At 58.7% G+C, this 57,671-nt stretch carries 41 protein-coding genes and 14 pseudogenes (1 of these 55 cut by a window edge); 28 read left to right on the plus strand and 27 right to left on the minus strand.

The window, feature by feature from the left end:
* The 3 genes and pseudogenes from tnpC to OKW44_RS02560 form a co-directional block, all read left to right on the plus strand.
* Positions 1–896: the 3' portion of an IS66 family transposase gene (tnpC, locus tag OKW44_RS02550; RefSeq protein WP_429409394.1), read on the plus strand. The gene continues 661 nt to the left of window position 1, outside the view; only the last 896 of its 1,557 coding nucleotides appear in the window; its start codon lies beyond the left edge, outside the window; its stop codon occupies positions 894–896.
* A 523-nt stretch (positions 897–1,419) separates the two neighbouring features.
* Positions 1,420–1,881 carry a helix-turn-helix domain-containing protein gene (locus OKW44_RS02555; protein WP_018420548.1) on the plus strand — a complete coding sequence of 154 codons (462 nt, stop codon included), beginning with the start codon at positions 1,420–1,422 and terminating at the stop codon, positions 1,879–1,881.
* Positions 1,776–2,424: pseudogene (locus tag OKW44_RS02560) on the plus strand (IS630 family transposase). Before OKW44_RS02555 ends, OKW44_RS02560 begins: the two are co-directional and overlap by 106 nt.
* Positions 2,425–3,167: 743 nt before the next feature.
* Here the strand turns inward: OKW44_RS02560 and OKW44_RS02565 are convergent.
* Positions 3,168–4,598 (minus strand): IS1182 family transposase, encoded by a 1,431-nt coding sequence (locus OKW44_RS02565; RefSeq protein WP_018420545.1) that lies wholly within the window; start codon positions 4,596–4,598, stop codon positions 3,168–3,170.
* Between the two features lie 319 nt (positions 4,599–4,917).
* On the opposite strand from OKW44_RS02565, the gene OKW44_RS02570 reads away from it, so the two are divergent.
* The gene (locus OKW44_RS02570) at positions 4,918–5,157 is read left to right on the plus strand and encodes a hypothetical protein (protein WP_018420544.1); all 240 of its coding nucleotides are present in this window, start codon (positions 4,918–4,920) and stop codon (positions 5,155–5,157) included.
* A gap of 326 nt (positions 5,158–5,483) precedes the next feature.
* Here the strand turns inward: OKW44_RS02570 and OKW44_RS02575 are convergent.
* Positions 5,484–5,933 (minus strand): annotated as a pseudogene (locus OKW44_RS02575) (plasmid pRiA4b ORF-3 family protein).
* Positions 5,934–6,070: 137 nt separating this feature from the next.
* Between OKW44_RS02575 and OKW44_RS36960 the strand changes: the two are divergent.
* Positions 6,071–6,373 (plus strand): transposase, encoded by a 303-nt coding sequence (locus OKW44_RS36960; protein WP_503129138.1) that lies wholly within the window; start codon positions 6,071–6,073, stop codon positions 6,371–6,373.
* Positions 6,374–7,042: 669 nt separating this feature from the next.
* Here OKW44_RS36960 and OKW44_RS36965 read toward each other — a convergent pair.
* Entirely contained in the window at positions 7,043–7,369 is a 327-nt protein-coding gene (locus OKW44_RS36965) for an IS1096 element passenger TnpR family protein (protein ID WP_503129137.1), read from the minus strand.
* Positions 7,370–7,458: 89 nt separating this feature from the next.
* Positions 7,459–7,545, minus strand: a pseudogene (locus OKW44_RS02590) (IS66 family transposase); the annotation flags it as partial.
* A gap of 519 nt (positions 7,546–8,064) precedes the next feature.
* Here OKW44_RS02590 and istA point away from each other — a divergent pair.
* The 4 genes from istA to OKW44_RS02610 all read left to right on the plus strand — a co-directional run bounded on the left by istA (position 8,065) and on the right by OKW44_RS02610 (position 11,797).
* Entirely contained in the window at positions 8,065–9,081 is a 1,017-nt protein-coding gene (gene istA, locus OKW44_RS02595; RefSeq protein WP_026225817.1) for an IS21 family transposase, read from the plus strand.
* Positions 9,078–9,866, plus strand: coding sequence for an IS21-like element helper ATPase IstB (gene istB, locus OKW44_RS02600; RefSeq protein WP_018420540.1), 789 nt, complete (start codon positions 9,078–9,080; stop codon positions 9,864–9,866). Before istA ends, istB begins: the two co-directional genes overlap by 4 nt.
* Before the next feature lie 959 nt (positions 9,867–10,825).
* Positions 10,826–11,305, plus strand: a complete 480-nt coding sequence (locus OKW44_RS02605; protein WP_239499088.1) for a hypothetical protein — start codon at positions 10,826–10,828, stop codon at positions 11,303–11,305.
* Between the two features lie 300 nt (positions 11,306–11,605).
* On the plus strand, positions 11,606–11,797 hold the full coding sequence (locus OKW44_RS02610) for a hypothetical protein (protein ID WP_018420538.1): 192 nt from the start codon (positions 11,606–11,608) through the stop codon (positions 11,795–11,797).
* Positions 11,798–12,029: 232 nt separating this feature from the next.
* Here the strand turns inward: OKW44_RS02610 and OKW44_RS02615 are convergent, their stop codons facing one another.
* The 3 genes and pseudogenes from OKW44_RS02615 to OKW44_RS02625 all read right to left on the minus strand — a co-directional run bounded on the left by OKW44_RS02615 (position 12,030) and on the right by OKW44_RS02625 (position 14,633).
* Positions 12,030–12,824: an H-NS histone family protein gene (locus tag OKW44_RS02615; protein WP_026225816.1), complete on the minus strand. Its 795-nt coding sequence runs from the start codon at positions 12,822–12,824 to the stop codon at positions 12,030–12,032.
* Between the two features lie 367 nt (positions 12,825–13,191).
* A pseudogene (locus tag OKW44_RS02620) lies at positions 13,192–13,383 on the minus strand (HU family DNA-binding protein); the annotation flags it as partial.
* Between the two features lie 2 nt (positions 13,384–13,385).
* Positions 13,386–14,633, minus strand: coding sequence for an ISL3 family transposase (locus tag OKW44_RS02625; RefSeq protein ID WP_018420535.1), 1,248 nt, complete (start codon positions 14,631–14,633; stop codon positions 13,386–13,388).
* Here OKW44_RS02625 and OKW44_RS02630 point away from each other — a divergent pair.
* A complete protein-coding gene (locus tag OKW44_RS02630; RefSeq protein ID WP_018420534.1) occupies positions 14,632–15,063 on the plus strand; it encodes a hypothetical protein in 432 nt (143 codons plus the stop codon). The two genes, OKW44_RS02625 and OKW44_RS02630, sit on opposite strands and share 2 nt — an antisense overlap.
* Positions 15,064–15,170: 107 nt before the next feature.
* On the opposite strand, the gene OKW44_RS02635 is transcribed toward OKW44_RS02630, so the two are convergent.
* The 4 genes and pseudogenes from OKW44_RS02635 to OKW44_RS02650 all read right to left on the minus strand — a co-directional run bounded on the left by OKW44_RS02635 (position 15,171) and on the right by OKW44_RS02650 (position 16,812).
* Positions 15,171–15,341: a hypothetical protein gene (locus tag OKW44_RS02635; RefSeq protein WP_429409399.1), complete on the minus strand. Its 171-nt coding sequence runs from the start codon at positions 15,339–15,341 to the stop codon at positions 15,171–15,173.
* Between the two features lie 323 nt (positions 15,342–15,664).
* Positions 15,665–16,177, minus strand: a pseudogene (locus OKW44_RS02640) (PDDEXK nuclease domain-containing protein).
* A gap of 40 nt (positions 16,178–16,217) precedes the next feature.
* Complete coding sequence (locus tag OKW44_RS02645; RefSeq protein WP_429409401.1) at positions 16,218–16,457, minus strand: hypothetical protein; 240 nt, start codon at positions 16,455–16,457, stop codon at positions 16,218–16,220.
* Positions 16,426–16,812 (minus strand): DUF1016 N-terminal domain-containing protein, encoded by a 387-nt coding sequence (locus OKW44_RS02650; protein ID WP_026225813.1) that lies wholly within the window; start codon positions 16,810–16,812, stop codon positions 16,426–16,428. Before OKW44_RS02650 ends, OKW44_RS02645 begins: the two co-directional genes overlap by 32 nt.
* A gap of 256 nt (positions 16,813–17,068) precedes the next feature.
* Here OKW44_RS02650 and OKW44_RS02655 point away from each other — a divergent pair, with 256 nt between their 5' ends.
* The 8 genes and pseudogenes from OKW44_RS02655 (at position 17,069) to OKW44_RS02690 (ending at position 26,403) form a co-directional block, all read left to right on the plus strand.
* On the plus strand, positions 17,069–17,812 hold the full coding sequence (locus tag OKW44_RS02655; RefSeq protein WP_018420532.1) for a type IV toxin-antitoxin system AbiEi family antitoxin domain-containing protein: 744 nt from the start codon (positions 17,069–17,071) through the stop codon (positions 17,810–17,812).
* A gap of 66 nt (positions 17,813–17,878) precedes the next feature.
* Positions 17,879–18,484: pseudogene (locus OKW44_RS02660) on the plus strand (nucleotidyl transferase AbiEii/AbiGii toxin family protein); the annotation flags it as partial.
* 326 nt (positions 18,485–18,810) lie between these two features.
* The gene (locus OKW44_RS02665) at positions 18,811–19,188 is read left to right on the plus strand and encodes a hypothetical protein (protein ID WP_018420530.1); all 378 of its coding nucleotides are present in this window, start codon (positions 18,811–18,813) and stop codon (positions 19,186–19,188) included.
* 1,028 nt (positions 19,189–20,216) lie between these two features.
* A complete protein-coding gene (locus OKW44_RS02670; RefSeq protein WP_162633957.1) occupies positions 20,217–20,474 on the plus strand; it encodes a hypothetical protein in 258 nt (85 codons plus the stop codon).
* On the plus strand, positions 20,425–20,916 hold the full coding sequence (locus tag OKW44_RS02675; protein ID WP_018420529.1) for a hypothetical protein: 492 nt from the start codon (positions 20,425–20,427) through the stop codon (positions 20,914–20,916). Before OKW44_RS02670 ends, OKW44_RS02675 begins: the two co-directional genes overlap by 50 nt.
* 578 nt (positions 20,917–21,494) lie before the next feature.
* Positions 21,495–21,866: an HVO_A0114 family putative DNA-binding protein gene (locus OKW44_RS02680; RefSeq protein ID WP_084754062.1), complete on the plus strand. Its 372-nt coding sequence runs from the start codon at positions 21,495–21,497 to the stop codon at positions 21,864–21,866.
* 772 nt (positions 21,867–22,638) lie between these two features.
* Positions 22,639–22,878: a hypothetical protein gene (locus tag OKW44_RS02685; protein WP_162633956.1), complete on the plus strand. Its 240-nt coding sequence runs from the start codon at positions 22,639–22,641 to the stop codon at positions 22,876–22,878.
* A gap of 1,443 nt (positions 22,879–24,321) precedes the next feature.
* On the plus strand, positions 24,322–26,403 hold the full coding sequence (locus OKW44_RS02690) for an AAA family ATPase (protein WP_018420525.1): 2,082 nt from the start codon (positions 24,322–24,324) through the stop codon (positions 26,401–26,403).
* 732 nt (positions 26,404–27,135) lie between these two features.
* Here the strand turns inward: OKW44_RS02690 and OKW44_RS02695 are convergent.
* Positions 27,136–27,870 (minus strand): hypothetical protein, encoded by a 735-nt coding sequence (locus OKW44_RS02695; RefSeq protein ID WP_018420524.1) that lies wholly within the window; start codon positions 27,868–27,870, stop codon positions 27,136–27,138.
* A 960-nt stretch (positions 27,871–28,830) separates the two neighbouring features.
* Positions 28,831–30,249 carry a replication initiation protein gene (locus OKW44_RS02700; protein WP_026225812.1) on the minus strand — a complete coding sequence of 473 codons (1,419 nt, stop codon included), beginning with the start codon at positions 30,247–30,249 and terminating at the stop codon, positions 28,831–28,833.
* A 667-nt stretch (positions 30,250–30,916) separates the two neighbouring features.
* Between OKW44_RS02700 and OKW44_RS02705 the strand changes: the two genes are divergently transcribed.
* The 3 genes from OKW44_RS02705 to OKW44_RS02715 all read left to right on the plus strand — a co-directional run bounded on the left by OKW44_RS02705 (position 30,917) and on the right by OKW44_RS02715 (position 34,406).
* Positions 30,917–32,128 (plus strand): ParA family protein, encoded by a 1,212-nt coding sequence (locus OKW44_RS02705; RefSeq protein WP_018420522.1) that lies wholly within the window; start codon positions 30,917–30,919, stop codon positions 32,126–32,128.
* On the plus strand, positions 32,125–33,105 hold the full coding sequence (locus tag OKW44_RS02710) for a ParB/RepB/Spo0J family partition protein (RefSeq protein WP_018420521.1): 981 nt from the start codon (positions 32,125–32,127) through the stop codon (positions 33,103–33,105). Before OKW44_RS02705 ends, OKW44_RS02710 begins: the two co-directional genes overlap by 4 nt.
* 1,076 nt (positions 33,106–34,181) lie before the next feature.
* The gene (locus OKW44_RS02715; protein WP_018420519.1) at positions 34,182–34,406 is read left to right on the plus strand and encodes a hypothetical protein; all 225 of its coding nucleotides are present in this window, start codon (positions 34,182–34,184) and stop codon (positions 34,404–34,406) included.
* A gap of 1,903 nt (positions 34,407–36,309) precedes the next feature.
* Here OKW44_RS02715 and OKW44_RS02720 read toward each other — a convergent pair.
* From OKW44_RS02720 to OKW44_RS02740, 6 genes and pseudogenes are all read right to left on the minus strand, one after another.
* A pseudogene (locus OKW44_RS02720) lies at positions 36,310–37,286 on the minus strand (AAA family ATPase).
* 28 nt (positions 37,287–37,314) lie between these two features.
* On the minus strand, positions 37,315–38,823 hold the full coding sequence (locus OKW44_RS02725) for a TnsB C-terminal domain-containing protein (protein WP_503125013.1): 1,509 nt from the start codon (positions 38,821–38,823) through the stop codon (positions 37,315–37,317).
* Positions 38,824–38,944: 121 nt separating this feature from the next.
* Positions 38,945–39,316 carry a hypothetical protein gene (locus OKW44_RS36970; RefSeq protein WP_503125012.1) on the minus strand — a complete coding sequence of 124 codons (372 nt, stop codon included), beginning with the start codon at positions 39,314–39,316 and terminating at the stop codon, positions 38,945–38,947.
* A complete protein-coding gene (locus OKW44_RS02730; protein ID WP_026225810.1) occupies positions 39,313–39,948 on the minus strand; it encodes a hypothetical protein in 636 nt (211 codons plus the stop codon). The genes OKW44_RS36970 and OKW44_RS02730 overlap by 4 nt, the downstream gene beginning before the upstream one ends.
* A gap of 558 nt (positions 39,949–40,506) precedes the next feature.
* Entirely contained in the window at positions 40,507–41,100 is a 594-nt protein-coding gene (locus tag OKW44_RS02735; RefSeq protein ID WP_162633955.1) for a hypothetical protein, read from the minus strand.
* A gap of 445 nt (positions 41,101–41,545) precedes the next feature.
* Positions 41,546–42,571: pseudogene (locus tag OKW44_RS02740) on the minus strand (IS110 family RNA-guided transposase).
* A gap of 764 nt (positions 42,572–43,335) precedes the next feature.
* On the opposite strand from OKW44_RS02740, the gene rpoD reads away from it, so the two are divergent.
* A complete protein-coding gene (gene rpoD / locus OKW44_RS02745) occupies positions 43,336–45,231 on the plus strand; it encodes an RNA polymerase sigma factor RpoD (protein ID WP_018420512.1) in 1,896 nt (631 codons plus the stop codon).
* Between the two features lie 160 nt (positions 45,232–45,391).
* Here the strand turns inward: rpoD and OKW44_RS02750 are convergent, their stop codons facing one another.
* Positions 45,392–46,777: a hypothetical protein gene (locus OKW44_RS02750; protein WP_026225808.1), complete on the minus strand. Its 1,386-nt coding sequence runs from the start codon at positions 46,775–46,777 to the stop codon at positions 45,392–45,394.
* Between the two features lie 2,209 nt (positions 46,778–48,986).
* The gene (locus OKW44_RS02755) at positions 48,987–49,685 is read right to left on the minus strand and encodes an IS6 family transposase (RefSeq protein ID WP_018420509.1); all 699 of its coding nucleotides are present in this window, start codon (positions 49,683–49,685) and stop codon (positions 48,987–48,989) included.
* A gap of 74 nt (positions 49,686–49,759) precedes the next feature.
* Between OKW44_RS02755 and OKW44_RS02760 the strand changes: the two are divergent.
* A pseudogene (locus tag OKW44_RS02760) lies at positions 49,760–49,834 on the plus strand (hypothetical protein); the annotation flags it as partial.
* Positions 49,835–50,173 (plus strand): LysR family transcriptional regulator, encoded by a 339-nt coding sequence (locus OKW44_RS02765; RefSeq protein WP_429409449.1) that lies wholly within the window; start codon positions 49,835–49,837, stop codon positions 50,171–50,173.
* Between the two features lie 10 nt (positions 50,174–50,183).
* On the opposite strand, the pseudogene OKW44_RS02770 reads toward OKW44_RS02765, so the two are convergent.
* Both OKW44_RS02770 and OKW44_RS02775 read right to left on the minus strand, forming a co-directional pair.
* Positions 50,184–50,315, minus strand: a pseudogene (locus OKW44_RS02770) (IS5/IS1182 family transposase); the annotation flags it as partial.
* A gap of 129 nt (positions 50,316–50,444) precedes the next feature.
* The gene (locus OKW44_RS02775; protein WP_026225807.1) at positions 50,445–51,398 is read right to left on the minus strand and encodes a 2-hydroxyacid dehydrogenase; all 954 of its coding nucleotides are present in this window, start codon (positions 51,396–51,398) and stop codon (positions 50,445–50,447) included.
* 272 nt (positions 51,399–51,670) lie between these two features.
* Here OKW44_RS02775 and OKW44_RS02780 point away from each other — a divergent pair, with 272 nt between their 5' ends.
* Complete coding sequence (locus OKW44_RS02780) at positions 51,671–52,168, plus strand: enolase C-terminal domain-like protein (protein ID WP_026225806.1); 498 nt, start codon at positions 51,671–51,673, stop codon at positions 52,166–52,168.
* 224 nt (positions 52,169–52,392) lie between these two features.
* Here the strand turns inward: OKW44_RS02780 and OKW44_RS02785 are convergent, their stop codons facing one another.
* A complete protein-coding gene (locus OKW44_RS02785) occupies positions 52,393–52,527 on the minus strand; it encodes a hypothetical protein (protein ID WP_018420507.1) in 135 nt (44 codons plus the stop codon).
* A 162-nt stretch (positions 52,528–52,689) separates the two neighbouring features.
* Here OKW44_RS02785 and OKW44_RS02790 point away from each other — a divergent pair, with 162 nt between their 5' ends.
* A complete protein-coding gene (locus OKW44_RS02790) occupies positions 52,690–53,604 on the plus strand; it encodes an NAD(P)-dependent oxidoreductase (protein WP_239499087.1) in 915 nt (304 codons plus the stop codon).
* Positions 53,605–53,676: 72 nt separating this feature from the next.
* Here OKW44_RS02790 and OKW44_RS02795 read toward each other — a convergent pair whose 3' ends face one another.
* Positions 53,677–55,065, minus strand: coding sequence for an MFS transporter (locus OKW44_RS02795; RefSeq protein WP_018420505.1), 1,389 nt, complete (start codon positions 55,063–55,065; stop codon positions 53,677–53,679).
* Positions 55,066–55,472: 407 nt separating this feature from the next.
* On the opposite strand from OKW44_RS02795, the pseudogene OKW44_RS02800 reads away from it, so the two are divergent.
* Positions 55,473–56,022 (plus strand): annotated as a pseudogene (locus OKW44_RS02800) (LacI family DNA-binding transcriptional regulator); the annotation flags it as partial.
* Positions 56,023–56,083: 61 nt separating this feature from the next.
* Here the strand turns inward: OKW44_RS02800 and OKW44_RS02805 are convergent.
* Positions 56,084–56,158: pseudogene (locus OKW44_RS02805) on the minus strand (ATP-binding protein); the annotation flags it as partial.
* 215 nt (positions 56,159–56,373) lie between these two features.
* Here OKW44_RS02805 and OKW44_RS02810 point away from each other — a divergent pair.
* A pseudogene (locus tag OKW44_RS02810) lies at positions 56,374–56,909 on the plus strand (ATP-dependent DNA helicase).
* Between the two features lie 116 nt (positions 56,910–57,025).
* On the opposite strand, the pseudogene OKW44_RS02815 reads toward OKW44_RS02810, so the two are convergent.
* A pseudogene (locus OKW44_RS02815) lies at positions 57,026–57,217 on the minus strand (transposase); the annotation flags it as partial.
* Positions 57,218–57,671: the final 454 nt, after the last annotated feature.

The following is a 57,671-nucleotide window of genomic DNA, read 5'->3' on the forward strand; positions in this document are numbered from 1 at the left end:
TTTGCGTGCCGCTGACCGAGGCACTGCGCCGCTACACGGTGGCACCGTCGAAGCTGCACGCGGATGACACGCCGATCCCGGTGCTCGAGCCGGGCAGGAAGAAGACAAGGACCGGGCGACTGTGGGTGTATGTGCGCGATGACACCCGTTCGGGCTCGACCGAACCGGCCGCGGTGTGGTTTGCTTACTCGCCCGACCGCAAAGGCATCCACCCCCAGACCCATCTCGCTGGATTCGAGGGCATCCTGCAGGCCGACGCCTACAGTGGCTTCAACGAACTGTACGAGAGCGGCAAGATCCGTGAAGCTGCATGCTGGGACCACGCGAGACGGTACCTCTACGACGTGCATGCCCGAACGCCTACCGAGGCGACCCGAGAGGTGCTCGAACTGATCGGTGGACTTTACGGCATCGAGGCGGACATCCGTGGCAAACCCGCTGCTGAACGGCTGTGCCTGCGGCAGGAGAAAAGCGTGCCGCTGCTCGCGACCATCAGGACGTGGATGACGGACAAGCTCGCAACGCTGTCGAAGAAATCCGAACTGGCCAAAGCGATCCGTTACTCGCTCAACCAGTGGGACGCGCTCGCGCTGTACTGCGAAGAGGGTCGTGCTGAGATCAGCAACGCCCTGGCCGAAAACGCGCTGCGCTGTGTGAGTCTGGGCCGCAAGAACTTCCTGTTCGCCGGCTCCGACAGCGGAGGCGAGCGGGCAGCCGCGATGTACGGTCTGATCGGCACATGCAAGCTCAACGGGATCAACCCGCGCGCCTACCTCGAATACGTCCTGACCCATATCGCTGACCATCCCATTAACCGCATCGACGAACTGTTGCCCTGGAACGTGGCCACGAAGCTGCCTCGGCAGTCTGGCCCATCGGCGTCTGCTGACACGTAACCCGATTCCCGATCATGCCTCACGCGGGCGCCGCGTTGCGGACGGCCGTCGCGAGGTGCTTACCACTCATCGCACTGGCACGGCGACGCTGCGACGTCCTGTTCGCCATGCTGCGAGACGGCACCTTTTACGAACCCAAGTCAGCCCCTAACGCTTGACGAACCACATAGGGGCACCCCCCGCATGAGCAGCAGCTCATTATTGTTGGCAGTTCCTTGAACTACGCATGGTAAGCGTCCGACGCCGGTCTCCAGGGACCGGATTTGCGCCCTGCCCTCATCTCACGATCAAGTGCAGTAGCCCGCCGTGCCTCCTTTATCTACACGGTTTTTGACAGGAATACGGCTGTGTCACATTCAGATTCGATATTAATTTCATTAAATTCAATTGGTTAGAGTGAATTTTGTGCTTCACATCCCTCGTTAAATGAAACGAGGCCTCGACGGTCCCGCGCTGTTAAGTGTTCCTGGTAAATCCGTTTGAATTTCGCTAACCTGGCGCCTTCATGATGCCGGGGTAGCGGATGAAGTGTGTGGTAGAGCTGAGCGAAGCCGAAGAAATGACGTTGCAGCAGTTGTCGATCAATCACATACATCGGGACACGCGCACGCGAGCGGCGGGCCTGTTGCTGCTCGGGCGCGGGATCAAACCCAAGGTCATCGCCGGGCAGCTTGGTGTGAGCGGACAAAGCGTCTACAACTGGTCGCATGCGTGGCGCGACAGTGGCGTGTGCGGCCTGATCGGCGGTCATAACGGTGGTCGCCGACCGGCGTTGTCCGAAGCGATGATCGCCACGGCCCTCGAGGTGGCGCGAGCCGAGCCGTTGACCCTGGCCCAGATTGCGCAGCGCGTGCAAGCCATCCACGGGGAACCGCTGCCATGCCAGATCGAAACGCTCGGTGCAACGCTCAAGCGCGAAGGTTTCTCGTTCAAGCGCAATCGCTACACGCTCAAAAAAAGCGCAACGAAGAGGCGTTCCGGCTGAAAGCGGCCACGCTCGCGAAGCTGCAATGTGCCGCGCGCGACGGGCAGTGCCGGCTGTTCTATCTGGACGAAGCAGGTTTTCGCGCAGCACCGCCCGTTCAGCGAAGCTGGTCACCACGAGGTCTGCCCCATGGTGTCGAGCCCAACTGCCATTGCAGGCGCAACGTAGCCGCCGCGCTGAACTTCGGCGAGAACAGTTTTATCTACGCCGCGAGCGCCACGACGGTGAAGGGCCCCGATGTCGTCGAATTTCTCGACTCGATGATCCGGCAGGGCGATGGCCGGCCCACTGTGATCGTGCTCGACAATGCGAGCGTCCATCACAGCATTGATCAGGACACGCTTGACCGCTGGTTTCGAACATAAAGCACTGCTCTTCTATCTGCCGCCATACAGTCCCGAACTCAACCTCATCGAGATTGTCTGGAAACACATGAAATATCACTGGCGCCGCTTCGTCACCTGGACGAAGGAAACCATCGACGCCGAACTCGCCGAGCTGCTATCCGGCCATGGCTCCAAATTTCAAGTCAATTTCTCGTGAACACTTATGTATCGAAATGGTGAAGCGCGAAGTACGCTGTCCCGGTCCGTAGGGCCGCACTCATACGCGACACCTAGCGGCCGACTTCGCGTGACTGGCCGTGGTAATCTCCAATCGGCAAATGGCGCCCCCTCTGTCCGACTCACGTGGCACTTCCGTCGGACTTTTGAATCGTGAATGCGGGATCCGAGCAATTTGGCAGGGAGAAGTCGGACTTTGGTGCGACTTGCGCCACTCATCTTGCGCCACAGCCCACTGCGCGGACGAGGATGAACTGATTGGGACCGCTGCTGTGTCGGCTCGAGTCCTGCCCACCTGCAAGCCCCAATGAGGGGCGCGCGCTGAATCTCGGCTACACGACGCCAGCAGGAGTTTGGGGCAGCCAGGGCGAGCGGTGTAAGCAGGCGCACGAAGATGCCGCACCAGGGTGTGTTGACTTTCGTGCATTACTGTGCCAGCATACGCACCATCGCCGTCTTGAGTTCATCTCTTGACTTAATCTGCGGAATGAATCTGAATCCTTGAGCGCCGCTTCCCGGCACTCGTCGCATGAACGATTGATGTCCTTCGGTCGACTCTAAAGTCAGTTGTGGTCGATTATTGGCCCAGAGCGTGTCAAAACGGGCAGCGACTGGGAATTAACGAAGCCTGGCTTGACGCAGGTCTCGACTTTTCGATTGCGGCGATCCGAGCGTCAAATCACAGCGAAAGTATTGCGAAGGCGCAGCACCTCCCAACAGGGCTCACGCCCGCATCGCTGTCATCAACGCTTCTGAACCGAGTAGCTTGATCACCCGCTTCATGTTGTACGCAAGCACGTGCAAGCTCATTTCTGTGCTCACCCGCTCGATGGTCCGTGTCAGGAAATGAGTGGCGCCCATCCATGCCTTGATCGTCCCGAACGGATGCTCGACAGTCTGTCGCCGGATGCGCATCATCTCAGGCGCATGATCAAGTCGCGCCTGCATCTCATCGAGAACATCTTCGTGTTCCCAGCGTGCCACGCGACGTTGAGTGCCTGGAGTGCAATCCCCCTTTAGTGAGCATTGCTGGCAATTTGAACTCCAGTATTTACTGATCTTCAGACCGCGCTCAACAGTTGAGAATCGCCAGATTAGCCGCTGGCCCGCCGGGCACCGATATTCGTCCGTCTGTGCGTTGTAAATGAAGTCATCCTTGCCGAAGCGGCCATTAGCCGTTGCGCTCGATGTCACCGGTTTCGGAACGAGCACGCTTATTCCAGCCTCATGGCATGCGAGTATTTCCTCGCTCTTGTAGTAGCCCCGGTCCGCAACTGCAGTGAGCTTGTCCACGGCCATCTCTGTACGGGCAAGCTTCGCCATTGACGTCAACTGATCACGATCGATCCCATCATTGATAACGACGTGCGCGACGATCAGGTGGTGCTTTGCGTCAACTGCAGTCTGCACGTTGTAACCAACAACCCCCGTACCTCGAGTCTTCATCGAACGGGCATCTGGATCCGTGAGCGATACCTGTTTGTCGGGTGCTGCGTTGAGTTGGACCTCGATCTCCTTGAGGCCTCGCATCTGCTCCTTCAAGGCCGCAATCTTGTCTTGCAGTCGCTCCGTCCTGACCTTCGCGATTGCAGGCTCCTGACGATCCGCTGTGTCCATCGCCTCAAGATAGCGAGCAATACTTGACTCGATGTCGCGCATGCGTCGTTCAAGCTTCGCGCTCGTGAAGTTACGGTCACGGTGGTTCACCGCCTTGAACTTGCTGCCGTCAATCGCAACGATCGCTTCGGCGAAGAGGTCCAGACGCTGGCATAGCATGACGAACTGACGGCAGACGCTACGGATCGCTTTGCCGTTGTCTTTACGGAACCGCGCAATGGTCTTGAAGTCCGGTGCAAGGCGGCCTGTAAGCCACATCAGTTCGACGTTGCGCTGGGCCTCGCGTTCAAGGCGGCGGCTCGACTGAATACGGTTCAGGTAACCGTAGATATAGATCTTGAGCATCACCTCGGGGTGATACGACGGCCGACCGGTCAATGCTGGTTCGACGCCTTCAAACCCAAGCTTATGCAGATCAAGCTCATCGACAAAGACATCAACTACGCGCACGGGATTGGTGTCCGTCACGTAGTCATCGAGAGCTTCAGGGAGGAGAAAGCTTTGCGTACGATTGTCGCCTTGAACGAACCGTTTCATCTTGCTCATCCTTCGCTATCGGATGGCAAATTTTAGCGCTCCAAAATGCGTTTTGACACAATCTGGGCCACACACTGCTCATCCAAACTCAATTTATTGTTCCCTGCCCGTCCAGGTTCGACCGGGCTCGGCGCAACCATTTCTCCTTGTAAATCCCTCTCCGAGCGGTCCTGTGCTTTAGGGGGCCCACATTGGCACCGCTTCTGGCGACTTCAACCGGCAAGGTCTACCCGCGCACATTGCGACGCGGGCAAAGTACCGGCCGCTCTTCAGTGAAGCGTGCCGGGGTCGTCGCCCCTGAGCCAACCAGGAGTCCAGAATGGACAAGAAGCCGCCCAGGAAGCGGAACCGCCGAAAGGTAACCGATCGGCCGGAAGTGCGCGCCGTTTTGGTGAAAGCACATTACTTGAAGCTGACGTCGAAGCACGCAAAGGCCTACTCCTATCAATATGTCGCCGGCATGATCCTCCGGGAGACAGACATTAAACTGAGCCGGATCACGGTTCAAAGGGGCCTCATCGATCACAAGCTTCACAAACCGTGGCGGCGGAAAGACTAAAAAGCGCCCCCCAAGTTTGAACTAGCGTCACCCCTCTCCGCCGCTTCTGCGGAGGGGGATTTTTTTCAACGAGCCAACGGGAACGCGTCTGCCTGTCAAGCGCTCAAATAGAAAACCCGATCAAGGCCGTTGGCGCATCGCGTCAACCGATTTCCCGGAATCACTCACCTGGCCGGTGCTGCCAATCCCTGCTGCAATCACTTGTCACGCGAAGCACGTTGAGCTCGAAGATATCGAATAATCGTAAGCGCTATTTAAAGCACACCGGATCGTCAGATATGGGGGAGAACAGGGGTTCGAGCCTGTCTATTTTTTCCCCAGTTGTTTCACGCCATGCGCAGCAGCGTCGAATTGGCTGCCCGTCGGTCGAACAGTTCGGCGTCGAAGTCGTCGCCCGCCCATGTTCTATAACTCTTCGCTTCGTCGCCTTGTTCCAGACTTAGAACGGGCAACATCTCTGCATATCCGTAGGTGCCACCCACGTCCTCGGGCGGGCAGGCACGTTCTCCAGCACCAATCCACGCCTCGCTGTGCGGCTCATAGTCGGTTTAAGTGACTTCTTCCACGTGAATGTCATGATGCCAGTCATCGCCAAAGTCATATCGATAGAGGAACCGGTGTCCCGGGTATGCAATCCGGCATAACCGCGCCTTGCGGTCATCGAGCATTTCGGGATCTTCAGCAAACAGATCGAGCATGTTGTCGTTGTCGCCCATCGCGTAAGTCCGTCCGTCGATCTCGAAGTCATTGGAACGGCCCCGTCGAAAACCGGACACGAGGTAACGCTTAAACTTTAAGGTAGTCTTCCGCCTATGCGCCTATGTTTAAGCCTAGCTCCCATGTAGAACCCGTTGAGGTTCTGACCCAGCCGGAACAGCGCCGGCGCCGCTCTGTCGAGGAGAAACTCGCGATAGTGCGTGAGACCTTCGAACCCGGAGCGAGCGTTTCCGGGGTAGCCCGTCGCCATCAGGTGAATGCGAACCAGGTGTTCGCCTGGCGCAAGCTGTATCAGGATGGCAGCCTGTCAGCCGTGAGTGCCGGCGAACAGGTGGTGCCAGCCTCCGACCTGGTCGAAGCGACGAAGCAGATTCGCGAACTCCAGCGGCTGCTGGGCAAGAAGACCATGGAAGTGGAAATCCTCCGCGAAGCAGTGGAGTACGGCCGGGCAAAAAAATTGATTGCGCGCTCACCATTGCTGCCGGGGGACGACCGATGAAGACGGTCTGTGAAGTCCTGGGTGTGTCGCGCTCTAATCTTGCGGTCAAATCGAAGCGCCCCGCCGAGTGGGTCGACCAGCGCAAGACGCCAGCCCTGGACGACATGCCGCTGGTCACCGAGCTTCGGGGGCTGGTTGCCGAGCTGCCCACCTACGGCTACCGGCGTGTGTGGGCGCTGCTGCGGCGAAGCCGGGACGCGCAGGCCCAACCTCGCGTTAATGCAAAACGGGTTTATCGGGTCATGCGTACCTACGGCCTGCTACTCGAGCGCCGGCCTTGTCATGCCCAGTCCGCACGCCGGCACGACGGCAAGGTCGCGGTGGAGCGAAGCAATGCGCGCTGGTGCTCGGACGGCTTCGAATTCCGTTGTGACGATGGTGCGCCATTGCGCGTCGTCTTTGCATTGGACTGCTGCGACCGCGAGGCCATGAGCTGGGTGGCGAGCACGGGCGGCTACACCGGTGACATGGTGCGTGACGTGATGCTTCAGGCCGTCGAGAACCGCTTCCACGGAGCGCTGAGAACCGACAATGAAATCGAGTGGCTTAGTGACAACGGTTCCTGCTACATTGCCGACGAGACGCTGACGTTCTCGCGGGCAATCGGCCTGAAGCCCGTCACGACACCCGTCAGAAGTCCGCAGAGCAACGGGATGGCCGAGAGCTTCGTCAAAACGATGAAGCGCGATTATGTCTCGTGGATGCCCAAGCCTGACGCCAGGACGGCGCTGCAAAACCTGGCCATCGCGTTCGACCACTACAACGAATCGCATCCGCACAGCGCTCTGAAATACCGCTCGCCACGCGAGTTTCGCCAGCAAGCAAATTCACTAACCTAAGCGTGACCGCGTGTCCGGTTATGCAGGGGCGAGTCCAGTCATGCAAATGCGAGTCGGTCCATCCAAAGGCGGCTTGCAGGATGTGATGCAGCTTGCGCAAGGTGATGTTGCCGTCGACATGGATCCGTCGCGAGACAGGCGGTTCGATGTCACGGATCTGCGCGTGAAGTGTGTAGATGGTGTAGGACTTGGTCATGGATTCGTGCAAAGCATCGTATTGGACGCGGGCAGGATTCGATTATCGCCTGCCTTCGCACCGGCGACCGTGTCTGCAAAGAGCCAGGCCTTTCTTCCTGTGCAGAAGGGGCGGATGTCGCGCTCGATCCAGTTATGCCGACTCCCCGATTATGCCGCGTCATGCATGCGCGTGACGGTGGGTAGCTTCCGACTGTCTGGTCGTGACTGCGGTGTTTTTGCGTTAGCGATACAGACCGAGCCACGGCGGTCGGCAACACTTCCGCTTGCCTCGATGTCACCGTGAGAAATTCAGACCCGATGATCAGACACGGTCGATGTCGCGAAGACCCGAGCACGCGGGCTGTTGACTTCTGGCCTGGCTGAAAGTCGCGGACCGCCGCCGCGAACTACGGACTTGCAACTTGCTTACGCTGGCGGCGATAAGGCGGATGATCATCGCGAACCCACTTCCGGCTAAAGCGTGGCGGCGAGCCGCGCCTGCAGCTCCGCCGGCACTTCTATGCCGCGCACAATTCGGGTCACGTTTATAGAAAAGCAGGCTTTGCGACACGTAGAGTGACCCCACTGCTGTTAGCGCCGATGTAAAAATGACCCACCTCGCCGAAGTAAACCTGACCCACCTCGGGGGAGCAAGATGGCGGCTTTTTGCCGTCGATGCTAAGTCAGGAGCAAGCAGTGGAAATCAAGGTGTTGGCAAGACGGGGAATGGGCGTGCGAGAGATAGCCAGGCAGATGGGCATCTCGCGCAATACGGCGCGTCGCTATCTGCGCGACGAACAGGCCGGGCACTATAAGCCGCGCGAGCCACGTGCGACGAAGCTCGAGCCGTTTAAGAGCTATGTGCTCGAACGCGTGGCGGCAGCGCGGCCGCACTGGATTCCAGCGACGGTGTTGCTTCGCGAGTTGCGCGAGGCCGGCTATGAAGGTGGCATCAGTCAGCTGAAGGCATTTCTCGCGCCGCACAAGCGAGCCGAAGCCGAGCCGGTGGTTCGCTTCGAGACGGCGCCTGGCAAGCAGATGCAAGCGGACTTCACGGCCATTCGCCGGGGCCGCGCACCGCTGTTGGCGTTGGTGGCCACGCTCGGCTACAGCCGTGCGAGCTTCGTGCGCTTCACTGCTGGCGAGGATGCGACGACGCTGTGCGAGTGCCTGCGCGAAGCGTTCTTCCACTTCGGTGGCACGCCTGAGCAAGTGCTGTTCGATAACGCAAAGTCGGTGATTATCGAGCGCGATGCTTTCGGCGAAGGCCAGCATCGATGGAATACGCAGTTGCTCGCGCTGGCGGACACGTACGGCTTTACGCCGAAGGTATGTCGCCCCTATCGAGCCAAGACCAAGGGCAAGGTCGAACGTTTTAACCGCTATTTGAAGGAGAGTTTCGTGGTACCGCTGGCCGCTACCCTCAAGCAATCGGGCCTTACGTTGGATGTCGACGCCGCGAATGCGCACATCGGACGTTGGCTTACGGAAGTCGCCAACGTGCGCGTTCATGCGACGACACGCGAGCGTCCGGCAGCGAGGCTGATGGTTGAACAAGCGGCGTTGCTGCCGCTACCGGCCACAAAGACGGCCCCCTTCCCGGCGACGCCTCGGCCGCGTCGCGTATTACCGCGCGAGAGCTTGCAACATCCGCTGGCGGTCTACGACGCGTTGCTGGAGGTCGCCGCATGAATCTGCAATACGAACGCATTGCCGGCCTATGCACGCAGCTCAAGCTCGACTGTGTTGGCCGCGACTGGGGCTCGCTCGCGCAGCACGCTGCAACGCGCGATGCGAGCCTGGCCGACTTCCTCGAGCAACTGCTGACGGCGGAGTTCGACGCGCGCGAAGAACGTAAGCGGCAGACGCTCACGAAGCTCGCGTCGCTGCCGAGCGTTAAGACGTTGGAGCAATACGACTTCGGCTTCGCCAGCGGCGCACCGCGCGCGCAAATTCAGGAGTTGGCGAGCTTGGCGTTCATCGAGCGCGCCGAGAACGTCGTACTGCTGGGGCCGTCCGGCGTCGGCAAGACGCACATCGCGAGTGCGCTGGCCTATCGTGCGACCCAGGCGGGCATCAAGACGCGGTTCATCACGGCCGCTGACTTGATGATGCAACTGGCAACGGCGCGGCAGCAGAACCGGCTGAAGGAGTTCTTCAATCGAGCGGTTGTCGGGCCCAGACTGCTCGTGATTGATGAAATTGGCTATTTGCCCTTCGGGCGCGAGGAAGCGGACCTGTTCTTCAACGTTGTCGCCAAGCGCTACGAGCGCGGCGCCATCGTGTTGACGAGCAATTTGCCGTTCACGCAATGGGCCTCGGCGTTCGCCGACGACCAGACGCTGACGGCCGCAATGCTCGACAGGCTGCTGCATCACGCGCACATCGTGCAAATCAGCGGCGAGAGCTACCGCTTGAAGGACAAGCGGAAAGCGGGACAAACGAGCACGCGGGCGAGCGCGAAGGCAGCCGCGTGATAGGGGCCCGGGTGGGTCAGTTTTACTTCGGCGATTCGTCGAAAAGTGGGTCAAATTTAAATCGGCGTTGACAGATTGTGCCTTTGAAGGCTGAATGTGCCATCGCCAGGACTTGAATGTGCCATCGCCAGGCCGTTTTCTGGGGTTGAGCCTTGTGGATATCGTAATTTCCCGGAAGCTACCAGTGGATTGGGAATTCGCTGAGAGCCTCATCCAGTAAGGGATTACGGGCCATCCGGCCTACGGCTCCCGAGCCTGGCGATCGACGGCACATGAGTGCAAAAAAGCCGGTTGCCGAACCGAAAAGACAGGTAAATTCCGGTAGCCCGGTTTTTGCCCTGGCGATGGCACATTCAGCCCTGGTTTGTCGCGTGCTTCTCGCTCCGTCTCAGTCGCATTATTCCCCGGAAAGCCTTATAGACAGGCGCGTTCAGCGCCCAACTGACGATGGCACAGCTCTCGTGTTTTCATCGAATTTTCAAAGATTGAGGAGCGCGTGAGGAGCCATTTTTGCCCTAACGACGGCACATTCGGGTCCTGGCGATGGCACATTCAGAAAAAAACCATGTGCGATCATGGACTTACGGTGTCTGATTGGTCGCCCTGGATCTCTGTTTTCGGGGTTTACGTGGGCAGTTGGTGTAGATCCATGCGTCGGAAAAATATTGCCCGTCAGTTCCATATGTTGGCGCAATCTGCGCTAATGCTTGCTGGATAAGACCGTGAGGTCGGCGACCCAAGCCATCTGGCCGCTGGATTTGCCTGGCGATAGCACTATCGCGCCATCACGATGCAACATGCAGACATCCTTGGGATGTTCACTGCCAGCTAATGCTGCCCGGACCATCTGCTCTCGAAAGAGAGTTGAATGACGTGGCGTTAAATTCGCCCGTCACTCTTGATCCGGGGCGATTCAACCCAACATCGCATCTCGAACTGAATCGGCCGATCTCCCGAAGATGCCCAACAAGAAAAACCATCGTTCATTGCTTCAGCCATCGGCGGCAGCACATTCAAAGGCGCTGTTACTCCCTATGCCGCGAAAGGAGGCGTCTGATCTCGTGCTCCGCGCCCGGATCGCGCTTGAGCGTCTGCGCAATGGCGAGGCGGACCGATCGCTGATCAACCTGGTCATGCAGGTCACGCTCATCGCGAGCTTTATCACCCGGGCAGGACACGGAAAGCTTAATATCGAGGTCCTTGAAAACGTTAGGCGTGGTCTCGAAGATATTCTCGTCGAGGCCGATGCCACCGGGACGTGGAATGTTCCCGAAGCGCTAGTCAACGGCTTGACTGCCGTGATCAACGAGTACGACCGCCAGATCTGCGTAACGCGTATGGAGATCCTGGTCCGGGCGAGCGATCACCTGGAAAGGCTTGTTCACCAGGCAGCACGCGATACCGGCGCCGCAGACGGCCACCTCCGGATCGCACGCTAACCCTTGACGGTCACCCGAGCAAGGTGTTGCACTTCAAATTTGATCGCGCCGGGAATAAACATCGACCAGGCCATGCGCTTACGGTCGGCCAGTGAATGAATATGCGTGCGGGAAAGACTGGCGATCGACAGACTTCACGATTTGCTAGCAATGCGCGGGAGCGCACATAACGGACAGATCGGCAACCGAAAATCGAGCTTTTGCTGGCATGCCACGTTACACTGCCGTCGAAACCATATACATCCCCGCCCCTGCGTACACTGAAGGCGCTGTTGCAAACAGGTCCTCAAACGGTAAATCATGGAAATGCGCGTCAGTTATGAACACAGCCTCGCGTCGTCCCCCAACGAGTTCATCGTTCAGGTACCTTCGCAGCTCGTGAGCGATGTTCCCACCAGCGTTTCGCGGGCTTTGCTGGCTGAGTACGTCGCCAACCTGATCATTGAGCGGTCGCCGACCATCGGGAAGATTCGCAATCTCAGGGTTCTTTAGGCTGCTCTCATTGCGATTTTTACGCGCTGGTAACTGGAGCTCAGGCCCCGGATTCCGGTGGTTAATTCACCGTCAGTCTTCCCCGTTGCGAGCAGCGCCAGCTCGCTCATCGCGGAGCAACAGCGAAGGGCCGGGTCCTGGACGCGGCATACCCACGTATCGAAGAGTCTCAGCCCGTGCAAGGACGAGGCTGCGCTGCGAAAAACATGCTCGCAGCCCCGTCGGTTGCTACCTATGCCTCAGCAAGGGTACTCACGACCGCGGGTGCCGTCTGCGACGCCGCAGCTTCGACCGGAACTGCCGACTTCACTGATCCCTTGGACGTACGCGACTTTCGGGACGCCGCTGGCCTGGCGTCGCCAGTCTTCGGCGTGCTCGTTCTCGCCGGTGCGGCGGCTTTTTTCACGGGCGCCTTCTTACCCGCCGGCTTTACTGCTACCGCCTTTTTGCCCGTGGCTTTCTTCGCAGCCGTCTTGCTGGAAACGATTGCTTTGCCGGCGCTCGCCTTCGGAGTGCCTGCGGGCTTCGAGGCTGTTGCGATCAGGAATTTCGTCCGGTCTTTTGCGCTGGCGATCCACGCCGGTGCCCGACCACGACCGCTCCATGTCGCTCCTGTCTTCGGGTCCTGATACATCGGAGGCTGCGGTCCCCGTACGTACTTGCCAGCTTTTCGCGCTTTCTGCGGCGTCGTTGCTGACTTCGCCGTAGTCCCCGTAATCAGGAATCGGTTGCGGTCTTTCGCATTAGCCATCCAGGCCGGCGCTCGACCGTGGCCGGTCCAGGTCGCACCCGTCTTTGGGTCAGCATACTTCGCAGCCGATGCTTCCTGTTTCGCTGGCGCGGTTACGCCATGTTTGCGACCACGATGTTTGCCCGCAGACGCTTCGATATCAGCAATGGTTAGCGCATGCTGTTGCATCAGACTCCGGATCTTCCCAATTACCCGTGCGGAATCTCTTGCCACCACTGCTGCTGCCTGGGCCTGCAGTTTTGCGATTTTTGCCTGAACGGATTCCAGCGTAGCCATGTTTTCTTTTCCTTTGGATAAGGTTGTGCGCCGCACTATGCCATAGTGCCCAGCGAATACAAATACAACAACCTACATTACAGCTGCTCGCGAGCTAATGCACGTCAGAGATGGTCGGCCCTGGCTGACGGGATATCGGAGTATTCTAATTGCCACCGTGAATGAGTTCCGAATTCAGCGCATGCTCAAATAACGTAATGATTCAATTGAAGGAGAGTTCTCACGCCCCAGGCACCAGGTACGGCAGTTTCTCTTGAGGCCTTCATTCCACTTGCTCTGAAGATGCGGTATGCGTCGAGGCCAATGACGAAGAACCAATAAAAAAAGCCCGTCTGAAAGCGGGCTTCCGTGGATCTGGACACTCTCCTCAGGCGGCTGCATCCTTCAGTTTCTTCAGCGGACGCACTCTCAGACGGACAGTCGCCGGTTTGGCATCAAACCAGCGCTCCTCGCCCGTAAACGGGTCCTTGCCGAAACGCTTCTTCTTCGCCGGAACCTGCTGCACGCCAATCTTCAGCAGGCCCGACAACGTGAACTCGCCCGCCCCTTTCTTACGGTTGGTCAGTAAAAAGTGTGGGTGGATGGAGGCTCGGGGAGCGTGCCAAGTGCATGATAGAGCGCGATTTCCGTGGCTCTGAAGGTTCGGAAGCCGTACGCTTTTCTCATGGTGACTTTGGCTTTGTTGTTCAACCCCTCGATGACGCCGCTGGAGAACTGTTTTCGTGCACGGAAGTAGTTGAGGATCAGCTCCCGGTGTGTGCGCACCGTCCGGGCGAACTTCTTCATCGGCTCGATACGTGAGCGCATTACCTGAGTGCACCACTGGTCGAGGAATTTTCCGGCCCACACGGGCGAGATGTAATCCCAGAGTTGCAGGAACTCTTCTTTGAGCAGATAGGCTCGCACGCTGCGCAGGTTGTACTGAAGCAAGTCACGCAGACGAACGCGTTGCTTACCGGTGAGATTCTCGCGCCGCTTGAGCAGGCACCAACGGGATTTCTTGAGCACCGACTCGTAGCCGTCGCGAGTCATGCGCCGGGCCTCGTCGGCACGAACTTCGTCGATGGCCTTGTTCATCCTGGCGACGATGTGAAAGCGGTCGAGGATATTCAGAGCGTTCGGGCAATGACGCGCGATCATCTCCAGGTAGGGTTGCCACATGTCCGAGCACACGAATTCGACCTTCTCACATAGCGGCTTTCCGATCATGGCAAAGAACTTCGCGAAACTCTCTTTCGTGCGCTCTTGTCCGACGCAGAGCAGTCGCGTATAGCCGGCCTCGATCTGGTAGACGAGCGTGAGGTATTGGTGTCCGCGGCCATACTGGATCTCGTCCACGCCGAAAGCGCGGATCGTGCCGAGCTCGCGATGGCTCAGCCCCCAGTCGACGACCCATTCCACTGCGTTGAAGACCTTCTCCCAACTGGTTCGGAAGCTCTGTGCTGTTTCTTTCCAGGACAGCTTACGCGCCCATTGCGCCAGGAAGATCATGTAAGCGCGGGTGAGCGTGTGCTTGCCGTTGGCCCACGGCAGCGCTTCGACCTTCACGCCACAGGCACGACAATCGACGCGTCGCATGGTATAGAGCAGAAACACGGCAAAGCCCCAGACGGGGATAAACTCGAAGCGGCGCTGTGTGAGCGAGTCGTAACCCCGCGCAGGCCGGTTACAGCATGAGCAAATCGGCTTCGAACCCTTGCGCGGCCGAACGTCGATCTCGATGGATTGAGTTGTCTCGCACAGCCGCGCCCCTTCATATACAAAGCCGGGAAAATGATGACAGGCGTTAAGCAGACGGGTCAGCAACATGGTTAGCAAGCCCAGAACCGGCAAGGACAAAGCCGCCATTGTCCCCGAACAGCAAGCGCTTGCGCAGTACGTCCCAGATCTGCATAACTGGCCTGCGTCGTGGCAAGTCGACGACGAAGATATTCCGACTGGACAGGCAATCGTGGCCATACTCACGCCTTTCCTTGAGTATCTCCTAACCTTGGGATACGCACGCAACACATTGCTTCGGCACCGCGATCACATTTGGATGCTCGGCGGCGAAGTGATCCGGCGCCGCCATGAAGATCCCGATCTCCTTACTCTTCCAGTGGTAACCCTCCTCGACAAACTCATCGAGGAAGACGGCGGCCCCCTCATCTGGCCAGCGATCTCCGAGTCCGCACAAAATACCTTTGATGCAACTTGTCGCAAGCTCTATCAGTATCTGAATCAAGCTTCACTTGGCTAGCCGCGAACACTAATTCACCCACAGATTCCGCCGACGACCCTTTCTTATGAACGGCGCCGAGGATGGTGTTTTCGAGTGCGGCGAGCACCGCCTTTGCCTGCTTCGGCTCAACACCGGCTTGCGTCGCAACATGAGTCGCAAGCGACGCCTTTGAACTGCTCTTTCAGGGGCTTGGGCGTCGCGTTTGCGGCAGCCGTCTTCTTTTCCGGCGCTGCTTTCTTCGCTGCGGGTTTCGTTGCAGCCTTCTTCGCTGCAGACTCTGCGGTCTTCTTTGCCATTGAAATCCTCTTTCGGTTTTTTGAGAACCGCTTAAGACGACCCACGACGCTGCGCGTTACTGCGCCGTCTTAAGGTGGGCCCTAGCGTAGCAATGGTTGTTTCTCCATGCAAGGAGATGAACCCTTTAAACAGGGCGCTTTCTGATTTCAGCCGCAGTATTTGCCTGAGGTTGAGTTTGACTCCAGCCGCAAACGCGGCGATTCAGGCAGAGGCAGATTCGACGATCCAACAACAAGTGCTCTTCATCGGCGACCGCCGGCAAAGGCCAATGCACGATCATTACGCCGTCGACGGATCGATGCCTGGTCACTGCGGGAAGGCATCATTTGGACGCCCTGCTGCCGGAATGGCGCGATGCGAGCTGCCGGACATGGCGGCTTCTGTCAGTGAGAAAACAATGTCCGCGTCGGTTAGGCCTTTCAACCGCCGGAGCGCCCGCTGTCCGGCAGGGTGGGATGGTGTGCCTCTCCCATTCGCGGCGGGTCTTCGCTAACTCGTCAGCAAGCAACTGCTCGTCTGGAAGTACAGTGTGGTACTCAGGGGCGAGCACCTTGTTGGGCAGGCCGTCAAGCGCATAGCGCGCGATAGCCGCGTTGGTTCTTGAATACAGGATCAAGCCGACCGGCAGGTTTTCGCCGGGTAGCGTCCAATGCTCCTTGGCATGATTGAGCTCGGTCAGGTTCAGATCGATGATCACAAGACATCGCAGGCGCCGATGGAAGAACCGCAGGCCGACGCGGAATCAGCTGTCACCGATTCTCAACCTTCTCTGCCGTCCAACGAACGTGAAATCACCGCCCAGTTCGAGCACGAAGTCTTCCAGGCGATGGATCAACGCTTCTTCCAGGTCACTTTCGGAATATTCGTCCTTCAGGTCAGAGGAACTCGAGTATATACGGGTCCTTGATCGCTTCCTCAGCGCTCACTGCTTCGCCCGGCTTCGCGACAGCGCCCTTTTCGAGCATGGCACGCCTGTTTCTGGACATTAACGTACGCGTGTAAAACTGACTGCCAATCTGTCGTTCAAGCTGCCGCACGCTCCAGCCACCTCGCAAGGCATCCGCTTCGCAGAACGCCCGCTCTTCAGACAAACGCGTCCGTCGTGTTAGCCTCACGTAATGCGTCCAGGACAGCGGCAACGTCGGCCAACTGCTCCAGCTGAAAAATCCGAATCGGTAATTCGGATTTTGGCGTGACTACACGGGTCCGCGATTTCCGAATCACTCGTTCGGAAATCTCGCCTGGCTGGAAGGCCAGGGGAAACCGGCGCATCAACCCGAGATCGTCGGCATCGAAGCCACGTCCAAACAGCCCGGTAAGACTGATCGACACGCGTGGCAGGACTGCCTGACCATACGCCGCACGCTCCTGTCCCCCTTGCTGCGATTTTACAATCCGCCGGCCGACCAGCCCGCGCCTGTCGCCGAAAGGCGTTGGAATGCGTGGCAGTGCAATGACCGTTAGTTGCATTGGCTGACCTTTACTGCTGTGCGTCCGCCGTCGTCCCGATGAGGGTTCCATGCAAAGCATGATTTTCTATCGTGAAATACAATTTTTCCGGGCAATAATCTAGAATAAGTCATGTGCGTCCTGCCTTGGGACACGGATGGACTGGAATCGGAAGATGGCGAGTGTGAAACGAAATATCCACATCTCACATGAATTATTCTTTCAAACTCGCGTTTTGTTTGCGTAGCCTGGAAAAATTCATGCACATTGATCACCCATGGCCAGTAAATCGCTCCAGCGGCTCATGGAGGGCGTCCCGCGCGGACAGCCGCTCGATCCCCAGATGCTCCGAGACTGCGGAGTCGGCCCCCAGCAGACCACCTATCTGGCGAACGCCGGGTGGTTGCAGCGCCTTTCGAAAGGAGCCTATCTCCTCGCCGGTGACACCCCTACGCGCGACGGCATACTCGCGTATCTCAGCCGGCACGTGAGCGGCCTGCACGTCGGTGGCAAAACCGCGCTCGACTGGCAGGGTGTCCGACATAACCTGACCAGCCGTGAACGCGTCGTACTCTGGACCGTGCGTCCCTACGTCATGCCTGAGTGGGTCAGCGAGCACATGCCTCATACGCTGCAGACCACCAGTCTGTTCGACGACAACCTCCCCGAAGGCTTCGCAATCTCATCGTTGCCGAACAGGGATCCGTCCATCCTTGTTGCCGAGCCCGAGCGTGCACTGCTCGAGCTCGCGAGCGACGTCGGCAAACGCCTCTCGAAAGGCCAGACCCTCGAGGAGGCGTTCAACATCGCGTCGTCGTTGCGCAACCTGCGACCGAAGGTACTGGATACTCTCCTCACCAATTGCACGAGAGTAAAGGTCGTCAAACTCGTGCGTGATCTTGGCGAATCAAGCGGATATGCCTGGGGAAACGATCTGCAGCGCCACGTTGACAGGCTGGGTCCCGCAAAGCGCTGGTCCAGCAGCCGCAAGGGGGCACCTCCTTTGAACCTGAAGGCGTAACGCCCGTTTCGGAACAGCCGTGACCAGAAGGGCTATCACGTCACTGTCGCCGGCGCGAGCGGCAAAAGCAGGGGCGATGACGTGAAGCTGACCGTCGCTTCGGCCGACACACAGATCAAGGTCGAAGTGAACTACGTCTTTCGCGGCACGCAAACACCAACCATCATGCGTACAGTCGTGCCGCGCGCGCAGCACATGTTCCGGGTCGACTTCGAGGTGCCGACGCTCGCCGATGCCGAGTTGTACGGCAGCAAGCTCATCGCGGCACTGGACCGCCAGCATCCTCGCGACATCTTCGATGTGCAGCGCATGCATGATACGTACGGCCTGCGAGGCGATTTCGTTGCCGCTTTCGTTGGCTATCTCGCGGGCCACAACCGCCCGGTTCACGAGGTTCTCTTTGCGAAGCCACATTCACTGGCGCACGAATACGAGGCGGGATTTGTCGGCATGACGGTCGACGAGGTCAGCCTCGAACAGCTCGAGGCAGTTCAGGCAAGACTTCATCATGATCTTCCCCGCGCGCTAACCCCGAAGCATCGCAAATTTCTTCTTTCCCTGGTCAGCCTCGAGCCAGACTGGGCGCTGATGCCCTACGACCATCTGCGTGACATGTCCGCGATACGCTGGAACCTCGAAAAGCTGCGCAAAGTCCGTACGCGTGACAGATAGCGCTGAGTCGATCAGCAGACTCTGCCGCGCGGAGAATTTTCGACGCTTGATGGCGATAGTGGCCATGGCCCGATGATCGTGCGCCAACAGCGATTGCCGGACGATCGACGCAATTCTCATTCGCACTGTTTTTTCACACCGAAGACTTCCGAAGCGAACCATGTTGGCTAGCCGCATGAGCCCGAAAAACCTGTCATCGCTCCGATTCGCCAACGAAAACACCGCTTCCAGAGTCGCGGGGTAGGCCCTTGCGGGGTAACCGCTTGCCTTCCGCAGAATGAATGTTACAAACATTGGCATTCACCTTTATCATCCCGAGACTTCCCATGACCACAACAGCTGCACGAACCGTGCTTGAACACTGTCTGATTGCCAGTTTCGCGATCATCGCTGGCTTCGCTGCGATGCTCATCTGCGAACACGAGCGCAGCCCTCGACTGATGAATACCCACTGGCCGCAGGCCGGACTACACGCTGCCGCGGCGGCCGCCCTTGAGTTCAAGAAGGACCACGGGCGGCTGCCGTATTCCCTCGACGAGCTGCGCAGCACGCAGGACGGGATATACCTGCCGCGCAAATTCGACCTCCAGGGGGTCATTTACTTCCGCGACGGAGACGGCCATCCCCGGCTAAGCTGGAGGGGCGACGTCGATCATGGCGCCGCATATTGCAGTCTCGACGCCGCGCTGCACGAGCACTGCTAGCGTTTCAACCTCAGCGAACTTCATCGCCAACCCAAGGCATAAGCCATCGTGTCGTGACGCCTTGACCGCTCACGTCCTGTTCGGCTGGATTCACGTTTCTGTTGATCTGTACGATCGCCACCAAGGTCTGAAGCGAGGATGACCAATAATCACTCACTTGACGGTTGAGGGGATGCTACCAGGTATGCCGCCGCCCGATTTTCCCTGCGTGGCGACGCGCACAAGGGCTTTTTCGGCTCCGGGACTTGGTAAACGCCAATCGTCCAGACTCGCCTTACTGCAAGTAAACGGAGGGTGCATCAACCGAAAGAAGCCGATCACCACAGGCTGCGGTGGCATCAAGAACTCGCCAGCAACGCTCGTCTGTTTTCGAATCGCATTGTGACTCTGAATTTCGGACGGGCCGCGATTCCATGTGCAAGCTGAATGTCCGAGCGAGCGTCTCAGGCGCTCTCTCCCCATGCGAATGCTGGCCTCACGCTTCAACGCCCCGGGGCGTGTGACCGCTCAAATGCCGAAGTCTCAAGGCACGCCAGCATCCGGGACGATAGAGGAAGCGTCCTCACTGTCGGTGGCGCGAGTATCTTTTTCAGATACCGTTGAAACGCTGCCGACGTAGGTCGCTCTGCTGTCGGCGTCACTGGGTACCGGACGCCTGAATGCATCAAGATGGCTGGCCACGATCCGTATACGTGAATGTCCCATCAACCCGCTTAATTCCGGTCAGCTTGCCATGAAGTTCGTCCCGCTTACCGGGTGAGTCACTCGAAGCGGGCTGGCTTCAGGCCTGAAGGTGAGCTTTTCCGGGAGGCTTCCGATCTCGGCATCGAACACCCCTATGGCGGGAGTTTTTCGTACGGTTGCTGTGCGTGTGATATCGAGTGGTATGTATGGGCTTGCGGCGAATACTCCCGCCAATTTCATCGTCTCGTTGGCCATGTAGAACCCTCTCTCCACGCGAAACTAGCATCGCGAGAGACGTGCGCGAATATGGAGGCATCCCATAATTCCGTAAGAAACCCAGTGCAATGAAAACCGCCAACTACATCCACATCACCGCAGAACTCTCCACTTGCGGCTGCAATATCAATATGAGCCCCCACGCACGTCTGCGGGCAATCGAGCGTTCGTCCCTTGCTCCGAGCCGGGTGCTGGAACTGGTGGCAAGGCGCCATGCTGTGTTGCTGCCGTCCCGCGCCGCAAACCGTTCCTATCACCTCCTCTATGACAGGAAGGATGGATTTCATCGTCGCGGTCGTGGCGATCGACGGCTGCAGCGGGAGTAATTCAGCCAGCGTCGTGACGGTTCTGACGCGCGAGCAATTCGAAAATGACGCTGGCCCCATCGCGAAGCAGTCGCTGCGTACGGCAGCGAGCCGTGCGCTCGATGCTGTCGACTTCAGGCGCTGGGAGGAAAGAGAGTACGGTCCAACCGGCGTGCGCCGCCGATACCGCGTGTTCACTTACTATAAGAAGCAGGACGGCAGTACCGAGTGTGAGATCTTTCGCAACGCTCCGGTCTGCGATCACTTCGTCGACGAGAATGCGCTCACAAACGCCGCTGGCCACCCCGGGTTCTGGGACTGGTATGCGCGCCTCGCGAGCCGTGCCAACCTACCGATCGATTCGGTCGTCTCGATGCGCATCGCCGACACCGACAAGATTCGTCTGGATCTCCGGGCGGCGGCGCGCAACTGCCCCTATTGCGATGTGAGGAGGGCGCACTGAGCATCACCGCAGGGTCGTGCGGTTGCGTACGCTCCACGCCTGATCACCGCCAGTTCCGTTCAGCGACGCGAACATGCGGATCGATTTGGGCTGCTTTCGCCGTTCGGTCTGCTGCGGCATGCAGGCATGTCGACCTGCAGTTCAGAAGAACGCGTCCAGTGAGCGGTGAGCCGCGGACCGTCCCCCGCGAGTTGGGGGACCATCTGGGCGAACGGGGATTGGTGGAAGACGAGGCTGGCCAACAATGCGCATGACGCAAATGCTGACGCGTGGGTTACGGGGGCGAGGCGAGACGATCAGCTCTCTCGGCAATGATCGCGGAGCATCAAGCACTACAATGTCGACATAGGATTGCATCGGCGGGCAGGCAGAACATTTTCCAGGGCCCTGCGTGAGTGCCTCGACCGCTTTCGATGTGCATTGTGGTAGCGCGCTTCGGTCGGCGGGTATTCGCGGGCGTCGCTCACCTCGCGATTGGGCAGTCCGCGAGCAGCGAGCAACGCCGGGTTCAAGACGCTACCAGGAGCCTTCCTTGACGGAATTGCGGCCTTCACAACGACGCAACTGGGAAACAAGTCATGAAACGATTACATATCGGTCTCGGGACGCCGGAGGATTTCTTTGCGGCAGGCAGACGCATCGCACTAACTGCCGATCGCCGCGAGCCGATTCCGGAAATCTGCAGCGTCACATTTGAAGATGTGGAGGAAGTTCTGGCGCTTCTGACGCGAGCGAGAATGGCGGTATTTCGTGCAGTGAATACAGAATCGGCTTCGATCGCAGCAATTGCAGCGCGTTTGCATCGTAACCTCGCTTCTGTAGAGCGCGACGTCGATGCGCTGCGGGACGCCGGGCTCCTGTCTGTGGAAAGCTTGCCGGATGCTGCTGCTGGAGACCACGCGATCGTTCGTGCGAAAGCGGTTCGGGTGGATCTTCATGTAACGCCTTGACCGGATGGCTTGTATCGGCAGGCCGTCGGCACTGCGCCGCCGTCGCCAGACTGATGAGGCTGTTGGCAATTTAAGCTACGGCCATTTCGGTTTCGAAGCGAGGAATGTCTTCGACGCGTGTATTGTCGAAACGCGCCGACCGGACACGATTCCTACGGTCCCTGCACTGCATCATCCCGTCCGCCATTTCCCGGCGGCGCACCAGCGGTACGCCTGTAGCAAGGCAACGGGCAACATTAAGGCATGGAGGCTTGCCTTGGGTAGCGCTCACGATCGAACTGATGGATGTATCGCCATGAAACATCGGAAGTTAACCGCCGCAATCGCGCAAACATTGATCGTTCGGGGGGTACGGCAACGGCCCGCATGAAGCGCAATGGAGGGTTTCGTTTGCTTCAATCGTCGCTGTTGAACTGCGCCATCAGTTCGCGTAGCGCCTCCGCAGCGACCGGAAACGCGACGTCGCTGCTCGAATTCTGTTGATTGTCTCGCACATCCGCACTCCGGTGCGCCGGTGCTCAATGGATCTCGCGACTAGCGACGGACTTGCCACCTGCTCAGCAACTGTGAGGTCAACACGGGGACGGCGTGGGCGGCGCGCCGCCCCACCCTCGCCGATGTTGACGGCTGGAATTTGCAGCGTCTTGCCTCGCAAGCGGCACCGGCATACGATTCAAATCAACGGGCCCGTACTGCGCCATCCGCATTGCCAGATCAGGGAAAGACGCGCAAATCAGAACCCGCGCGAGAATTCTCAACAGGAGCCGCACAAATGACGAGAAGAAAACGTCCCGATCCGCTGCCTCGCGAAACGTCCGACGAGCTTCGGGCTCGTCTGCGACGGTTCGCCCTCCTCACACGTGAACAGGCCTTGCGACCTGCTACCGTGCCGTTCCCCGAGAACGTGACTGTACTCGCCGGCCCGCTCCGCAAGGTCGACGCAAGAGGGAATGAAGTGACGGACGACTCCGGGCATGATTGGGGAAGCAAATCTGAAACGAAGAAGGAATAGCGGAACAAAGAAAACTCCCCTCCTGCTTCGGGTACATCTGGGCGGTGCTCGCAGGTGCGCAGCGGCAACAGACGTCTATCACGACGCCTTCCTTCCACCAAAGCCAGGGCGATCGAATATGCGAATCGTGTTAGCTACGTGCCATTCGACGCCGTTGGCAGACCAGAGCCCGACCAGGTCTGCCTTTTCAGGAACGATCCCTTCCCGCTCGCATGCGAGCCGACACTGTCGGCGCGCTTCGGCCCGGTTCAACCAACCAGCATTGGCACATCGCGGATTGCACAGTACGCAGTCGATGTCTGGGAATTCTCCGGAAATCTGGCAGCGTTTCGTCGACAGCCCTTGTCGATGGACCGCATCCAACCATGGGTCAGGAAACGCAGCGTCGAGACGCTGCGGACGATTCAAGCCTCTGTGTCAGGCGCTACGCTCATCGCTTGCCTACGATTCAACTTTCGATCACATAGTTGAGGAGGCCTTCCGCGCCTTCCTCTGACGAGTTCGCTACCGGCTGCACTGGGTCCTCCGCAGCCCGTCCGACCAGTTCCTGGCACGGACGTCCCCACACGGCTATTCCTGAAGCACGATGGTTTCACGGACGCAACGCAAGAAGTTCGAGTTGCGCGTCGTTGACCGTCTGTTACCCGCGTGGCCACCTTCTTCCCTTTACGCGTGCGCTTGTTGCGCCTGATGCGACTTGCGCTCTGAAAGTTCCGTGAGAAGCTGAAACCGTCACGAACGCTGGTCACCGACGTCTGTGACAAACCAACGACGCGGTTTGGCAGGTTAAGTCTCTCCGTCACCCGCTGATGCGATCGCCATCACAGCCGCTGTCGATTCAACTTTATCAATAGGAATCCAAATCAATGAATAGACGAAACAGAATCTGGAAAATCACCGTCGATGAGGCCCGTGGCTTTTTTCTCGACGTCGTCGATCCTCTCATCAGGCTGGTCAGATGGATACGCCATCGCGACAGAAAGTGATCTCTTTGCATCGTCGAATCAATGGCTAACCCCTTTCAGGAGTCGACATGAGGATTCACCGTTTCACTTCCAGGCAGACCGGAAGTCCCGTGACTCGCATTTCGAGCCGACGGATGACGTTCTATGTACCAGACGAGGTTCCCGTCGAGGTTCTCCAGCTGTGGCTCGCCCGTCTCGGGGCTGATCTGCCACGACGGATTTCGACACTGCGCTATGTCCGCCGACGTGAAATCCGGAGAAAGCGTGTCCCGGTTTGCCGGTTCAAGAGACGTCGCATCAGGCGCAGGCGGGTTCGCGTACCTGTCTGTTTCCGGCGCCACGAAGCAGTCCGCTAAGCCACGCGCCTGGCGTCCCGTTCCCGCGGTCGACTTGCATCGTGAAGAACGGGGCCCACACTGAACTGGAATCACCCGGACGACAACGATCGTCGGCCGGAACCTTCTCCCTGTAAATTGAAATGAGAAACTCACGATCTGTTCTTCTCGCAATTTCGCGTGTCGCCCTTGTTCTCGCATTTCTCGCTTTCCTGCATCACGAATGGCACGCGTTGCTTGGGCATGAACCTTTGCACATCCCTGCTCTTTACGCCGCAACGCTGGTTGCAGCTTTGCTCATCTGGATTCCAGACCGGGAAGTGCGTGGCTGGACCTGGACAGCATTCATCGTCCTCACCATCGGCATGACGCTCGTTACGCTCACTTTCACGGTGTGGAGTGTCGCCGCCATATCATCCGTTGCGGTCGCGACCTTCAATCTCTGGCGTTTGCATCAGCAACGGGCGCCTGCAAGGATCGTTGTCGAAGGTACCCGCGTCTTCATACCGCTGGAAATGAAAATCACCCCGCAAGCTGCACCGCAGGTAACAGGTCAAAAGCGGTCACCAGAGAAACGCGCAAGGGTGGCGGCACCGTCCACAAAGCCGGCCGTAGCAGAGCAAGTCGCAGTTATCCCCGTGCCCTCGCCGCAAGCCGCCCCGATGCAGGAGCCGCGTGCAGTACGGGCTGAGCAGATGACCATCCCCACCTGGGATTTCAGCGAGAATGTGCGGAACCCGCGCCATAACTTTTCTGCTGTCGTTGGGATGCAGGCCACCAAGGCACGACTGCTCGGCGCAGCGCGACAGATTCTTGGCACTCCGAAAACACACAGGAACGGCATCCTGCTGTTCGGCGACCCGGGTAACGGCAAGACGTTCTTCGCTGAGGGGTTGGCGGGCGAGCTCAATGTTCCCTTTCTTTCGATCAGCTACGGGGATACGGCGTCCAAGTGGATCAACGAAACCCCTGAGAAGGTCAAGGCAGTTTTCACCGAGGCACGACGGATCGGAAACTGTGTGCTTTTCATCGACGAGATAGACTCCTTCATCAAGCCACGCGACGGCAACGGGCACCCGATGGACCGTGACCTTACCAATGTCCTGCTCGCCGAGAGCGTCGGAGTGCGCGGCTCGAAAGTAATCCTCGTCGCAGCAACAAACTTCCTCGATCAGGTGGACAGCTCTGGCACACGCGACGGTCGCTTCGACTTCAAAGTCGAATTGCCGGCGCCTGATCTCGCTTGCCGCATTGCGCTTCTGGCGCGCTCGATTACCGAGGAACTGGGTGAGGATTTTGCAGAGATCGAACCGATCACTGCGCTCGCGCGCCGGTGGGAAGGGTTTAGCGCTGCACGCATGACGGCGCTGGCAGGGCAACTGCGTGAAATGCATCGCGATGCGCAATTCACGGGACCCGTGACGTTTGAGATCGGTATGAAGGCGATGCGTCTGCTCCAGGGACGCAAGGGACGACTGCCCGAGGACGTCAAGGATATCCCAGCGATCATCATGCCCGATGCATCCCGCAACGTACTACGTGATCTTGCTTACCGCATGCGTGAAATCGAAAACCTGGAAAAACTCGGCTCGACGCTCCCGCGCGGCGTCATTTTTGTCGGGCCGCCCGGTTCAGGCAAAACGCAGGCTGCGATGTCTCTCGCCAAAGCGAGCGACTGGGCATTCCTCAAAATCACAGGTGCGGACATCATTGCGGATTCACGCGCCTGGGACAGGCTATACCGTGAAGCGTGCGATATCCGTCCTTGTGTGGTCTTTATCGACGAGGCGGATGGGATCCTGCAGGATCGACGACATACTGGACATGGAATGGCGACCGAAAAAATCCTCGACACGCTCGATGGCGCTGCGGGGAAAACGCCTGATGTGCTTTTCGTCGCTGCAACCAACCACTACGAACGGTTTGACGCGGCGGCAATGCGCAGTGGTCGCTTCGACGACGAGATCCATTTCGATGTCCCTTCGGACAAGGCGATGGCAGCGTACATACGAAACATCATCGCCAGCAAACTCCAGGGAACCTGGAAAGTGGACCCTGGTGCCGTTGTAGAGATGATCAGGCTTCTGGCCGGCCGGACTATCGCTGACGCGGACGCGCTCCTGCGCAAGGCGATCACCATCGCGGCGCTGCGGCGGATGCACGAACGTACCACTGATTTCCGCGCCTCAGACGTGGTACAAGGTGCGCGAGCAATATTTATCTGAAGACACGCATCTTGAAAGAGTCCGGTCCACAGAGATTTTGGGGAAGCCAAAGTATCGACGTGCGTACGCTCCGGCTGCGCAAATTGCACGACCGCGAAGACCTCATGTGCATGGTTATTGTCACGTGGGGCGTTGCCCTTCATCCGTTTCGCCGATGCCGCACGTTCAGTCAAAAAGTCATTAAGGCAACGGGTGAGAGCAAGCGGATTGTGCAGGACAAAATCAACTGAACGCGTCAGCGACCTGAAGACCTCTGACTATCCGATCCTAAAGAAAGTGACCGCCCGTATCAAGGTTACCACGCGCCTGTGATGGCGGTCGAACATGGACGGCATATCGTTAAGCCGATAGGCCACCAACACTGTTGTGCAGGGAAGCGGACCTCCCACGACACCCGCTATCCCGACGCATACGACGATTCAGAATCGTCGCATGCGTCGGGACTCGGAATGGAAGACGCTCGGTGTCGTGACATCGGTCGACGATGCAATCGCCGTTGTGAGCTGTCATATCGGCGACGCTCGCAGGACCTCGCGCAAGCTCAAGCAGAACACAAGCTCGTCAACCAGGTCATGCAGGGGCTGTCGTTTCATTTCTACTCCTCCTTATCAAACGTGCGGACCTAGCCTTCAGCTCACGTTTCACGCACCGAGTCGCAATGCAGGGGACCCGGTGCGTGCACTCATTGGTTTGACTTAATGATCGCCACGCTGAGTTGATCTATGAACGCCCTTAACGTCGAGCGAGTTTGCTGCGCACGGCGACGTTATGCGCGATGAACTGTGAAAAGCGACGATCTAGGTCAAGTGCATCCCACATTGCGGCGAGATTGGTGGCGATACGGTCGCAAGCCGCCTCGTCGGCCGCCTGACTATGCACGTGGATCCTGAGCGCTTCATGAAACGCTTCCCCCTTCTCCACCACGATGTTCTCTTCGCCCGGATACTCCGCCGAAATGATGGCGAGAAATTCTTCACAGGCATCCCCCTGAAGGGTGCGCAATTTCTGCTTAACTACATCGAAAACCGCGTTCTGCAGAGTAGTATTTTGCGCTAGTACGACGGGGCAGAACGTCAGGACAATTGAAGCTCCGCCGTCGACGTCACCAACAAGCTCGAAACAGAGATGACCCCAATCAGTATCGCGGCCATAACTGAAGATGGAAAGCTTCTTGAGAAGCCGACGATAGCGTTGAGCCCGACGAATGTTTTCCGCGTCGAAGGTTGCTCTTCGGTGTAGCGACTGGTCATCCAGCTTCGGCGCGTCGCGTCTTAGCATCGCTTCGCGCGCTTTTACGTCGACGAGCCACTCCGGTTCTACGTCAAATCGCAATCCGAGCTTCTGCGCGAAGAGCTTTTCAGTTTCGGTCAGCGGGCTTGCATCTCGATGTGGCTTCGAAGACTTGCCGGACGTTCGAAGATTGAGTGTCTGTTTTTCGGGTGAACACGTCGAGGGGCGTAGACGCATTAGGGTCTCCTTTTCGAAGCTGGACGGCCCGTGTCGGATGCGACACGCTGAGGCGTGCTTTCCAGCGAACACACGCGGGAAAAGGCAAGCGATCAATCACCGTTCGCCGTTTCCCTCAAGTCTTCGTTGGTTCGCGCAGCCGAAACTGCAGCAATCGACAGAGAATCTATGTGTCTTATTTTCCGTAGTTCATTCGCGCCATCTCGGCGCTGCGGGCTAGGCGTTACCCGATATGCCACGATCAAAGAGCGTCTCCTGGTTGCGCAATCGGACGATGTCAGAAAATGCCACATTGTTCGGGTAGCGAAGTACTTCACCTAGATGCCCGCCACGAGGCGGCGAGTACTTGCAGTGATTCGTCGGGCGCGGCCGATCAACTCCACTAGTAGGTGAGCGGAGGGCTTATTTGATTTATAAAGGGGCGCCGATACGCTGAACGGACAGACTCTCTTCGCAAAATTGCAATACACCACACCGACCGCGCAGTTCAAGCACGAGGTTTGAGTAAAGCACGTTTGAGCCTAAGGGTTCGTGTACACCGAGCTTTGGATGCTCCAAGCTCGATGCGGAACGCAGTACATCGCACGATAATGATCCCGCGGCGGCCTCGCGAACATCGACCTACCGGTTGCGGAAACTGAGATGCCCAACTTACATGACTGAGCATTTTGACATGTGCCCGATACGATCCGACATCCACAACGAGCCAAGATTGACTCGCGGAGATCGGTTGTGTGGGCACTAATGTGCATGCCGAGTGAACGGCTGATGGAAGTTTAACATAGCAGGTTAAAACCCGCAACAGCGCAAATGCCTAGCTTGCCGGGCCTAGTGCCGAATTACTGGCGAGCCTCGGGTCAAGCGCGACATCGTAGTGAGGCTCAAATTCTGGCAGCGGGGTTACCGGCGGCTCGACAGGGCGAAACTCCGAAGCTGCTGCGTGATGGAGGAAGAGCGTGGCTACCGGGCGGATGCCAGCCGGCTCGCTGCCATTGCTTTCCTCATCTTAGCGAAGACATGTGAACCAAAAGCGTCGGCGACCACGCGATTCACCGTCAGAATGTTATCGGGAGTGAGGGTCTCGCGAGCGACTCCCAAGCGGGTCATGAGCCGCTGCTGAAGCAGTTGGCTAATGAAAGACTGAAACATCTCCTTGCGCACTGCACCCTCGGCAGCTTCGAAGAATTCGCGGCCAGCCAGAATTTCTTCATTTCGCTTTGCGGTGGCTTGGTCAGCCTGAGCTTGGAGCGTGGCCTTCAGCGTCGCTTCCGTTGCGTCCCGGGTGCGAGCTTCGGCGCGATCGGCCTCTCGCTGTCTGGTTTGGATCGCGATCATTTGCCGGTCCGCTTCGCCGATCCGGTAATTGCCTTGGAGTGCTTTAAACAAGTACCCCTTCGGGCTGCTCGTGATCTTGCCCCGGATGAGCTGGTGCCGGGTGTACTCGAGTGCCTGCTCGAGGCGCTCGTTCGTCCATGTGTGCCGGTTCGCTGCCAGCCGTTCAAAATCTGGCGGGTCGAATGCAAAGTCGTTGAGAAGCAGGAGGTATGTGTCGTCCGAGATACCGGCGCGCGCGGCGTCAGCGCCCTGCTTCTTGCGAAAGCGGAACCGAATCCGCAGCTTGTCGGCCGGAACGCGTTCGGCGTTTGGCTCCCAGCTAACGTCAAAATCGGATTCGCTGTTCAGCTGTTCGATGGCGGGCCCCAAGAAGTGTTTCTTGAACTCTTTGAGATCCTTGCGCGACTCCCCCACTTTCCCGGGCCACTCCAGTACGTCTTCGTAGGGGAACCACTCTGTTACCCCGTTGCCTTCGCAGGGGATAAGCCGGTCGTAGATCGCGCGCGCAAGGGAAAGCGTGAGCTTGGCCGCGGCGCGGAGGCTTAACCAGTGTGCTTTATACGGGCTGATGAGATACCGGATCACACGTCCCGATAGCAAGATGCAAACAACGTTGCGTTCGATATAGCAGTCACCCAGCAGGCCAATGGTCCCCCAAGAATCTTTTTCCGTCAGCTCCTCGATGGACGGCGCCGTCATAATTTCCATGCGGGCCTGGGCCGCCGCCCGCATCTGCGCGACGAGATGACTGTGATTGCGACTGTCATACTTCATCAGGAATTTGAAGAAGTTGATGTCCGCGGAGAATGTGTAGACCTTATCGTCGACCAGGTCCTCGGGCGCTTTGCTGGCGACGATGTAGTACGCGGCATCGAGCACGCGCCGAGCAGCGATGCCAAGGCCTCGTACGCGTGTGAAGATGTTGTTGCGCAGAAAACCAATGTCCTGGTCTGCGCGATGTATCGGCGTGTCTTTGCCCGACATGTCGTCGTAGATGTCCAAGGCAAGCTGATACGGGGTAGCAGGAAGGATCTGATTTTCCATTCGTTGGACCGACCAAGATTCCCGGCACTGTATCAGCCGGTTGACGCCTGTCAACACAAAAACCGCCCCTGTCTGCGGAAGGCAATCCAGCACAAAAGTGCCCACCTGGCCGCAGCCGACCCAGCACAATAACCAACCCGGTCGCCCAATTTCCATCCCGGGGGCCCCAACTAGCAGCTGATGCGTCCCAATTTGCGCCCTCTCGCGCACAAAAACCGTCCCTAGGCGCCTAATAACCGTCCCTGTCCACAGCGAATTTCGTTGAAATAAAACGATTTTTTGATCACTGTATGTGAGTTTGTGGGTTTATGTTTACAAAAACCAGACAAACAGCGTGCAGGAATCAGGAAAAGCGGCGCTTCCTTCCGTTGCCGCACCCTTTAACTTATTGAAAATATTGAGTTTTTCGGGCCATATGCGGGGTCCCACAAAAACAGTCTCTGGGGCGGTTTTTGTGCATAATCCGCTGCCTTTGCATTTGAGGGATCCATTCTCGGTCGTTCGTCGCTCAAATGAGCGAGCGCCACCGCTCAGGGTAAAACAACAGAAAATCAATTACTTACGGGGTTTTCCGATCTGAGAGCTAGAATTTGCCACTAATCACATCCTTGTTTACGCGGAATCGTGTATTCTGCGCTTCGTGGTCAAGACCAAGGAGAAGCGCAGAATGGATGCCGTAGCCACCCTACCGTTGGAAAGCAGGAAAGTAACGCTTCGTGAAGTAGCAGATTTTGCTAATAATCTCGAGCCCTTCACGGACAATCTTCGGGAACAGATCCTAGCGCCGCGGCCGCGCAAGGTCGCGCCTGTTTATACGATTAGTGAGCTAGCCGAGATGTGCAGTTTGTCCCGGCAGCAGATTCAGTATCTGGTGACGAAGGACGATTCAGGGCTTCCCGCTGGAACCCTCAATGGCACCGGCCGCAGCCGGACCTTCACCTTAGCTGAAGTGCGCACCTGGGTCAGGATGGCGTCGGATATTTACCAGACGGGTGTGGGCGGGGCGGATGGAACCTTCCGTGGAAAAGTGCTTACGACGGCGCAGCTTAAGGGGGGGTCGGCAAAGACGACCACCACGGTGTGTCTAGCCCAAGCCTTGACGCTGCTAGGTCGAAAGGTCCTGCTGATTGACCTTGACCCGCAGGCGTCTGCGTCTGAGCTGTGCGGTCTCTATGCTGAAAAGGAAATCACCGGCGACGACACGGTCCTGCCGTACATCTACGACCAAAAAGTGGAGGGTGGCCTTGGTGCCAAAGTCCAGTCGACGTACTGGGATGGACTCGACATCATTCCGGGGCACACGTTTCTATATGGCGCGGAATTCCTTCTCCCGGCGCGCCAGAAGACGATTCAGGGTTATCGGTTCTGGTCGGTATTGCGCCAAGGGCTTGAACCGCTGCGGTCGCAGTATGACTACATCTTGATTGACACGTCGCCATCGTTGTCCTACATGAATCTGAATGCGCTGCTCGCTGCCGATGCGCTGGTGATGCCCATGATTCCCGAGAACCTGGACTTCATCAGCTCCTTGGCATTCTGGCGTCTGTTTTCGGACGTGGCTGAAGACTTCCTGCCCTATGAAGAGGACAAGGTCTACGAGTTCATCTCCATCCTGTTGTCGAAGGTGGACTACGGGAAAACATCGTCGGCGCCGGTCGTGCGGCAATGGGCGCAGACAGCCTACGGTCGCTGGCTTGACCCGTTTGAAATTCCGGCCAGCTCGGTGATGAGCGGCGGCGCCCTGTCGTTCTCGACCGCGCTCGATGTCGTCAGCTCGCATTCGACCGCGAAGTCACTTCAACGCGTCAAGCAGCCGATGGTGCAATACGCGAAATGGCTCGACGACATGTTCGTCAAGACCTGGAAGGAGGCAGCATGAGTGGCAATATTCGCGAGCAGTTGATGGCCAAGACGGCCAACCTGCCCACACCGGGTGACTTCAAGGGCGAGAAAAAGGAAAAGGACCGGAGCGCGCGTGTCTCCCAAACGATGCCGGGTATTACCGCGTCCTTGGCGGCCGCCCAACTGCGGGTTCAGGAGCTCGAGAGACAGGGCGTCGAGACGGAGATTGCGCTTGGCAACATTGTTCCAAATCCGTGGCAGCCTCGGCGGCAGTTCAATGAGGACAAGCTAGCAGAACTGGCGCGCTCAATTGCGGAGGCTGGTCTGTTGCAGGCGGTGGTGGTCCGCAGGGCCGGCGATACGTTTGAGCTGGTGGCTGGCGAGCGCCGCTGGCGTGCCCACAAGCTGCTCAACAAGGAAGCAATTCGCGCGGTGGTCATCGAGTGCACGGACGAGGACATGGCCGCGCTGGCGTTGATGGAAAACGTCACGCGCGACGATCTGTCAGACTACGAAATTGCGATCGCCGTTCGTCGTGCCGAATCGGAGTTTCCGAATCGGACTCGGCTAGCCAAGGTGATAGGAGTATCGCGCAGTGACCTGTATCGGTTCCTGTCGTTCGACGACCTGCCCGACTTCGTAAAGAATGACCTTGATCTGAAGCCTTCGGTCCTGAGTGCCGCAACTGCCCACGAGATTGCTCTCGCGGTGAAGAAAGGTGGTGACGCCGCGATCAAGGCATTGGAGGAACTCTGGCCAGGAGTGGTCTCCGGTGAGCTGGTTCAGACCAAAGTCGCCGCGGCAATAAACGCGGCTGTCATCCGGGGCGCGCCCACAGCGGATGCCGGAGATCGGAGTATCCTGAAAATCTTCGCCGGGAAGGTTCAAGCCGGTAGCATCACCAAAGATGTCAAGGGCCTTACGTTCAAATTCAAAGCAGGCGTCGTGACCGAAGAGCAGGAGCACGAACTCCGGGAGTACATCGGAAAGATGTTCTCCATACGCCCCGAGTGAATGACCATGCGACCCGCCTTCCCGGCGGGTTTTTTGGTCGCGGCAGTGCGCGCCGGGAGCGCCCGTTAGAAGTGTCCAGATTTGGACAATTTCTGACCGTGAGTGATTCACTGAACACCTTGAACGTCCCTGCGCGCCTCCCCGATGCATGCCCCGAGCACATAGGTTTCGATACCGCTACCGAGGCCACTCCCTCGGACGTGCGACTACTCCGAGCGCTTTGGGTGACGTCTCGTAACTTTCCAGATAGGATTTCGTCGACGCTGTAACAACCGTCTTGTGGCTGTCCAGATCTGGACACCGTCAAACGGGAAGCCCAAGCGGAAATGACGCGCGTGCGGCCTTAAGACGTAACACGCGGCGCCTCTTGGCAGAGCAGACGGAATGAACGTCTCGTCAGGGATTTACCGGTCTGCGCGGCTCACGACCATGTAAGCCGGCTTGCTTGCGGATGCCGGATTGTCTTGTCTTCCCCAAGATCCAAATCACCCAAAAAAGTGTCCATATCTGGACACGCAGCGGCCGCGATAGGTCGGCCGTGGTGACGCGGGCAGAGAACAGCAGAGCACGACCTCGCTTGTCTGAATGGTGCAACCTGCGGTCAGCGCCAGCAGCGTTTAGCGCGGATCGTGAAGAGCGGAATTCCAATGGTGGCGTTGGAGAACTGGGAGACGCCGCCCGCGAACAAAGATGCAATCGCAGACGTACAGCAGATCTTCGATGCCGTGGTCGACTGTGAGCGCCCCACGCTGGCCTCCAGCGTCAATCTCCGCGGGAATCCTCCCGGGAAGCCACGGCAGGCTACGTTCGCAAAGAAAGCGATGAGCACCGTCAGCACCAGTCTACCCAGCGCCACGGCGGTGTGGTCGAACTGGCTCCTGTAATGTGCATACCTCGCCTCAAGGATGCGCCGGAGCACCATTGCCGGAGGAGTTGAAGGATCTCAATTGGGCTCTAGGGCAACTTCCCCGACAGACGCGGGGCCTTGCTGCAGTCCATGAAGCGCGGCAGCACGACGGGTTTCGCTGCCCTGGTCCACAGCGGATCAGGCTCGATCAGACCGCAACAGCCGCGTCGTGCCGGGCGAACTGCGCAACGCCACGGTCAGCCACTCGGCCGGCGGATTGTTAATCTCCATCCAGACACTGTGCGAGGCTAAGAAGCCTATTCCGCGGAAGAAGTCGACCACCGGCATCGACGTGGGGGGCCATTTTGCGACGCTCGCAGACGGTTCGCAGCTTGCAGCGCTCAACAGTTTCCTGCGACACGAGAACGCCTTGCACTCGCTTAGCCTAGTTTGAACACTAAGGTCAGGTTCGGTAGCGACTAGAAGAAGGCGCTCATCCAGCGCGTCCAGGCCCGCATCGCCAATGCGCGTCCCGACTACCTTCACAAGACTTCGGCCACGGTCAACAAGAACCACAGGCTCGTGTCTATCGAAGAGCTAAAGGAGCGCAGGATGCCGAAGTGGGCTTCCCGTAGCGTTGGGAAATCGGGCAGGAATGTTCGGGTCGCGACCGACCTCAACACTTTTATTCCCTGATCAACGGTGAGCCGAGTTCCGACGCAACTCGAATATAAGCTGGACTGGAGCGGTGGCTGGCTGATCGCCGTGCCGGCGCATCGCACGAGCCAGATGCGTACCGCTGGCGAAGTGCCTTTTGTACGAGCGCGTATGCGTGCATCATACCGACGTCGTCGGCGCGATCAGCATGCCGGTCCGAGAACACCGCATTGCAGCTGTGGAGAAGCGCTGCAATGGGGACCCTCTGCCAAGTAGAAACCGGCGAAATGTCGCACGAGGCGTAGCGCATCGATGCCGCTGCCCGCGTCACTGCGTCCCTGAAACCTCAGCCGAGCGGAAGCGATGCCGTGCGGACCATCGGGATCCCGTGGGCGGGAGGAGGCGCTGGCAGCCCAGAACTCAACCTACGTGCCCCAGATACGCAGGGCGTCCCTTCCCGTTCGGAGCGGTAAAATTGCGAACGCGGCGTGACCTGGGGGGTCGTGCTTAGTACATAGCTGGCATGGAGCCCGGCAAGGCACATAACTTCGCACACCTAAGGTATTGCCGTCCGCCCATCTTAGGTTATGACTAGGCGTTCGAGCCTTCACGACCGCATGGCGCCGAAGCTCCGTGAAACATCAATCAACAATTTGCGTTTGCTCGAAAGCCCCGTCCTTCGGGGCTTTTTTGCAGTTTCCAGCAATTGTTTCACGGCAAATCCGAACGAAGGACGACAAAAGGTGAACGTTTGCTCGTCGCATGGCCGACTTCGGTCTAGTCCTCGTCCGATCGTAGTGGTCATTACGTAATTTGTAACGCCTATTGGCCTGCTGCCTGACGCTTCCCGGCTGTTTCTTCAGGAGCGACAGACGTTCGATTCTCGTAGGACTTTAAACCTGTCTCAACCGCGTCAACAAACTTGTCAACTCGCGTCGGCGGTCGAAATCGCAACTAACCGTCAATCCACGCAAACATTTCCATCGCTTCGCCACGAACCGTTCTGCAAACAGAGGGCAGTTTGCCACCGTGGGGACGTCAACGAACGGTGACGATCACTCGCTCGGCGCGCCGCGGTTTTCGCTGCCCAGTCGTAGATGCACTCGACGCCCAATGGCGAGGCGGTCTCGCCTGCACATCGCAGGTGTTGTCGACAGAATCGACGGGCGGCCATAGCAGAAGTGCGAACGGCACCATCCACACCGGAAGGGCGCGTCGATCGCATTGCTGTTAATGATGAACGGGCTCTCGCGCATACATTGCGGGCAACGAGTCAGGAGTGGTTGTCGATGCGCCGGACAGTGATCTTCTTTCTCAAGCTGATGCAACACACTGTGGTAGCCGTGGGCCGCGCACTGCCGGCAATACCGGAAGACCGTGCGATACCGTTCATGCACAGCCGGATCGATCATCGATGCATCCAATACCTTTCTGGGTAGCCGCACCAGGTGGAGCAGGAGCGCAATATCGATAGCGTCCCGCCGTGGTGCGACGCCTTCACGCGGATCAACATCGGGACTCATCAGGCGAAGGAGCACATCCCCGGCTGTGCGTTGGCGCAGGCGAACTTCCACAGGGTCGAGACGAGGGACTCACCCGGCATCAACCATGCGATGTTGAAGTCGCTGCCCAGCGCGAGCCTGATTTGCCATTCATCGAACGTGAGAATCGGAAAGCGCGGTGTCCTGAGCGCTTTCCGATTACGCCGTTGCGAGCACGCGTCCGGTGGCATCACGGGACTGGATATAGCCGCAGTGATGAACGGCGTGCGTCCACAAGGTCGGCTCTGGGCCGTAGCCGGGACCATCCTTGATCTCGCTTTCCTTGAGCACGATCTCGACGGCGCGTGAGAACGACTCCATCGGGATCTCAAGGCTGCCGGGCAAGCTCGCCTTATGATGCGCCGCCTCGAAAGCCTGCCACAGCTGACGGGCATCGCAGACCAGACGATAGCCCGCGTCAAACGCTTCGGGTACGTAAAAGCGTGGGAAGCTCCAGGGTGTGCCCTCCGGATATGCAGTCTGATCGTAACCATTCAGGCACGTGGCGACATCCTGGGCATGGCGGATACCATAGAACGCGAGTTCGTCAACCACGAGGCGTGCAACGATTTGCGTCTTGCCTGCGACCTGTAACGCAGTTTTCTGCGCGAGCAGTTCCTCCTGCCCGACGAGGAAGGTAAAGAGCTTGATCTGCTGGCGATCAGGTACATCGTGCACGTCGCGGAGCCATTCATATTCGTTCTCGTTGTACCGTTGAGCTTCGTCGCAGAACAGGAGCACGGCGCTGCTTCCAGATCGTGCGGCTGCCTCGCGAATACGGAGCGACAGGCGGGAGCGTTTGGCCGAGCTGGTACCGGCGTTCGGCGCGTGATCGCCCACTGCCTCCAGCAGATTCGCAAAGAAGGGTCCTTCCGCATGCCGCGGTTTGTGCTCGCACTGAGCGTGGTAGGTCGTTATCTTCGGAAACTGACGCGCAAGAAGGAGTCGAACGTACTCGATGGCCCGCGTTTTACCAACGCGCGATGGCCCATAGATGAGCGCGCCCATGATGCGGTAGCGCAGGCAGCGCGTGAGAGCTCATAGAATGCCTCGATCGCCGGGGTCGCAAGACGATAGTTGCCGGTGACAAGTGGATGCAGCGACGGATCGACCGGACGCGGAATCTGAAGCGACATGACACACCTCGCAGTTTGAACAGCGGAGTTAAAACACCTGACCGGTGCCAATCGAAAGCTTTCTCGGGCGAACCGCGATGCGTGGCTTAAGTTCGTTGACCGTGGTCGCTTGCGCATCCATGCCTGATGATGTGCCCGGCGTGACGGTGTTTGTCCCGGGAAGGCGGGGCGGACCGACGGGAGTGCGAAAAGTCGGTGCCGATCCGAGCAGGCGCGTCGCATGAGCTAGCTCCGTCGCAGCTTTGCGGGTGCTCTTCGCCTGCCTCATTTTCTCGTCGACGTAGGCTTCAATCGGGTTGGGAGCGAGGTTAGCGTCGCGTCGCCGCCGAGCCGGTTGCCCGAGGATCTGCTGACGCAGTTTCAGGTTATGTGGCACCACACGCCACGCGCCTTGTGCCTCGAGTACGCCCAGCTCCATGCCGGCAGCGAGGAAAGCGCGCACGGAGCGCCGGTCGTCGGCGTTCATGTAAATCAGCAGATGCTGACCGATGAGGTGCGTGCCTGTTGCAAGGACACGGTTGGTGCAGCGCACGCCATACAGGTTGATGTGCGGACGCACGCCCTGTTGCAGGTAGGCCCGAACGCGACACGGCCGTGCCGACTGCATCAGGCAAAGGGTCCGGCGCTGATGTTCGGCGAGCCAGACGAGCATCGTTTCCCTGCCCCGCCCGAAGTACTCCATCGCTTCCAGTGGAGTCGCGTTGTTGAGTCCCCGGTGCGGCGTGCCGTTGTAGCGTGAGATGGCGTACTCAACGAGCTCCGCCAGTTCATCCAGGGAGACGTAGAGACGCAGATCGCCTTTGGGATCCGAGAGCGCCCGGCGAAGATCGCGTATGTGAGAACCGGTGTATCCTGGCAGACGTGAAGACAGCCGACTGACTATCGTGCCGAAGAAGCGTTCGATATAGGGCCGCTCGTCCGGGCTGTGTTTCGGGCCGGCATCAGCGAGGCAGCCGACAAATTCGCACAACGCCCTCATCGTTTCGTCGGCGAGATTGGCCTTCGCGCTATCGAGCCTGATCCACTCCCAGGTCACGTAGCCCAGTTCAGGCATGTTCGCTGACGGAAAGCCGTCGTGTGGTCCGTACCCGAGGCCTGGTATGGTGAACGTTCGCGGGCGATGCGGCGTCAGTGCATTCTCGATGGTCTTGATGACGTCGTAGCGGCTGTACTCCCTTGCCAGTGCAATGTGATAGCCGAGCACGGCACGCGTGCAAACGTCGATGATCACCAGCAGCCATACTCTTTCCATCTCGGATTCGTGCGAGAAACCTAGCGGATCGCGCACGACCACCTTGAGACGGACGTCCAGCCGGTGACCGTCGAACTCGACGGCCTGATATGGCCGGACCGCTGGGGGTGCACCGGTGTCGTCGTCAACGCGCGGCAGGCCTTTGAGATGCGTGGCGCCCGCGGAGCGTGCAGCCGAGCCGAAGTTCGCAGCATCTCCGCCTTTACCCGTCGTGAAAGCGAGCGGATCGCATGGTCGGCTGTGTTCAGCGGGTAGCCGGCCGCCGTCAACCCGACTGAGCGGCATTGGCGCAGGAAATTGTCGTGTAGAGACTGCAGACCGCGCAGCCGCGTGCGCAGATGCCCGTCAGTATGGATCTGCTCAAGCCATACCTTGCGTTGCTTTACCGGAAGCAGCAGCCACCCTGTCAACGTCGGGTGGCGTTCAAGCAGATGCGCGAGCGCACCGGCGGCACCGCGGCTGCCGCGCTCGCCGCGCACCTGCACATCATGCACTCGCGCATATTCCGCGATGCGCACGTAGGGGATAAGTGCCCGGAGCCGAAGGGGCGGCCGTCAGCGTGGGTGGTCTGGGCGCGCTCAAGCCACCGGTACAACTGCCGGCGATTGAAGCGTGTCGTTTCCTCGATGATCCTGATCGGTTCGCCAGCGATGTAGCGCAGGATGGTCTGCCGCCGTGCCTCGAACTTGGGGCGGACCGGTTCGTCGAGTTCGGTATGGGCGACAGTGGGCCATGCGGCGACATCGATCGTCTGCAACTCCGGCTTGCGGCGACTCATGATGACGCCTCCAGCGCTACGAAAGAGGTGAGCAGCGACAGCGGTTGCGTCTGAAGTGCCGACGCGCTGACACGACCGCTGTGGAGCAAGCTGAACAAGGCAGCGCGAACAATCACCGGGTCATTGGTCAGGAACTCGCGCTCGATATCGAGCAGTCGCCGTGGCTCCTCCACGAATTGCATGATGGCCGGTGGTAACGTTGCGGGTACGAGGGCCCGGTTCGCGACAAGGTAGGGGAGGATGCGCTGCCAGTTGTCCGTCCACGCACGCGCCGCGGCGAGTTCAGCCGATGCGACAAACCGGATCGCTGCGGTGCCAGCGTCAACCTCCGCGCGTGACGCGTCTACATCCGATCCCGAAAGCAGTTCGCTTAGTACAACCAGTTCATCGCGATCAACGTAGCGCATCCAGAAATCGGTGAGGTGACGCTTTCCGTTGATCAGCACATAGCCCGGTCGCTCGCAGAAGTTGATCACCTTCGGGTTCGCCTCGAGCAGTAACCATTGTTCAAGCAACGCACGACGATAGAACATGACGCGGCGCGCGAGCTTGGGGCTGAAGGCTTCGAATCGGTGTGCGCCGCGTGGACGGCCAAGTGCAACCGACCTGGTCGCGTGAAGGGTATCCGCCACGAGACCAGCCTCCTACCGACGGGATTCGAAGTGTAGGAGGCGAGTTGGCAAATTTAATACGGACATATGCGAGTTGACACTTTTATGCCGATTCGAAGGGCAATAAAAGTGTCAACTCGCGAGCGTTCTGGCCCGCGGTTACTGGCGCGAACCGGTGACAGATTCTTTACGTCCTACGCTTGCTGACGGCGAATTGGAACCGCCGCCACCACCGCACGCGGCGAGCGTTGCAGCAGCAACTGCGCAAAAAGTCAAACGTGCGATCTGAGCTTTGCGAAAAGAAGCTTTCATAATTTGTTATCCTAATTGACTAATTGTCCTGCCTGCTTTGAACGATGATTTAACTCAGATCGGATGGTTCCCTGTTGATTTCATGCCGGCTTTTCTTCTTTGCTGATCTGCTCAGGACGATGTCACTGAGACGGGCGCTTTTCTAAACGGTATAAAAAACATATCAATGCGGGCGAGAACACGCACGCTCGTTTGTGTGGTAACGACCGTCCGGCAGCGAACTTAGGGCTGGATAAGATTTTTTTGAGGGTCGAGGCAGCGAACACGTCAGCGTGGCGAGTTCGTCGCTGCCTTGCCGTCTTCGGGCAGATTGCCAGCAAGGCGCTCATACAAAACGGGCCAATCAACTGCAAGCAGCGGTATGGTCTTGTCCTCGCGGGACAAATAGGCGAAGAAGCGCTGCCAGCCGTCAAGGAAGATGCCTTTGCCCGGACTGAGCAAGCAGGGCGGTCTGGCAACCTGGGGAACTGTCGCGTGTGGAAACTGCGCAGCGACAGTGTCAAGAATTGTCGATCGGAAGCTCTGCAGATTTTCGCTGTGCATGCCGACCGAGAGGTAGCTCTCTACTGCTTCGACCACACAAGTCGTGCTCAGTTCAACGTAAGCAGCGCGAACATCGCTGATCGTCACCGATGTGAGAACGGCTCGTGCCTCTGTGTTGCTGGCTGTTCGCTTTAATACGGAAAGCTTGGCGAAATGAGGCAGCGCTCGAAAGTTGGTCTCCCCGCCTTGCAGCGCGTCTTGAAACGGTGGATAGCACGCCAGCCACGAGGGTGAAACGCAACTGACCGATCGAGATTCTTCGACTAGTCCGTCGACCGGGACGGTGCGTTTCTGTGGCTGCAGTTCTCTCAGGTTCATTGTTATAAAAATAATATCTATACGGCGTCAGGTTGACAAGGGTTGTCACGCAAGGTGATGGCCACAACTAGGCTAACGGTCACGCCACGACGAACGTTAGGTGGAGGCGCCACTTTTTTTGGTCCGGGCTGCCCCCGGCGGCATAGTAGTTGTCGCCTGGGCGGCCGGACTTCCTGCTTGACGCTTATATGAACGCCGCCCGGCTTGCAAGGAAATAACACTGCGACGCTCGACTAGGGTTTGGCTGCAGGCTTATATCCGGCGTCTGCAGCGCGATGCTGCGCGCCCTGATGGAATGCGCCAAGAACGGCCTCTACTATCCAGCGCGCTCGAAGCGCTCAGCGTCAATCAGGCTTATGTTCTTGCGGTCCAACCTATCTTGCCATCACGTCGTTATTTACCTTCGCAACCTTCCAGCGTACTTGCGACTCGCTGTTTTGCTACGCTAGGCAGCCTGTCGCATGGTCGCATAGTCCTGCTGATACGTTTGATCGTGAGCGAGCAACGCCCACGCAGTTCGTGCCATTTTGTTTGCCAACGCTACTGTCGCCACATTTACGGGCCGCCTCAGCAATAGTTGATCGCACCAGAGTCCCTTGTTCTTGCTTTTAAACAAAACGGCGCGTGCCCCGTGAATCAACAGCGTCCGTATATAGTTGTCGCCTTGCTTACTTATGCCGCCCAACCGGACCTTGCCACCGGTACCGGTCTGCCTTGGAACGAGTCCGAGGTATGCTGCCAGTTCACGTCCTGATTTGAAAGCAGCGGGGTTGCCAATTGTCGCGACCAAGGCGGTGGCCGTCAAAGGGCCGATACCGGGAATGGACGCTATTTTTTGGCATGCCGACTCTTGTCTTTGCCAGGTAGCCAACTGCTTCTCCAGTTTTTTGATATCGCCGTCGATTCGATCGATGAGCTGGAGCTGATCGCGTTAAGCGTCAAATAGCGTGCCCGGAACCGCCTGTTCAACCTCATGAAGACGCTCGCGGACATCTGCCAGGCCAGCGATGCGGCCCGCAATGAGCACTACACCAAATTCGTACAGCAGACCGCGTAGCTGATTGACTTGCATGGTGCGAGACTTGACCAGCAATGAGCGTAGACGATGCAACGCCAGGGTTGCCTGCTGATCCGCCGTCTTTGGTGCCACAAACCGCATGCCTGGTTGTTGCGCGGCGACGCATATCGCTCGAGCATCCGCTGCGTCAGTCTTGTTGTTTTGAACGAATGGACGAATGAACTTGGCATGCAGCAGAATGACTTCATGACCCAGCGCTGCTATCTTGCGCGCCCACCAGTGAGCGCTTCCGCATGCCTCAAGGGCTACGCGTCCCGCCACCCGCTGGCCGAGAAACTCGATGAGCTGTTGTCTGCTAAAACGCCGGTTCATGATCTCGCCGGTTTCGGGTTCTACCCAATACATCTGGAAAACCCGCTTCGCGATGTCCAGCCCGTAGGTCGTGGTATCCATGATGGTTTCTCGCCCCTCAAGTGTTGGCAATAACGACACTCTGGCATAGCGGAACGGGTTATTCTGAAAGGACTCCAGTCACCGCGACTCCCTGGTTCCGGGTTGACGACATTAATTTTTTCCACGGCCGCAGAACGGGAGTTGAAAGAACAACCTCCCCAACTTTTGCACGGTCTCGTCGACGTTTGCCGTTGCGACACGGCGGCAACCCACGTAGGAGCCCAACTTTCGAAAGAACGGCTTCGCGTCGACGCGACGTTCGCCGCGGGCTCGGCTTGCGGCAGTACTGCGGGCGAAGGTAGCCGATCGGCGGAACAGGCAATTCGAAGCGGAGAACCGGCAGCCGCGAGGACAATTCGCTGCCCCCGCCCATAGCGCGACGAGCGCCTGACAAGGCCTGCTTGGGCAGAAAGTATCCCGGGCCGGCAAAGTGCGCTTCAGTGGTGCACTGCAGCAACTGGTGCTATAATTTTAGGCAGTGGTTTTTCTTGTGCTCTATTTCAACCGGCCCGCTCCTGTCGGCAGGCCGCGTCTCTTGCTCGCTGCGATCCTACAACGGGTGGCCGCCTGCCTCCGTGAACGTGTGCGCCTCGCCGGCCGCCGTGCGCTGGCTGCCGGGTCTCGCTTTCGCGGGCAAACCTGTCCAAGGAGAATGTATGGCAACTTTTGATCGGGAAGATTCCGGACCGGAAACAGCCGCATCCGCACCGAATGTTTCGGCTCGGCGCGCATCGAAGGCCAGGGCCGCCGCAGCCGTGCTACCGATGGACGCAGTGTCCACGGTGTTGCAGGACGAAGAGCGGCAGCGTCAGATGCGCGCGCTCATCCAGTTAGGAAAAGAGCGCGGCTACCTGACTCACGCCGAAATCAATGATCACCTGCCGGACAACTTCGCGCAGACCGTTGCCATCGAGACCATTGTCAGCACCTTCAATGACATGGGCGTAGCGGTCTACGAACAGGCGCCCGACGCGGAGACGTTATTCCTGAACGACGCCGCGCCGGCAGCCGTGTCGGACGACCAGGCCGACGAGGAAGCGGAAGTCGCGCTTTCCACCGTCGATTCTGAATTCGGGCGCACGACCGATCCCGTGCGTATGTACATGCGTGAAATGGGCGCGACCGGATTGTTGACTCGCGCGGGCGAGGTTGAGATTGCGAAGCGCATCGAAGATGGTCTTCACGAAATGATCCAGGCGATTGCCGCCTGCCCGGCGACTGTCTCCACGATCCTTTCGAGTGTAGAGCAGATCGGGACCGGTGAACTGCGCATCGACGAGCTGGTCGACGGTCTCAATGAAGACATTCCAGCGGCCGAGCTGTCAGTGTCGGACCCGGCTGAGACACCGGATGTTGACGCGGATACCGCCGATGGCGACGACGAGCAGGGAGATGAGGACAGTGAGATCGGGGAGGGGGATTCGGCGAAGGCGAACGAGGCGCGTCTGAAACAGCTCACGAGCGACAGTCTCGCGATATTTGCGCGAGTGCGCGAGTTGTTCGATCAGATCCCGCATGCCGACGCCGCGCAAGGCAAGGGCCACGCAAGCTTCGCACGCGTGTGTGAAGCGATCCGACGCGAGATGGCGCCCATCCGCTTCACGGCGCGAACCATCGACCGGCTGTGCGCCGACGTGCAGCGACAGGTCGCACAGGTGCGAGCGGTCGAGCGGCGCATTTTACAGATTGCCGTTGACCGGTGCGGGATGCCGCGCGAGAAGTTCGTTGAGTCGTTTCCGGGGCACGAAACCGATCTCGGGTGGACCGAAAGGATGGCGGCGGGGTCGCGTCAGTACGGCGCCGCGCTCGGACGCAGTCTGCCTGCGATCCAGGCCGAACAGCAGAAGCTGATCGATATCGAAGCGAACGTGGTACTGCCGCTGCAACAGCTGAAGAAGATCAACCGGCAGATGATGGCGGCTGAGTCGAAAATGCGGGAAGCGAAGCGCGCGATGATTGAGGCCAACCTGCGCCTGGTGATCTCCATCGCGAAAAAGTACGTGAACCGCGGCATGCATTTTCTGGATCTGATTCAGGAAGGCAATATCGGCTTGATGAAGGCCGTCGACAAATTCGAATATCGACGCGGCTGGAAGTTTTCGACCTATGCAACGTGGTGGGTGCGGCAAGCCGTCACGCGTTCGCTTGCCGATCAGGCGCGCACGATTCGCGTGCCCGTGCATATGATCGAGTCAATTAACAAGCTCAACCGGATCTCGCGCGAGATCCTGCAGCAGACCGGACGCGAGGCTGATCCTGCGGCGCTTGCGCAGCGCATGGAACTGCCGGAAGAGAAGATTCGCGGCATGTTGAAGATCGCCAGACAACCGGTGTCGCTCGAGACGCCCGTGGGGGAGGACGCCGACGCGACGCTTGGCGATATGATCGAAGATCCAATGGCGGCATCGCCCGCGGACGCGGCCGTGCATGCGAACCTGCGCGCCGCGATCGATGAGGCGCTCGATGCGCTGTCGCCCCGTGAAGCGAAGGTGCTACGGATGCGTTTTGGAATCGATACCACGTCCGACCATACGCTTGAGGAACTCGGTAAACAATTTGACCTGACGCGCGAACGGATCCGGCAGATCGAAAGCAAGGCGATGCGAAAACTGATGCACCCGGGTCGAGCCGGCAAGCTACGGCAATTTCTCGACCATTGAGCCACGGGCCGGGGCCGTCGGCGCGTTGCGCTGTCATTAAGGACGGGATCCGCAGTCGACCGTCGATCAGGAACAGGACGATTCCTGGCGCGCACCGGGGCCGGGTTACCTCGATGCGCTTCATGCGTCATTGCACAATGGGTCGTGGCACGCTACCGACTCACAACAGGACGGCCTGCTGCAAAAGTTCCAGCGCCTTCAGTTCGTCCAGTCGACCCGTGCGTGCCTTACCTGCCAGCGTCTTGATCAAGGCTTCCGCGATCGGTTCGATACCGTGAAGATTATCCAGGCTGGTCACGGAAGCGAAGGAGAGCAGCGCCGGACTGCGCTGCGGTGGTGCGGCGGCCGGGAGCGACTCAGGGGTTGCGGGTGTCGCTGCCGGGAGTTCGCTATCACTTTCTTCTGGCGAGCCACCCGCAGGCTCGTCGGGGGCAGCACTGACATGACCCTGTGGGCTGACGACGATCGTTTCTTTCGCTCCGGCGACATCCGCCGAAACAGGAGAGAAGCTGTCCGCACCGGTCCGGCCCGCCGCCCGCACGCGCCCAGTGTGCGCCTTCACTTCTGCGGGGTTCACTGGCACGCCATCCTTCGTCGCGGCCGCGAGCGGCTCATGCTGTTCAACGGATGCACGACCGCGCGAAGCAGGCGTAAGCAGACGCGACACCGACTCTGGAATGTCAGCTTCGGAGCGCGGCGTGTCCAGCCAGCCAGTTGGCAAACCCAGTCGCTCGGTGAAGCGGTTGGCTTCGACATCGTCCATGCGTTTCTTGCCATATAGCCGATGGGCCATGTTGGATCCGCTCATCGCCATGACTACACCAAGTTTTGCTTTCGATCCGTTGCGACCCGTGAGAATGTGGAGGTTAGCGCGTCGAATGTTCTCTACCGCGGCCCTGTCGTCTAATGCCAGCGCTTGCTGTTGGGTTGTTCCAGGAGATGTCCTGCGTTTCGAGGGCAATCCTTTTCGCGGCGCATGAGCGGTATGCGGTTCGGCCATCTGGCTTCGACTATTCCTGACAGCTCTGGGCGACCCGCCAGTTGCTTTCTTCGGCATTTGCGCTTCCTCGGACAAACTATCTTTAAGAAATGACTGCTGGCCGCCGTTCAGGGCGGAAGCGGGCATGGGTGTTTCCGACACTGCTTCCGGTTCGTCGTCTGTTTGAACGAAGTCGAGCGGTGATTTCAGGCGGGCAATGGTTTCGGCCGCGAGCGCAGGATTGGGCTGGTCAAAGAAACCGTGAGGCAACCCAAGCGTGGTTTCCATGTGAAAGGCGGTCTCAGGCGTGAACCTCTCGCCCCTCGTCAGTTCGGCCACTCGCGCCATGTTCGATCCAAGTCCCAGGGCGATATTCTCTGCACCCACCCTATCGATCAGGAACTGGAACGATCGGGTTTTGAAAATGGAGGCAGTCTGGGCGGAGTCTCGAGCAGGTGCATTCACGTACGGTTGTCTCTGCCGGTTGGACTGAGATTTCTTCACGTGACGAGGTTGGCGCTGGCCGCTGTCCCGAGATCCCGCATCTCGTCCGCGGGGTTGACTCATAAAGTAGGGCTCCATGCGATCATTGGTGTTCCGACTTTTGAATTATAAAGGAGGCCATATTGGCATTTGCTGCGTCAGCTCTGCTGGGCGGAAATGTACGCGTGAGCCGAAGCCCCAGCGCGATACCGCGTCAGCGTTCGCATATGGGCCAGTTTGCTCACGCCGCAAGGATCGCGTCGAACTGTCCCGGAAGAACACGGGCCTCTGCCGGTTTACGACCCCGGCCGAGTGTGCAGGTATCGTTGCAGCGTGCATACCGCACACCTTGAGGTCCTGGATGGCCTGGAGACTGTGGAAAACCGGGAAGCGGCAAGACGAGACGCGGAGCTCGCCCAGCGATGCACATCCGTCGATAAAGCAACTTCTGGGCATGTACCTGGGCGGCGGTTCAGCACCGTTCGCAGGGTGGGCCGCCCCTGGCATCACATTCATGCCCGACGTCGAGCCAGTCCTCCGAAACGGCGTTCGAGGATATCAGCTTGCCCTCTGGTTCTGGCTCTTTGCCGAGAAGCACGGCACTATCGCGGCACACATGGCCCGTGAGTCCCCTTCGGCCTGCTCGCTGAGGCAGCGGAGCCGTCGTCCGGCGACAAATCGATGCGCTCCTCGACCTCCAAAACCGCCTCGCGCATTCATCGTCCGGTGCCAAAGAGCATCGTCTATCAAAGCGGGTAAGCCTGTCATTAGGTTCGTAGCAACGCAACAGCAATAACCATGGCGTAACGGCGGCAGCAACAGGGATTCAGCGCGGTTGATGCCACCGGCTTTGTTGTCACCGCCTGCAACTATCGGTATATCAAGAATGGAACTTTGGATTCAAGTCTGCTCGTGGTGCGCCGACCATTGCGTGAAATCGGCCACTGAGCCTTTGCATCAGGAACTGACGCTAAATCGCGTTGGGGCGGTGAAGGATGCGACCAGAAGAGCACTGCACCCGCGGCCGGTGCGGCTGTTATCGAACGCAGGGAGCTTTAACGCATGTCAGGCCCAAACTCGTACGATAGCGGGTGGGCCACCGTTTACATTTCCACCCACCCATCAATGCTGGCATATGACGACAAGGGTGTACATCGCAGCGAAGTCGGTTTTGGGAGTGCCAACCGGCCGAGTGCAATTTGTGGCGCTGCTGTCGACCGGTGACTGGGTGTATCGGTCGCGAAAGAACCTTGAAATATCGTTGTTAGCGACTATGCTCCGAAGAGCAATGCGCGGAGAGTAGCACCAATTGCCAGTTTGAGTCCTGGCCGCGCATGTGTGCACTTCAATAGAAGAAGCATCTGGTTGTTCGAGCAATCGAACACTTGCGCTGGCTCGCTTACTGCCCAGACCAACCGCATTGATTTTCTAACGGGCATGCATTACGGCCTTGTGAGCAGACTCATCTGTCAGAAATTGATGACGTGTTTGGCGTGTTTTATTGAACATTTGTGTGGCTGTCTGCGCACAATTCTCCATTTTTACACCGCGTTAGGCGAAGTATTGGACGCAGAGTCAATATCGATTAAACATCGCTTCACGCCTGCTCGCGCTCGCCACTTGCGCGATGGAATTCATTGAATTTCTACAGGGTGGCGAGCTCGAGGTTCGGCTGACAGCCCCCGACGATTCACTTTCCCGTCGGCGGGTTCGTCACGGGCGCTTTTGTGGGCCACTGGCATCGCTAACGCCCGTGGGTAAGCTACGTCTCTTTCTGTCCAACGCATGTCTATCTCTTTCATGACAATTAAATACACCATATCAAATGGAGGCATAAATGATTGCATGTTCTCTCATTTCATCGCACCGCGCTCCGCAGAAAGAACGTAGGTCCGCTTGGAGAGTCAGGCTGCGTTCCATTCTCCTGTGCACCATGATTGCGCTAACTACGTGGTCGGTTAGCCAGACGCCGAAGGCGCAAGAATTGTTCGTTGACGACGCCGGGGACAATACTGTTAAACGCTTTGACGCGTCGAACGGCGCCTATCTCGGTACTTTCGTCCCTCCCAGTAGTGCCGGGCTGACCGGACCTGCCGGAATTATTTTTAGTGAAGGTCAGCTCTTTGTCGTTAATCAGAAGAGCTAGCGTCAAGACTAATGGAATGGACGCCCCCACCCGAAACCGGCATCGATGTGCCAAAGTGGAAGTGTCAAAGCCACCACCTGAACGAGGGGAGGGTTCTGTCGCACTAAGAAAAGTGCGTTGAACAATGGCCAGCATGCTGAGGACTACTTATACCGCCAACGAGTAGAACTGCTCCGCGGGAGTCTGTCCGATACCACAGTCTTTCATCTGCCCTTTGGCGATCATATGCATAAGTTCAATGCCGCTTAACAAGATGCGCGCACAACGAAATATCTTGAATCCCAACATGGGTCGGGTACGGCGCTTTATCGCCCGATGGTCTTGTTCCACGATGTTGTTGAGATACTTGACCTGGCGGATCTTGATAGGCGTCTCACGCTCGGCGTTCACGGCGTGCAGCCCGGCCAGATTGGCACCACTCTTGTCGATGGTTACGGTTTCGGGCACGCCATTCTGATCGATGGCCTTCTCGAAGTACCGTCGGGCCGCTTCCTTGTCCCGCCTGGCTCGCAGCAGGAAGTCAACCGTGTTGCCGGCCTTGTCGACGGCGCGGTACAGATAGGTCCATTGCCCCTTGACTTTGATGTAGGTCTCGTCGACACGCCAGCTCTTGCCGACCGGGCGCTTGCAGCGGCGGAACGCCTTTTCAAGCACCGGCAGAAGCTTGATGGCCCACCGGTGAACGGTCGAATAATCGACCGCGATCCCGCGTTCGGCCATCATCTCTTCGAGATTGCGCAAGCTCAGCGGGTAGGCCACGTACCAACGCACGCACACCAACATGATCTCAATCGGATAGTGCAACCGTTTCACCACCTTGGCTACCGCCGGACTGAGCGCTTTCATTGTCGTTCACATCGTTCTGTAAGGTCCCCCCAGCATACCAGCCGCCGCTATTGCGACGGAACCCTCCGACGTCTATGCGCAGCAACGCTTTCGGACTGTCACCATCGGGCGTTGGCCGTGCTGTTTCACGCCTCGAGAAGCAGGTAGGCGTGCGGCTGCTTGACCGTACGACGCGCTCGCAGACGCTGACCGACGAAGGGCGGCGTTTATATGACGCGGTTGGCCCGCATCTGACAGGCATCGAAGAGGCAGCTTGGGCGGCGTCGGGTTCAGCGAACGTTGTGCAAGGAAAGCTTCGTGTTAGCTTCGACCCGTTCTTTTCAAGGACGGTGCTCGCGTCAAGATTGCCGGACTTTTTGGCACACCGTCCTGACCTTTCGCTCGAACCCATCATGCGCGACGACGTTGGCGACCTCGTGCAGATGGATTTGACCTCGCGGTGCGATGGTCGAGCGATTTCGTCTTCTTCATCACGTCATCTTAGCTGACCAACGCGCTAACGTGACAACGCCCCGCACACGGCACGAGCCTGTTCATTTCATCGAGAAACACCTCGCGTCGCGTAGGTTTGCGCCGCGCTCCGAATCCCGAGCATTGATCGACCGCCATCGCCAGTGTCAGTTGCTTCATCGTTTTTGCTTTTACCGTTGCATGTCCACGCTATAACGCATGACAGCCATGAGTAGTGGACTTGATCAAAATTACCTTAAATAATGGAGTCTACTTACGAATACGTATAAACAATAAGAGTTAGTGTTCTTAGCTTGTAAGTCCAGCGAGTTCGGTGATAAGGGGAAGCTGATTGTAGAAGGCGTGCAGGTTTTCTCGCACCAGGGCCGCCATTGAGCCCCGGGTTTCAGCGGTTGCACTCGAACGGTGCGGTTGCAACACGACGTTGTCGAGTGTGGCGAAGCCGGGGTCGATCGAAGGCTCGTTCCAGAATACGTCGAGGGCGGCACCACCGATACGCCGCTCACGCAGGTATTGCAACAGCACGGGTTCATCGACGATGCTGCCGCGCGCGATATTGACTAGCAGGCCCGCGGGGCCCAGTGCGTCAAGAAGGCGCGCGCCCACGAGTGACCGGTTAGCCGGGTGCGCGGCGGCACAAATAATCAGGAAGTCGACCTCGGCAGCGAGCGCGACCGGGTCGTCAAAGTATTGGTACTGAAGATCGTCGAAATGGGCGCGATCATGATAGGCAATCACCATATCGAATGCGGCGGCGCGCCTGGCAACCGCACGTCCGACGCGTCCCATCCCGAGCACCCCGAGCCGTTTGCCGAACACGCGCGTAGCGAGCGGCATAGTGGCTCGCTCCCAGTCACCGCGACGGACATAGGCGTCCCCGGCGGGCAGATGACGTGCTAGCGCAAGTAAGAGGCCGACGCCCATGTCGGCGACATCACCCGTCAGTACGTCGGGCGTGTTGGTGACACGAATGCCCTTGCTACGGGCGAGCGGCAGATCGATCGCGTCGACCCCGACCCCGTAGCATGCGATCAGCCCGAGGTTCGGCAATGCTTCAATCAAGCGCGCGTTGGCGCCGGCTTCGCCGTTCGTCGCGACCGCACGGATCTGCTGCGCGACATCGGCGATCAGCGCGTCAGGATCGGGCGAGTCGGACAGCACATGCAACGTGTAATGTTTCGCGAGTTCGCGCATGTCTTCATTCGGATATCGATGAACGACTAACAGATCTGGCTTTCGCACGTTGTCTCCTGACGCTGGATTGGTACCGATAACATAGCATTTGTCCGAACAATCGTCTATAGCCGTATGAAGACGGTTCGCGTGCGTGGGAACTGGTGAGAATCATCTCGGAGGCGGACGCGCCGAATCCGACGGTGGTGCATCGATGCCGACCTGCCGATCGGCCCGGTAGTCGACAAAATGGCAGTTGCTTCGTCAAGTTGCGGCGAGTTCTTCAGAGCAACTCTTATGCTCGTCACGACACGCCAATTCAACTTTGTCGGCCACAAGAGGTGTCCATCGTCGGCATATCGGCAATTGACGGTGCGCTGTGGGAGTTGCTCGGTAAAGCATCGGGCCTGCCCATTTATCGTTTGCTGGGTGGACATCATCAGACGGTGCCGGCATATCACAGCGGCGGCTTGTGGCTGTCCAGTTCGGCCGATGATCTGACGAGAGAGGCGCAGGACTCGGTCGGTCAGGGTTTTCAGGCCATGAAAATGCGTCTGGGTAGCGCTACCTTCAGTGAGGATGCGGCCTGGGTCCGAGCCGTGCGCGAAGCGATTAGGCCGAAGGTGAAACTGATGGCAGATGCGAATCAAGGTATGACGGTCCCGACAGTGCCATCCGCCTTGGTCGCATGGAGGAATTTCAGCTTGCGTGCTTTGAAGAGCCGCTTCCAGCCAACGATCTGGAGGGTGTGGCGCGTGTCGCTGCAGCATTGGATACGCCGATTGCAAGCGGAGAAACCTAATACACCCGGTATGGTTTCCGGCAGATGCTCGAATTGAAATCGGCCGATATCCTGATGCCAGACCTGCAGCGCTATCGAGTCACCTGTTCAGTGAGATGAGTGTGCAGGTACTGGCTAGTCTGGCCAATACGATATATCTCGAGTATATGCCGTGGTCTTCGAATCTTTACAACGAGACAATTGAATTCAAAAATGGCAACGCGGTGGTTCCCGAGCGTCCGGGTTGGGGCTTTACGTTTGATAAGACAATATTAGGTCGCTTCAACAGTGTTGATCGCCAGCGTCGCCGTTCGTTGCGACCGCACGGATCTGCTGCGCGACATCGGCGATCAGCGGGTCAGAGTCGGGCAAGTCGGACAGGACAGGCAGCGTGTAATGTTTTGCGAGTTCGGCCATGTCTTCATTGGAATACCGATGAACGACTAACAGATCTGGCTTGCACACGTTGCCTCCTGATGCTAGATTATTCTCATATGGTACCGGTACCATATGAGCAAGAACAATGGTCTGTAGCCATCTGATAGTGGTCGCAAGCCCGTCATTCGAAAGGAATCAGCCTTGACTTCTATTGATAGTCGACTCGGAAACATTGCGTTTGCGCCATCCGTTGCTTTTCTTGGTATCGGCCTGATGGGTGAGAGGCAGGCGCGCAGGTTGCTGCAGGCGGGCTATCCCGTGACTGTCTGGAACCGTACCGCGCAAAAAGCCGCCGTACTCGCCGGGGATGGGGCGCGCGTCGCTGAAACGCCGCAACAGGCAGTGGAAGAGGCGGACTTCGTCATCACGATGCTGGAAGGCGGCGCGATCGTCGGGCAGGTGCTGTTCGAACAGGGTACCGCCGAGTCCTTGCGCGCCGGCGCGACCGTGATCGACATGAGTTCGATTCGTCACGATGAAGCGTGTGAGCATGCGGGCAAACTCGCGGCACGCGGCGTGTTTTATCTCGATGCGCCGGTGTCGGGCGGTACACACGGAGCCGAGCAGGGTACGCTCGCCATCATGTGCGGCGGAGACGTAGACGTATTCGAGCGGGCGCGCACCCTTCTTTCGTGCATGGGTCGGCCAACGCGAGTCGGGGCGCATGGGGCGGGACAACTTGCGAAGCTCGCGAATCAGATCATTGTTGGGGCTACCATCGGTGCGGTTGCGGAAGCGCTACTCTTCGCGCGACGGGGCGGGGCCGATCCGGCGAGCGTGATTGCCGCGCTCACCGGTGGTTTTGCAGATAGCCAGATTCTGCGGGTGCACGGGGCTCGGATGGTAGACGGAGACTATACGACGCGCGGCCGGTCCGAGACGCACCTGAAAGATCTCAACAACGCCATCAGCACCGCGCATAACAGCGGAAGTCCCACGCCGTACGCACAACTCACCGCAGAACTCCTGGCCGCGCTGATTCGCCGCGAAGGCGATCTTGACCACTCTGCGCTGATGCGCGAATTCGAGCATCGCGCGGCGAATGCCGACGCCTGACGCGCATTGCGTCGTGCCCGGCGCGCCCCACGTCCGGATAGGGCGATCAGAGCCCGCCGAGCTATCAGCGTTTCACCTGCCTTTGCCAACGGCGTCACCTAAAGCAGTCAGATCGCGACCTCGCGTTTCCGTTGACAGCATCGTGCCGATCAAAGTCAGGACAGCGAGCGTCGCCATATAAACGCCCATCACCCAGAACTGGCCCCCGGACAGACCAACCAGATAGAGTCCGAGCAATGGTGCGAGGCCGCCGGCCAGCAGCGCGCCGATTTCGCGCGACAACGCGACGCCCGAATAGCGGTATCGGTTGCCGAACAATTCGGCGAAGTGCGCGCACTGGGAGCCGAGCATGCTGTTGGCGCCGATCGCAAAACCGCCGACGAGCGCAATGGTGACCCACAGAGGTTGACCGGTGCTGATCATCCACCACGCAGGGATCGCCCAGAGTACCGAGAAAAGCGCGCCGAGCTTATAGACCAACAGACGACCGACGCGATCGGTGAGTGCGCCGAAGAGCGGCGTGGTGAATATGCTCAGCAGGCTGGCGATCAGCACGGCACGCGTACCGACTTCGCCCAGCATCGCTCTTGGCAGATGCTGCTGGGCAGTGACGAAACCTGACAGATAGGCGATCGCCACTGCAGTATAGATCGTCGAGCCGCCCGTTTCAGCCAGCCGCATGAGCGCGGTAGCGATCAACGGGCGGCGGCCTGTTTTGAGCATGAGCCGCATCGGCGCATGGATGACCTCGTGATTTGCCTCGAGCTGCTCGAATACCGGGCTTTCCTTGAGCCGCAGACGAATCCAGACGGCCATGCCGATCAGCACGATGCTGCCGAGAAACGGCAGCCGCCAGCCCCAGGCGAGCATCTCCGACTCGCTTAGCGTCGACTGCAAGACATGAAAGGTGAACGTGGCCAGCGTGAGGCCCGCGAAAATGCCGATGAACGGCAGCGCGGCGTAGAAGCCGCGCTGCTTGACCGGCGCCATTTCCGCCATCAGCGTGGCGGCGCCGGTCTGTTCCGCGCCGGCGCCGAAACCTTGCAGCAGGCGCAGCACGACGAGCAGCACGGCACCGATCGCGCCGGTTGGGAGTGCGCCGATCAGTGTCGTCGCAAAGCCCATCAGCGCGACGGTGGCGAGCAGCACGAATTTGCGCCCTTTGCGATCGCCGAGCGATCCGAAAAACAGACCGCCGAGCGGACGCGCAAGAAAGCCGGCGCCGAAGGTCGCGAAGCTCGCCAACAGGCCTGCCGTCGTACCGAGACTCGGAAAGAAGACCCGGTTGAACACCAAAGCGGAAGCGAGCCCGTACATCGCAAAATCGTAGTATTCCAAAGCACTGCCGATCGCACCGGTGAAAATGGCCCGTCGCAGTTGCTCGGCCGTTGTCGTCTTCTGGCCGGAATGGGAAACGGTCTGCGAAGATAGGCCGGTTTTCAATGCCTGCTCTGAACTCATTATGTCTCCTGTGCCTAGCGCACATTGGGGGTGGTGGCGCTCGGGGCGGCGCCATGTTCTCTGCTCGATACTTCGTCGCCAAACGGCACGGCCGCAGCGCGTGACAGCCCGCTCAAGGAACTGGTACCGGTAACATAAATGACGTTAGCACGTGGCGAATTGGCTGCGCAAGACGAGCTGTGCAGGGGTTTTCCCGTAGGCGCGTGAATAGGCAGATTTCGGCAGGTCGCAAACAGTTGGAAATGCGGTGCGCGGATCGCCTGACGACAGGCGCGGTTGCGGTTGCAGGCGCGGACCTGGAACGCCGACCGGATGCCTGGCGCAGCCCGGTCTCATATGGCTTCCATGACTTTCCACGCACTTGCAATGAGCGATACGATGGCCTCCCGATACCCTGTGCCGCGCGCATGTCCGATGTCGCCCGGCATGCCGGCGTTTCGAAAATGACGGTATCGCGCGTGCTGGCCGGCGGCAGTATGTCGATGGCGACACGCGAACGGTTGAAGAAGGCAATCGACGAACTGGGTTATGTGGCCGATGCGGCAGCGGGGGCGTTGTCATCGGGGCGCTCGGAGTTCGTCGCCGTGCTGGTGCCCTCGCTGTCGAGTTCAAACTTGTTCGATACCGTGCGCGGGCTGAACGCGGCGCTTGCGCCTCGCGGTCTGCAACTCCTGCTGGGCGATACCGATTATCGTCTCGAGCAGGAGGAGCGTCTCGTGCGCTCAATGTTGCGTCAACAGCCCCGATGCGTTGCATTGACCCGAGGCCACCATACGGAAGCGACTCGCGTGCTGCTGGAACGTGCCGGCATCCCGGTCGTCGAGATGTGGGACCTGCCGGGGCAACCCGATCGATCGTGGCGTGGGATTCTCAAACGTCAAGGCTGCGCGGGCAATGGCGCGCCACCTCCATGAGCGCGGCTACCGGCGTATCGGCTTCGGCGCAGCCGTGTTCGACGTCATCGAGCAATCGCCCGCGAGGCTTCGTGAAGTTGAGTGTAGAGCGTCAACTACAAGGTCCGGCCGCTTTCGACGTTCAGCTCGAAGATCGTCGAGTGATGCACCAGGCGATCGATGGCAGCCACCGTGATCGCCGATACCGCTGACGGCGTTCCCAAAGCGTGTCCCCGCGCCGCTAGACGACGCCGAACGTTCCATCGTTTCACAGGTCAAGCGCCTGAGTTCGGGATCGCCGCCGTGGAGCGCGTTTGACGCCGGCAAGGCGATACCGTTGGTTGAACAGCTCGCGATCGGGCTTGCAGACAGCCAGAAGCAGGCGATCCGTCTGGCCCTGTCGTCAAAGCTGCCGGTGATCACTGCCCGCCCTGGTTTTGGTAAGACGACACTTGTCAATTCGATATTGACGATCCTGCGCGCCAAGCAGGTCAGCACTGTTGTGTGCGCCAACCGGGACGGGCGGCCAAGCGACTGTCGGAATCGACCGGACTTGAGGCGAAGACCATTCACCGGTTCCTCGAGGTCGATCCGATGAATGGACAGTTCAAGCGTAATGAGGAGTCGCCGCTGGAATGTGACCTGCTGGTGGCCGATGAGTGTTCGACGGTCGACGTGCCGTTGGCAAGCCAGTTGCTCAAGGCCGTGGCGTCCACCACGGTTGATTTCGTCGGCGACGTGGGTCAACTGCCGTCGGTTGGGCCCGGGCAGGTTCTCGCGGCTTTGATCGAATCGGGCGCAGTGCCGGTCCTCGTGCGCCTGGCCGAGGTGTTCCGGCAGGCCAATGCTTCGCGCATTGTTCGCAGCGCCCAACAGATCAAATCAGGGGCTGTTCCCGTCCCTGTCGGGAAAAGGCGAAGAGTCGGATTTCTATTTTGTGCCGGCCGATGAGCCCGATGCAATCGCCCAGACCGTCGTCAGCCTGGTCAAGATCCGGCTACCCAGAAAATTCCAGCAGGATCCGGTGCGCAATATTCAGGTTCTATGTCCGATGAACCGTAGTCTCACCGGCGCTCGGAGCGGATGCCCAAGCAGTAGCCCACGATGAGCATGCGGATCATGAGTTCTGGATCAATCGAAAGTCGGCCAATCGGACTGTAGAAAGGCGCGACATGCTTACGAAGATTGCGGAGATCGAGAGCCCGATCGATGCCTCTCAGCAGGTGATCGCGAGGCACGTGATTATCGAAGTTGAACAGGTAGAAAAGCTTGTCCTACCCGATATCCAGTTGACACATCATGAGCGATTCGCTCCGCGTCTATCGATATCAGAAGGATACCTAACGACCAACGCAAAGACGACTTTTTCAGCGGCATCGGTCGATCAGCGGCATTCGAAACGCCTGCTAGGACGCCTAGTGAGGGACCTTTTTCGGGCGAACCCACATCCCCCAAGGGCTATGGCATTCACGGCAATCTCGTCAAACAGTCGTGGGGGTTACTTTCAATGAGGTGATTGGGGATGAATGTGCGCATTCCTAGCCAGCATGCCGGGATGCTGCCCGCGCTGGAACCGGCTCAACGGACTGATGTAGACACGCGTTCTATCTAGGTAATTACCCTTATATATTGCGCTGTTTTGGCGGGCTCTAATAAACGTATCTTGACGACAAAATACATATCTAACGCCGTGCGGTGTGTGACACGATGTTA

The organism is Paraburkholderia lebeckiae (assembly GCF_050436325.1).
GTDB lineage: Bacteria > Pseudomonadota > Gammaproteobacteria > Burkholderiales > Burkholderiaceae > Paraburkholderia > Paraburkholderia tuberum.

Excerpts from the sequence above, each read along its gene's own strand:
- OKW44_RS02705 (WP_018420522.1), top strand. The coding sequence starts at position 30,917 with ATGGATGCCGTAGCCACCCTACCGTTGGAAAGCAGGAAAGTAACGCTT.
- OKW44_RS02685 (WP_162633956.1), top strand. The coding sequence starts at position 22,639 with ATGACGAGAAGAAAACGTCCCGATCCGCTGCCTCGCGAAACGTCCGAC.
- OKW44_RS02675 (WP_018420529.1), top strand. The coding sequence starts at position 20,425 with ATGGATTTCATCGTCGCGGTCGTGGCGATCGACGGCTGCAGCGGGAGT.
- OKW44_RS02570 (WP_018420544.1), top strand. The coding sequence starts at position 4,918 with ATGGACAAGAAGCCGCCCAGGAAGCGGAACCGCCGAAAGGTAACCGAT.
- OKW44_RS02650 (WP_026225813.1), bottom strand. The coding sequence starts at position 16,812 with ATGCAACTAACGGTCATTGCACTGCCACGCATTCCAACGCCTTTCGGC.
- OKW44_RS02755 (WP_018420509.1), bottom strand. The coding sequence starts at position 49,685 with ATGAAAGCGCTCAGTCCGGCGGTAGCCAAGGTGGTGAAACGGTTGCAC.
- istA (WP_026225817.1), top strand. The coding sequence starts at position 8,065 with ATGCTAAGTCAGGAGCAAGCAGTGGAAATCAAGGTGTTGGCAAGACGG.
- OKW44_RS02795 (WP_018420505.1), bottom strand. The coding sequence starts at position 55,065 with ATGAGTTCAGAGCAGGCATTGAAAACCGGCCTATCTTCGCAGACCGTT.
- OKW44_RS02665 (WP_018420530.1), top strand. The coding sequence starts at position 18,811 with ATGACCACAACAGCTGCACGAACCGTGCTTGAACACTGTCTGATTGCC.
- istB (WP_018420540.1), top strand. The coding sequence starts at position 9,078 with ATGAATCTGCAATACGAACGCATTGCCGGCCTATGCACGCAGCTCAAG.
- OKW44_RS02630 (WP_018420534.1), top strand. The coding sequence starts at position 14,632 with ATGGTTAGCAAGCCCAGAACCGGCAAGGACAAAGCCGCCATTGTCCCC.
- OKW44_RS02625 (WP_018420535.1), bottom strand. The coding sequence starts at position 14,633 with ATGTTGCTGACCCGTCTGCTTAACGCCTGTCATCATTTTCCCGGCTTT.
- OKW44_RS02735 (WP_162633955.1), bottom strand. The coding sequence starts at position 41,100 with ATGAACCTGAGAGAACTGCAGCCACAGAAACGCACCGTCCCGGTCGAC.
- OKW44_RS02695 (WP_018420524.1), bottom strand. The coding sequence starts at position 27,870 with ATGCGTCTACGCCCCTCGACGTGTTCACCCGAAAAACAGACACTCAAT.
- OKW44_RS02565 (WP_018420545.1), bottom strand. The coding sequence starts at position 4,598 with ATGAAACGGTTCGTTCAAGGCGACAATCGTACGCAAAGCTTTCTCCTC.
- OKW44_RS02680 (WP_084754062.1), top strand. The coding sequence starts at position 21,495 with ATGAAACGATTACATATCGGTCTCGGGACGCCGGAGGATTTCTTTGCG.
- OKW44_RS02725 (WP_503125013.1), bottom strand. The coding sequence starts at position 38,823 with ATGCCGCTCAGTCGGGTTGACGGCGGCCGGCTACCCGCTGAACACAGC.
- OKW44_RS36970 (WP_503125012.1), bottom strand. The coding sequence starts at position 39,316 with ATGAGTCGCCGCAAGCCGGAGTTGCAGACGATCGATGTCGCCGCATGG.
- OKW44_RS02700 (WP_026225812.1), bottom strand. The coding sequence starts at position 30,249 with ATGGAAAATCAGATCCTTCCTGCTACCCCGTATCAGCTTGCCTTGGAC.
- OKW44_RS02605 (WP_239499088.1), top strand. The coding sequence starts at position 10,826 with ATGCCCAACAAGAAAAACCATCGTTCATTGCTTCAGCCATCGGCGGCA.
- OKW44_RS02670 (WP_162633957.1), top strand. The coding sequence starts at position 20,217 with ATGAAAACCGCCAACTACATCCACATCACCGCAGAACTCTCCACTTGC.
- OKW44_RS02655 (WP_018420532.1), top strand. The coding sequence starts at position 17,069 with ATGGCCAGTAAATCGCTCCAGCGGCTCATGGAGGGCGTCCCGCGCGGA.
- OKW44_RS02785 (WP_018420507.1), bottom strand. The coding sequence starts at position 52,527 with ATGGCCGAACTCGCAAAACATTACACGCTGCCTGTCCTGTCCGACTTG.
- rpoD (WP_018420512.1), top strand. The coding sequence starts at position 43,336 with ATGGACGCAGTGTCCACGGTGTTGCAGGACGAAGAGCGGCAGCGTCAG.
- OKW44_RS02555 (WP_018420548.1), top strand. The coding sequence starts at position 1,420 with ATGAAGTGTGTGGTAGAGCTGAGCGAAGCCGAAGAAATGACGTTGCAG.
- OKW44_RS02615 (WP_026225816.1), bottom strand. The coding sequence starts at position 12,824 with ATGGCTACGCTGGAATCCGTTCAGGCAAAAATCGCAAAACTGCAGGCC.
- OKW44_RS02635 (WP_429409399.1), bottom strand. The coding sequence starts at position 15,341 with ATGGCAAAGAAGACCGCAGAGTCTGCAGCGAAGAAGGCTGCAACGAAA.
- OKW44_RS02690 (WP_018420525.1), top strand. The coding sequence starts at position 24,322 with ATGAGAAACTCACGATCTGTTCTTCTCGCAATTTCGCGTGTCGCCCTT.
- OKW44_RS02710 (WP_018420521.1), top strand. The coding sequence starts at position 32,125 with ATGAGTGGCAATATTCGCGAGCAGTTGATGGCCAAGACGGCCAACCTG.
- OKW44_RS02750 (WP_026225808.1), bottom strand. The coding sequence starts at position 46,777 with ATGAGTCAACCCCGCGGACGAGATGCGGGATCTCGGGACAGCGGCCAG.
- OKW44_RS02610 (WP_018420538.1), top strand. The coding sequence starts at position 11,606 with ATGGAAATGCGCGTCAGTTATGAACACAGCCTCGCGTCGTCCCCCAAC.